The organism is Mesorhizobium sp. CA4 (assembly GCF_020165075.1).
In the GTDB taxonomy this organism is placed as follows: domain Bacteria; phylum Pseudomonadota; class Alphaproteobacteria; order Rhizobiales; family Rhizobiaceae; genus Mesorhizobium.
The window spans coordinates 1-53872 of the sequence record NZ_JAIUHK010000026.1 but is presented as its reverse complement, the minus strand read 5'-3'; the positions used below and the strand labels follow the sequence as shown (position 1 = coordinate 53872).

At 64.2% G+C, this 53872-nt stretch carries 61 protein-coding genes and 1 tRNA gene (1 of these 62 cut by a window edge); 29 read left to right on the top strand and 33 right to left on the bottom strand.

Translation table 11 applies throughout. From position 1 onward, the window contains the following. Nucleotides 1-919 carry the 5' portion of an amino acid permease gene (locus LB528_RS20740; protein ID WP_224716114.1) on the bottom strand. 638 nt of this gene lie to the left of the window's left edge, so only the first 919 of its 1557 coding nucleotides appear in the window; its start codon is at nucleotides 917-919; its stop codon lies off the left edge, out of view. A 20-nt stretch (nucleotides 920-939) separates the two neighbouring features. Beyond that, nucleotides 940-1758 carry an N-formylglutamate amidohydrolase gene (locus tag LB528_RS20735; RefSeq protein ID WP_224513995.1) on the bottom strand — a complete coding sequence of 273 codons (819 nt, stop codon included), beginning with the start codon at nucleotides 1756-1758 and terminating at the stop codon, nucleotides 940-942. A 143-nt stretch (nucleotides 1759-1901) separates the two neighbouring features. On the opposite strand from LB528_RS20735, the gene LB528_RS20730 reads away from it, so the two are divergent. After that, the gene (locus LB528_RS20730; RefSeq protein WP_224513993.1) at nucleotides 1902-2726 is read left to right on the top strand and encodes a MurR/RpiR family transcriptional regulator; all 825 of its coding nucleotides are present in this window, start codon (nucleotides 1902-1904) and stop codon (nucleotides 2724-2726) included. A gap of 22 nt (nucleotides 2727-2748) precedes the next feature. On the opposite strand, the gene LB528_RS20725 is transcribed toward LB528_RS20730, so the two are convergent. From LB528_RS20725 to LB528_RS20700, 6 genes are all read right to left on the bottom strand, one after another. Continuing rightward, nucleotides 2749-3159: a GtrA family protein gene (locus tag LB528_RS20725; protein ID WP_224513990.1), complete on the bottom strand. Its 411-nt coding sequence runs from the start codon at nucleotides 3157-3159 to the stop codon at nucleotides 2749-2751. Then, nucleotides 3156-3974, bottom strand: coding sequence for a ChbG/HpnK family deacetylase (locus LB528_RS20720; RefSeq protein ID WP_224513988.1), 819 nt, complete (start codon nucleotides 3972-3974; stop codon nucleotides 3156-3158). The genes LB528_RS20725 and LB528_RS20720 overlap by 4 nt, the downstream gene beginning before the upstream one ends. After that, nucleotides 3971-4939 (bottom strand): glycosyltransferase family 2 protein, encoded by a 969-nt coding sequence (locus LB528_RS20715; protein ID WP_224513986.1) that lies wholly within the window; start codon nucleotides 4937-4939, stop codon nucleotides 3971-3973. The genes LB528_RS20720 and LB528_RS20715 overlap by 4 nt, the downstream gene beginning before the upstream one ends. Next, entirely contained in the window at nucleotides 4932-6098 is a 1167-nt protein-coding gene (locus tag LB528_RS20710; protein WP_224716113.1) for a glycosyltransferase 87 family protein, read from the bottom strand. The genes LB528_RS20715 and LB528_RS20710 overlap by 8 nt, the downstream gene beginning before the upstream one ends. A gap of 225 nt (nucleotides 6099-6323) precedes the next feature. Then, entirely contained in the window at nucleotides 6324-7361 is a 1038-nt protein-coding gene (locus LB528_RS20705; RefSeq protein ID WP_224716112.1) for a zinc-binding dehydrogenase, read from the bottom strand. Between the two features lie 5 nt (nucleotides 7362-7366). After that, nucleotides 7367-8608: an acyl-CoA dehydrogenase family protein gene (locus LB528_RS20700; protein ID WP_224716111.1), complete on the bottom strand. Its 1242-nt coding sequence runs from the start codon at nucleotides 8606-8608 to the stop codon at nucleotides 7367-7369. A gap of 121 nt (nucleotides 8609-8729) precedes the next feature. Between LB528_RS20700 and LB528_RS20695 the strand changes: the two genes are divergently transcribed. From LB528_RS20695 to LB528_RS20675, 5 genes are all read left to right on the top strand, one after another. Further along, nucleotides 8730-9545, top strand: coding sequence for an SDR family oxidoreductase (locus LB528_RS20695; RefSeq protein WP_224716110.1), 816 nt, complete (start codon nucleotides 8730-8732; stop codon nucleotides 9543-9545). A 52-nt stretch (nucleotides 9546-9597) separates the two neighbouring features. After that, nucleotides 9598-10077, top strand: coding sequence for a MaoC family dehydratase (locus LB528_RS20690; protein ID WP_095766281.1), 480 nt, complete (start codon nucleotides 9598-9600; stop codon nucleotides 10075-10077). Next, the gene (locus LB528_RS20685) at nucleotides 10074-11108 is read left to right on the top strand and encodes a phosphotransferase family protein (RefSeq protein WP_224716109.1); all 1035 of its coding nucleotides are present in this window, start codon (nucleotides 10074-10076) and stop codon (nucleotides 11106-11108) included. Before LB528_RS20690 ends, LB528_RS20685 begins: the two co-directional genes overlap by 4 nt. A 148-nt stretch (nucleotides 11109-11256) precedes the next feature. Beyond that, nucleotides 11257-11901, top strand: a complete 645-nt coding sequence (locus LB528_RS20680; RefSeq protein WP_224513970.1) for a TetR/AcrR family transcriptional regulator — start codon at nucleotides 11257-11259, stop codon at nucleotides 11899-11901. 164 nt (nucleotides 11902-12065) lie between these two features. Further along, a complete protein-coding gene (locus tag LB528_RS20675) occupies nucleotides 12066-12308 on the top strand; it encodes a DUF680 domain-containing protein (RefSeq protein ID WP_224716108.1) in 243 nt (80 codons plus the stop codon). A 120-nt stretch (nucleotides 12309-12428) separates the two neighbouring features. On the opposite strand, the gene LB528_RS20670 is transcribed toward LB528_RS20675, so the two are convergent. The 5 genes from LB528_RS20670 to LB528_RS20650 form a co-directional block, all read right to left on the bottom strand. Beyond that, the gene (locus LB528_RS20670) at nucleotides 12429-12653 is read right to left on the bottom strand and encodes a hypothetical protein (protein ID WP_224716107.1); all 225 of its coding nucleotides are present in this window, start codon (nucleotides 12651-12653) and stop codon (nucleotides 12429-12431) included. 184 nt (nucleotides 12654-12837) lie between these two features. Then, on the bottom strand, nucleotides 12838-13422 hold the full coding sequence (locus LB528_RS20665; protein ID WP_224716106.1) for a sarcosine oxidase subunit gamma: 585 nt from the start codon (nucleotides 13420-13422) through the stop codon (nucleotides 12838-12840). Further along, nucleotides 13415-16408: a sarcosine oxidase subunit alpha gene (locus LB528_RS20660; RefSeq protein ID WP_224716105.1), complete on the bottom strand. Its 2994-nt coding sequence runs from the start codon at nucleotides 16406-16408 to the stop codon at nucleotides 13415-13417. Before LB528_RS20660 ends, LB528_RS20665 begins: the two co-directional genes overlap by 8 nt. Then, nucleotides 16405-16701, bottom strand: coding sequence for a sarcosine oxidase subunit delta (locus LB528_RS20655; RefSeq protein ID WP_040997306.1), 297 nt, complete (start codon nucleotides 16699-16701; stop codon nucleotides 16405-16407). The genes LB528_RS20660 and LB528_RS20655 overlap by 4 nt, the downstream gene beginning before the upstream one ends. Nucleotides 16702-16773: 72 nt before the next feature. Then, nucleotides 16774-18027 (bottom strand): sarcosine oxidase subunit beta, encoded by a 1254-nt coding sequence (locus tag LB528_RS20650; protein WP_224716104.1) that lies wholly within the window; start codon nucleotides 18025-18027, stop codon nucleotides 16774-16776. A gap of 203 nt (nucleotides 18028-18230) precedes the next feature. Between LB528_RS20650 and LB528_RS20645 the strand changes: the two genes are divergently transcribed. From LB528_RS20645 to LB528_RS20615, 7 genes are all read left to right on the top strand, one after another. After that, nucleotides 18231-18599, top strand: coding sequence for a YrdB family protein (locus LB528_RS20645; protein ID WP_224716103.1), 369 nt, complete (start codon nucleotides 18231-18233; stop codon nucleotides 18597-18599). 102 nt (nucleotides 18600-18701) lie between these two features. Then, nucleotides 18702-19460 (top strand): SDR family oxidoreductase, encoded by a 759-nt coding sequence (locus tag LB528_RS20640; RefSeq protein ID WP_224716102.1) that lies wholly within the window; start codon nucleotides 18702-18704, stop codon nucleotides 19458-19460. Between the two features lie 108 nt (nucleotides 19461-19568). After that, a complete protein-coding gene (locus LB528_RS20635; RefSeq protein WP_224513958.1) occupies nucleotides 19569-19955 on the top strand; it encodes an SET domain-containing protein in 387 nt (128 codons plus the stop codon). A 177-nt stretch (nucleotides 19956-20132) separates the two neighbouring features. After that, complete coding sequence (gene rpsU / locus LB528_RS20630) at nucleotides 20133-20399, top strand: 30S ribosomal protein S21 (protein WP_027165252.1); 267 nt, start codon at nucleotides 20133-20135, stop codon at nucleotides 20397-20399. 132 nt (nucleotides 20400-20531) lie between these two features. Further along, a complete protein-coding gene (locus LB528_RS20625) occupies nucleotides 20532-21383 on the top strand; it encodes a tetratricopeptide repeat protein (protein WP_224513956.1) in 852 nt (283 codons plus the stop codon). Between the two features lie 209 nt (nucleotides 21384-21592). Continuing rightward, nucleotides 21593-22069: a DUF992 domain-containing protein gene (locus LB528_RS20620; protein WP_224716101.1), complete on the top strand. Its 477-nt coding sequence runs from the start codon at nucleotides 21593-21595 to the stop codon at nucleotides 22067-22069. Between the two features lie 227 nt (nucleotides 22070-22296). Beyond that, nucleotides 22297-23613 (top strand): MFS transporter, encoded by a 1317-nt coding sequence (locus tag LB528_RS20615; RefSeq protein ID WP_224716100.1) that lies wholly within the window; start codon nucleotides 22297-22299, stop codon nucleotides 23611-23613. Nucleotides 23614-23661: 48 nt separating this feature from the next. On the opposite strand, the gene coaBC is transcribed toward LB528_RS20615, so the two are convergent. The 3 genes from coaBC to ubiE all read right to left on the bottom strand — a co-directional run bounded on the left by coaBC (nucleotide 23662) and on the right by ubiE (nucleotide 27619). Further along, nucleotides 23662-25137: a bifunctional phosphopantothenoylcysteine decarboxylase/phosphopantothenate--cysteine ligase CoaBC gene (gene coaBC / locus LB528_RS20610; RefSeq protein ID WP_224716099.1), complete on the bottom strand. Its 1476-nt coding sequence runs from the start codon at nucleotides 25135-25137 to the stop codon at nucleotides 23662-23664. A gap of 72 nt (nucleotides 25138-25209) precedes the next feature. Continuing rightward, nucleotides 25210-26784, bottom strand: a complete 1575-nt coding sequence (gene ubiB, locus LB528_RS20605; protein WP_224716098.1) for a 2-polyprenylphenol 6-hydroxylase — start codon at nucleotides 26782-26784, stop codon at nucleotides 25210-25212. Nucleotides 26785-26842: 58 nt separating this feature from the next. Next, a complete protein-coding gene (gene ubiE, locus LB528_RS20600) occupies nucleotides 26843-27619 on the bottom strand; it encodes a bifunctional demethylmenaquinone methyltransferase/2-methoxy-6-polyprenyl-1,4-benzoquinol methylase UbiE (RefSeq protein ID WP_224716097.1) in 777 nt (258 codons plus the stop codon). Nucleotides 27620-27787: 168 nt separating this feature from the next. On the opposite strand from ubiE, the gene LB528_RS20595 reads away from it, so the two are divergent. The 3 genes from LB528_RS20595 (at nucleotide 27788) to LB528_RS20585 (ending at nucleotide 30322) form a co-directional block, all read left to right on the top strand. Further along, nucleotides 27788-28762, top strand: coding sequence for an adenosine deaminase (locus LB528_RS20595; RefSeq protein WP_224513945.1), 975 nt, complete (start codon nucleotides 27788-27790; stop codon nucleotides 28760-28762). Between the two features lie 158 nt (nucleotides 28763-28920). Continuing rightward, nucleotides 28921-29550 (top strand): uracil phosphoribosyltransferase, encoded by a 630-nt coding sequence (gene upp, locus LB528_RS20590; protein WP_224513943.1) that lies wholly within the window; start codon nucleotides 28921-28923, stop codon nucleotides 29548-29550. 205 nt (nucleotides 29551-29755) lie between these two features. Beyond that, nucleotides 29756-30322 carry a TIGR02281 family clan AA aspartic protease gene (locus LB528_RS20585; RefSeq protein ID WP_224716096.1) on the top strand — a complete coding sequence of 189 codons (567 nt, stop codon included), beginning with the start codon at nucleotides 29756-29758 and terminating at the stop codon, nucleotides 30320-30322. 6 nt (nucleotides 30323-30328) lie between these two features. On the opposite strand, the gene deoA is transcribed toward LB528_RS20585, so the two are convergent. The 6 genes from deoA to LB528_RS20555 are packed head-to-tail and all read right to left on the bottom strand — an operon-like array spanning nucleotide 30329 to nucleotide 36557. Further along, complete coding sequence (deoA, locus tag LB528_RS20580; RefSeq protein WP_224716095.1) at nucleotides 30329-31645, bottom strand: thymidine phosphorylase; 1317 nt, start codon at nucleotides 31643-31645, stop codon at nucleotides 30329-30331. Beyond that, entirely contained in the window at nucleotides 31645-32466 is an 822-nt protein-coding gene (locus tag LB528_RS20575) for a purine-nucleoside phosphorylase (RefSeq protein WP_263487390.1), read from the bottom strand. The genes deoA and LB528_RS20575 overlap by 1 nt, the downstream gene beginning before the upstream one ends. Beyond that, entirely contained in the window at nucleotides 32463-32855 is a 393-nt protein-coding gene (cdd, locus tag LB528_RS20570; protein ID WP_224514043.1) for a cytidine deaminase, read from the bottom strand. Before cdd ends, LB528_RS20575 begins: the two co-directional genes overlap by 4 nt. A gap of 60 nt (nucleotides 32856-32915) precedes the next feature. Then, nucleotides 32916-33887 (bottom strand): ABC transporter permease, encoded by a 972-nt coding sequence (locus LB528_RS20565; protein ID WP_224716093.1) that lies wholly within the window; start codon nucleotides 33885-33887, stop codon nucleotides 32916-32918. Between the two features lies 1 nt (nucleotide 33888). Further along, entirely contained in the window at nucleotides 33889-35028 is a 1140-nt protein-coding gene (locus LB528_RS20560) for an ABC transporter permease (RefSeq protein WP_224716092.1), read from the bottom strand. Further along, a complete protein-coding gene (locus tag LB528_RS20555; RefSeq protein WP_224513930.1) occupies nucleotides 35025-36557 on the bottom strand; it encodes an ABC transporter ATP-binding protein in 1533 nt (510 codons plus the stop codon). The genes LB528_RS20560 and LB528_RS20555 overlap by 4 nt, the downstream gene beginning before the upstream one ends. Before the next feature lie 263 nt (nucleotides 36558-36820). Here LB528_RS20555 and LB528_RS20550 point away from each other — a divergent pair, with 263 nt between their 5' ends. Further along, on the top strand, nucleotides 36821-37030 hold the full coding sequence (locus tag LB528_RS20550; RefSeq protein WP_224716091.1) for a SlyX family protein: 210 nt from the start codon (nucleotides 36821-36823) through the stop codon (nucleotides 37028-37030). Nucleotides 37031-37052: 22 nt separating this feature from the next. Next, on the top strand, nucleotides 37053-37460 hold the full coding sequence (locus tag LB528_RS20545; RefSeq protein ID WP_224716090.1) for a hypothetical protein: 408 nt from the start codon (nucleotides 37053-37055) through the stop codon (nucleotides 37458-37460). Here the strand turns inward: LB528_RS20545 and LB528_RS20540 are convergent. The 5 genes from LB528_RS20540 to LB528_RS20525 form a co-directional block, all read right to left on the bottom strand. After that, complete coding sequence (locus tag LB528_RS20540) at nucleotides 37455-37718, bottom strand: GNAT family N-acetyltransferase (protein WP_263487389.1); 264 nt, start codon at nucleotides 37716-37718, stop codon at nucleotides 37455-37457. The two genes, LB528_RS20545 and LB528_RS20540, sit on opposite strands and share 6 nt — an antisense overlap. Nucleotides 37719-37783: 65 nt before the next feature. After that, a complete protein-coding gene (locus tag LB528_RS30275) occupies nucleotides 37784-37909 on the bottom strand; it encodes a hypothetical protein (RefSeq protein ID WP_263487388.1) in 126 nt (41 codons plus the stop codon). Nucleotides 37910-38005: 96 nt separating this feature from the next. Then, entirely contained in the window at nucleotides 38006-38995 is a 990-nt protein-coding gene (locus LB528_RS20535; RefSeq protein WP_224513925.1) for a BMP family protein, read from the bottom strand. A gap of 238 nt (nucleotides 38996-39233) precedes the next feature. Next, nucleotides 39234-39560: a hypothetical protein gene (locus LB528_RS20530; RefSeq protein WP_224716089.1), complete on the bottom strand. Its 327-nt coding sequence runs from the start codon at nucleotides 39558-39560 to the stop codon at nucleotides 39234-39236. An 84-nt stretch (nucleotides 39561-39644) separates the two neighbouring features. Then, the gene (locus LB528_RS20525; protein WP_224716088.1) at nucleotides 39645-40340 is read right to left on the bottom strand and encodes a hypothetical protein; all 696 of its coding nucleotides are present in this window, start codon (nucleotides 40338-40340) and stop codon (nucleotides 39645-39647) included. 459 nt (nucleotides 40341-40799) lie between these two features. Here LB528_RS20525 and LB528_RS20520 point away from each other — a divergent pair. The 3 genes from LB528_RS20520 (at nucleotide 40800) to LB528_RS20510 (ending at nucleotide 42716) form a co-directional block, all read left to right on the top strand. After that, nucleotides 40800-40889, top strand: a tRNA-Ser gene (locus LB528_RS20520). A 275-nt stretch (nucleotides 40890-41164) separates the two neighbouring features. Continuing rightward, complete coding sequence (locus tag LB528_RS20515) at nucleotides 41165-42133, top strand: RNA polymerase sigma factor (RefSeq protein ID WP_224513922.1); 969 nt, start codon at nucleotides 41165-41167, stop codon at nucleotides 42131-42133. Between the two features lie 106 nt (nucleotides 42134-42239). Beyond that, nucleotides 42240-42716: a carboxymuconolactone decarboxylase family protein gene (locus tag LB528_RS20510; RefSeq protein ID WP_411962224.1), complete on the top strand. Its 477-nt coding sequence runs from the start codon at nucleotides 42240-42242 to the stop codon at nucleotides 42714-42716. A gap of 383 nt (nucleotides 42717-43099) precedes the next feature. On the opposite strand, the gene LB528_RS20505 is transcribed toward LB528_RS20510, so the two are convergent. After that, nucleotides 43100-43315, bottom strand: coding sequence for a KTSC domain-containing protein (locus tag LB528_RS20505; protein WP_224513920.1), 216 nt, complete (start codon nucleotides 43313-43315; stop codon nucleotides 43100-43102). Nucleotides 43316-43434: 119 nt separating this feature from the next. On the opposite strand from LB528_RS20505, the gene LB528_RS20500 reads away from it, so the two are divergent. From LB528_RS20500 to LB528_RS20490, 3 genes are all read left to right on the top strand, one after another. Further along, nucleotides 43435-44052 carry an alpha-ketoglutarate-dependent dioxygenase AlkB gene (locus LB528_RS20500; RefSeq protein ID WP_224716086.1) on the top strand — a complete coding sequence of 206 codons (618 nt, stop codon included), beginning with the start codon at nucleotides 43435-43437 and terminating at the stop codon, nucleotides 44050-44052. Between the two features lie 81 nt (nucleotides 44053-44133). Then, nucleotides 44134-44529, top strand: a complete 396-nt coding sequence (locus LB528_RS20495; protein WP_224513918.1) for a hypothetical protein — start codon at nucleotides 44134-44136, stop codon at nucleotides 44527-44529. A gap of 78 nt (nucleotides 44530-44607) precedes the next feature. Then, entirely contained in the window at nucleotides 44608-45798 is a 1191-nt protein-coding gene (locus tag LB528_RS20490; RefSeq protein WP_224716085.1) for an NADH-quinone oxidoreductase subunit D, read from the top strand. Nucleotides 45799-45875: 77 nt separating this feature from the next. Here the strand turns inward: LB528_RS20490 and LB528_RS20485 are convergent, their stop codons facing one another. Continuing rightward, the gene (locus LB528_RS20485; RefSeq protein ID WP_224513916.1) at nucleotides 45876-46310 is read right to left on the bottom strand and encodes a hypothetical protein; all 435 of its coding nucleotides are present in this window, start codon (nucleotides 46308-46310) and stop codon (nucleotides 45876-45878) included. A gap of 301 nt (nucleotides 46311-46611) precedes the next feature. Here LB528_RS20485 and LB528_RS20480 point away from each other — a divergent pair, with 301 nt between their 5' ends. Continuing rightward, nucleotides 46612-46794, top strand: a complete 183-nt coding sequence (locus LB528_RS20480; RefSeq protein ID WP_224716084.1) for a hypothetical protein — start codon at nucleotides 46612-46614, stop codon at nucleotides 46792-46794. A 45-nt stretch (nucleotides 46795-46839) separates the two neighbouring features. Here the strand turns inward: LB528_RS20480 and LB528_RS20475 are convergent, their stop codons facing one another. The 3 genes from LB528_RS20475 to LB528_RS20465 are packed head-to-tail and all read right to left on the bottom strand — an operon-like array spanning nucleotide 46840 to nucleotide 49290. After that, complete coding sequence (locus LB528_RS20475; RefSeq protein WP_224716083.1) at nucleotides 46840-47631, bottom strand: sugar isomerase domain-containing protein; 792 nt, start codon at nucleotides 47629-47631, stop codon at nucleotides 46840-46842. A 22-nt stretch (nucleotides 47632-47653) separates the two neighbouring features. Continuing rightward, on the bottom strand, nucleotides 47654-48421 hold the full coding sequence (locus LB528_RS20470; RefSeq protein WP_224513913.1) for a GntR family transcriptional regulator: 768 nt from the start codon (nucleotides 48419-48421) through the stop codon (nucleotides 47654-47656). After that, the gene (locus LB528_RS20465) at nucleotides 48418-49290 is read right to left on the bottom strand and encodes an ROK family protein (protein WP_224513912.1); all 873 of its coding nucleotides are present in this window, start codon (nucleotides 49288-49290) and stop codon (nucleotides 48418-48420) included. The genes LB528_RS20470 and LB528_RS20465 overlap by 4 nt, the downstream gene beginning before the upstream one ends. 278 nt (nucleotides 49291-49568) lie before the next feature. On the opposite strand from LB528_RS20465, the gene LB528_RS20460 reads away from it, so the two are divergent. Genes LB528_RS20460 through LB528_RS20450 form a run of 3 tightly spaced genes read left to right on the top strand, consistent with a single transcriptional unit; the run spans nucleotide 49569 to nucleotide 52637 of the window. Next, nucleotides 49569-50861, top strand: a complete 1293-nt coding sequence (locus tag LB528_RS20460) for an ABC transporter substrate-binding protein (protein ID WP_224513911.1) — start codon at nucleotides 49569-49571, stop codon at nucleotides 50859-50861. Nucleotides 50862-50889: 28 nt separating this feature from the next. After that, nucleotides 50890-51780: a carbohydrate ABC transporter permease gene (locus tag LB528_RS20455; RefSeq protein WP_224716082.1), complete on the top strand. Its 891-nt coding sequence runs from the start codon at nucleotides 50890-50892 to the stop codon at nucleotides 51778-51780. Beyond that, nucleotides 51777-52637 carry a carbohydrate ABC transporter permease gene (locus LB528_RS20450; protein ID WP_224716081.1) on the top strand — a complete coding sequence of 287 codons (861 nt, stop codon included), beginning with the start codon at nucleotides 51777-51779 and terminating at the stop codon, nucleotides 52635-52637. Before LB528_RS20455 ends, LB528_RS20450 begins: the two co-directional genes overlap by 4 nt. Nucleotides 52638-52658: 21 nt before the next feature. On the opposite strand, the gene LB528_RS20445 is transcribed toward LB528_RS20450, so the two are convergent. Then, nucleotides 52659-53315 (bottom strand): class I SAM-dependent methyltransferase, encoded by a 657-nt coding sequence (locus LB528_RS20445; protein ID WP_224716132.1) that lies wholly within the window; start codon nucleotides 53313-53315, stop codon nucleotides 52659-52661. 283 nt (nucleotides 53316-53598) lie between these two features. On the opposite strand from LB528_RS20445, the gene LB528_RS20440 reads away from it, so the two are divergent. Then, nucleotides 53599-53872: TetR/AcrR family transcriptional regulator (locus tag LB528_RS20440; protein WP_411962225.1), on the top strand; the 274-nt coding region annotated here is incomplete at its 3' end.

Genomic DNA, 53872 nt, shown 5'->3' with positions numbered 1-53872 from the left:
CCCAGAAGAACACGTTCCAGCCCTGCTTGGCGGCATCGTCCATGTTCGGGATCATCAGCACGAAGGCGGCCAGGAACAGATAGCCGAACAGCGCCGACCAGACGACCGACATGACCATCGCGCGCGGCACGGAAGAAGCCGCCTTGATGGTCTCTTCCGACGTATGCGCCGAGGCGTCGTAGCCGGTGATCGTGTAGATCGGCAGCAGGAGGCCGAGCGCGAACACCCAGGCATTCGACACCGACGGCCACACACCATTGCCGGCGTCGCCGGAGTAGTTGTGGAAGGTGAAGAGGCGGCTGAAATCCCAGGTCTCGGCCGAAAGCAGGCAGACCACCGCGATCAGGATCGAGCCGAAGAAGATCAGATAGCCGGAGAAGTCGGTCAGTTTCGCCGTCAGCTTGATGCCGAGATGGTTGATCAGCGCCTGGGCACCGGTGATAATGACCAGGAAAATCATCTGGTTGGTCAGCGTGCCCTCGATGCCGAGCGCCGGACCGAAGGCGCCGACGAAGAAGGTCCATGTGCCCACATTGATGGCGCCGAGCACGGTAATCAGGCCGAGCAGGTTGAGCCAGGCCGTCACCCAGCCGGTGCCGCGATTGCCGAGGATCGAGCCCCAGTGATAGAGCCCGCCGGCCGTCGGATAGGCCGAACTGATCTGCGACATAGCCACGGCAAAGGTGAGCGAGACAAAGCAGCCGACGAGCCAGCCGATACCGATGCCGATGCCGCCTGCGCCCGAGGTCGCCTGAGCCAGCGAATTGATGCCGCCGGACAGAATGCAGATGATGGAGAAGGAAACCGCGAAATTCGAAAAGCGGCTGAGGCGCCGCTCCAGTTCCTGGGCATAGCCCATGCTGTGAAGGACCTGAATGTCGTCCGCCTTATCGACTTCGGTATAGTCGTCTGCTGCCATTGGAAGTCCCCTATTGGTTCTTAGCTGGCCGATTGTACTGACTTTCCCATTGCGCTTTGTCGGGAGCCCCTGGCCTCCTCGGGCTCCAGATTCGAAAATATGCCTGTGAGCAGATCCGCCCATTTCCGCTGCCCGGTCTCGCCGGAGATTTCGTCGTTGCGGATTTCGATCATCGCGCAGGCAAGGCCGCGCGAACGCGCGTGCCGCTCCAGCGTGAAATAGACGCGGTCGGCCGGCGAATAGGGTTCGTTGACGCCAACGGTGACGCCGGCAAGCCGCTGCAGCGCCGCGACCAGGGGCGTCGCCAGGCGGCGGTCGTCATCATGGATGATGCCGATATGCCAAGGCCGGCTCTTGCCCTTGTAGACCGGCGTGAAGGAGTGCACCGACACCAGACGCGTCTCCTGACCCCGCGCCAGCCGCTGCTCGACGATCTCGGCGATCGTGTCGTGGAACGGGTGCCAGGCAAGGTCGATACGGGCGGCGCGCTGCTTGTCGGACAGGCTCGAATTGCCGGGAATGACTGTCGTCTCGCTGACCGGCGGAACAAGGTCGGGCGCGTCGAGCGGCCGGTTGCAATCGATGACGAGCCGCGACACGCGGGTCTCGATCAAGGTCGCGTCGAGCGCCTGCGCCATGCGGCTGGCAACGGGAAGCGCGCCCGGATCCCAGGCGATATGGCGCGAAAGATCCGCGGCCGGGAGGCCAAGCGTTCCGAACTCGGCGGGCAGAAAATTCGAAGCGTGATCGCAGGTGAAGACGAAGGGGCTGGATCCGCCGGGGTTGGTCACCCTTACGGTCTCAGACGGTGCAAGGCTAGCGGGCCGAGCTTTCTCCATTATCGTCCCCTGCGGGGCGCTGTATCTTATGTTACGTATTTTGTCTCATTGCGTCCCTATGAATGATTTCATACAGTTTGGTCGGCTTTGTCAAACGCGAATTCGGGAAAATGGCGGCGGCGGGTCAACGGGCGGGGGAAAACATGATTTCCAGCATTGCCGAACTGATCTCGGACCGCATCGGCACGATGCCGGCCGGCGAGCGACGCGCCGCCCAGACGCTGATTGCCAACTATCCTTTGACCGGACTGAAGACGGTCGCGGAATTCTCGGCCGCGGCCGGCGTATCCTCGCCGACGATCCTGCGCTTCGTCGCCAGGCTCGGCTTCCAGAACTACCCCGAATTCCAATCGGCGCTGCAGGATGAGCTGGCAGCGCAATTGCAGTCGCCGGCTTCGCGCACGCTCAATCCAAGCTCGGCCGGCGGCGCCGTTTCGCCGATGCTCGAGGCGACGCTCGACAATATGCGCGAGACCTTCCGCCACCTCACCGACAAGCAACTCGCCGATATCGCCGCGCGGCTTGCCGAACGGCGCGGCAAGACCTTCCTCATCGGCGGCCGTTTCACCGATCCGCTGGCGCGCTACATGGCAGCGCATCTCGCCATCATCCAGCCGGATGTCTATCATCTCGCCGGCCAGGAGAGCATCTGGCGCGACCGGCTGATCGACATGGGCAAGCGCGACGTTCTGGTGATCTTCGACATCCGCCGCTACCAGGACAGTCTTGTCCGCTTCGCCGAGAAAGCTCATCAGCGTGGCGTGCAGATCATTCTCTTCACCGACCAGTGGCTTTCGCCGATCGCCCGCTTCGCCCGCCACGTGATCGCCGGACGCACCGCCGTGCCTTCGGCGTGGGATTCATCCGCCGCTCTGTTCGTGGTCGCCGAAACGCTGATCGGCGCCGTGACCAGGCAGCTGGAAGCGGCCGGCGCCAAACGCATCCGCGACCTCGAGAGCCTGCGCTAGCGGCCGGATACCGGCCGAGTAACTACTTTACGAGCCGGCCCTCGATCGACCAGCGCGCCGCCAGGAAGTTCAGCACGGCCGCGACCACGACGCCGATGATCTTGGCCGGCCAGACGCCTGCGATCCCGGCCAGTGCCGTGATCGAGAGGCTCGAAACGCCAAGCGAAATCAGCGCCCCCAGCGAGACGAAGCGCAGGAAGGAATGGTGCAGCCGGATGCCCCGGTCCCGCTCGAACGACCAGAAGCGGTTCGCTACGAACGAGAAGAGCACCGCGACGAACCAGGCGCCGACATTGGCGGCCAAAGCCGGCACCGCAAGCTTGAGCAGCAGGAAGAATGCGGTGAGGTCGATCCCGGTGTTGACCAGCCCGACCAAGGCGAAACGGACGACCTTGTTGCCGGTCGAACGCTGCTGCGGCTGGCCGGCGCTCATGCTTTGCCGTCCATGACGCGCGTTCCGGCCCGTTCGAGGTTGGCGCCGAAATCCTCGGAACTCAGAACCGTGAACTCGACCTCACGCACGTCCTGCATCGGGTCCCGCGCCCGTAAAATGTCATCGACATGGCCCGGATGGCACATGAACAGCCCGTGTTCGGGCAAGGTGTCGACCGCGGCGCGCAGCGTCGAAGCGAATTTTTGCGGCTGCCGCCAGTCATAGATGCCGCAAAGCGGCGTCATGACGCAGAAGCCCGCCCGTTGCATCGCTCTGTTGAAACCCGCGGCCAGAGCGGCGATCGCCGCGATCTTGGCCGCCGCGTCCAGGCCGGCAAGCCCGGGCGCGCCGCGCAGCGCCGGCTTGTGTGCGCTCTCCCCAAACCGGCCGAGCAACCAATTCCGTACCACGGGAAGAAAATGCCCATGCTGGTGTCCGTCGATGTGGTCGGGCGGGCCGGACAGCGCTTCGGTGAACCGGTCGTACTGGGCGTCGAGCTCGGCATGAATGTCCCGCTCGTCGATGCGCCCGCGCCGCACCGGCAGCGCAAGAGAGGCGAGCCCGGGCAGCTTGCCTTCCGGCGCCAGGCTGGACGAACCGGTCGCGGCGATCTGATCGGTGAGGGTCAGGTGCAATCCGATGGCCGCCCGTCGACGGAACGGCCTTATCCGCGCCGCCGCCTCTTCCCATTCGGGAAAGCCGGTCATGCAACTGGTCCCGGTCAGACGGCCGCGTTCAATAAGGTCGAGGATCGCACCCGACACCCCCGGCGCGATGCCGTAATCGTCGGCGATCAGGCGGATCGGCCGGGTCATTTGCCGGGAGCGACCTGCTCGGCGCCATTGCCATGCAGCACGTCGCGCACGATGTAGACGGGCCGGTCCTTGCTTTCGCTGAGCGTCACCCAGACATACTCACCGATCAGGCCGAGCAGCGCCAGGTTGAGGCCTCCAAAAAGCACGACGGCGACCATGATACTGGGGTAGCCAGGCACGGCGATGCCGTAGAACAGCACCTCGAACAGCACCTTCACGCCATAGGCGAGACCTGCGAATGCCGCCAGCAATCCGATAAGGCTGATGACGCGCAGCGGGATCACGGAAAACGAGGTGAACCCTTCAAGCGAGAACGCGATCAGGTTGAACCTTGTCCATTTGGACGTGCCGCTGGCGCGGTTTTCCGGCGAGTAGAGCACCGCCTTCTGGCGGAAGCCGGCCCAGGCGAACAGCCCCTTGTTGAAACGACGCTTGTCGCGCACGCTGGTCAAGGCACGCGCCACGGCGCCGCGCATGACGCGGAAGTCTCCGGCATTTTCGGGGATATCGAAGCGCTGACTGCTGTTGATCAGCCTATAGAAGAGCCGCGCCAACTGGCTGCGCCGCCAGCTCCCCTCGCGCCGGTCGTTCTGCGCGTAAACGACATCGATCTGCGGATTCTCGACCAGTTCTGCGATCATCCTCAGGCTGATATCCATGGAATGCTGGAGGTCGGAATCCATGATCAGGACCATGTCGCCGCGGGAATGATCGAGGCCGGCGAGCACCGCCGCTTCCTTGCCGAAATTGCGGCTCAGCCGCACGATCTCCCAGGAGCCGGAGAGCGCAGCTGCAAACGTCTCGGCACTGCCGTCGCGGCTGCCGTCGTCGACGAGTATCTTGCGGACCGCCATACCGAAGCGCTCCGCTACGGCCGCCTCCAGCCTGTCGAGCAGCCCGACAAACGCAATGGCGGATTCGGCCTCGTTGAAGAACGGCGCGATGATGTCGAGCATCTCAGCCATGCGCGACGGCCCCGGCGGCAGGCGCCTTCTGTCTGCCTTGCGTCCAGAACCAACCGACGAGCACGCAGGCGATTATGCTGATGCTGATCGGCCGGAACCACGGGTGGAAAAGATCGTGCATTCGCAGGTCGGCACTGGTCAGTCCGGTGACGAAGAGGAACGCCGCCAAGAACCAGCACATGGCCCCGGCTCCCTTCTCCCGCCAAAGCAAGGCGATGGAGAGACCGGCAGGCACCGCCACCATGGCGTAAGTGTTCTGCTCGACCCGCGGATTGAAGACGCACATGTAGAATGCCGCGGCGAGAAAGATGGCGAGTCCGCTGATGTTGGTGTCCAGCCTACGGTCGAACTGGAGCACCAGCCAAAGCGTCAGCAGACCGGCGAACACGCGCACGATCGTCGCGTCAAACTCCGAAAGCGGCATCCCAAACCGCGCGAAGGGCGCCGTGAAGTCGGCCGGGACGAAGGGGCCGGTTGGGTCGACCGTCATCGAAGTCAGCAGCCGGAAGAAATCGTGATATTGCGCGTTGACGTAGTCGGTCGACGCAAAACCATAGGGGATGGCGAGCGCGACGAGCACCGCCAGCACCAGCACCGGTATCAGCCTGGGGCGCAGCGCTCCCGCCAGAAGCAGCATGATGATCGCGGTCGGCTTGGCGATGATCGCAAGCATGGCCCAGAAGAAGCTTTCGGCCCGGCGTCCCTCGAGTGTCGACAGCGTGAGAAACCAGCACGCCCCCGTGAGCAGGATCGTCGCCTGGCCGTTGCGAAGCGCCGCAAGCGCCACTGGCAAGGCAAGGAAAAGACCGAAGGACAGCAGCCATGTCTGCTCCTGGCCGCCAAGCTTGCGCACCTGACGCATCGCGGCAAAGGTGAGTACCGAAAAGCCCAGTATGTGCCACAAATCATCGCCCAGATACGGCCCGAGCTTCAGCAGGGGAACATAGAGGACGGCGAAGGCTGGAGCGTATAGATAGCCCATGGCGACTTCGACCTGATACAGTGGCTGACCGCTCAGAAACGCTTCACTGCCATGTCTGTAGATATGGACCACCGAACGCGCATCGGGCGACCACAGCGCCAGGCCAAGCACGATCAGAAACGACCCGACCCAAAGCCAAAATCCCAAACGGTCGAAAACCGGCTTGGTTACCATCATAGCGGACCCCGCACTCCGACCAGGACGGCTTTCCCATCGCCGCCTGGCTTCACCGCCGGCGAGATATCACATCGAATGCAATAAAACATCCGAGCGTGACTGTTACCGGCGCGGCGCAAGGGAAGGCGCAACAGCGGCATTTTTCCGCCGCTATTTTGTCGATCACAGCTTTGTGTTCGAGGCATTGGCCCGAGGTCTGAACGGCTGCGATCGACCCTCGGGTGCTTACGGCTTGATGAACACCTTTCCGTTGGGCTTGGCGAGCTCGGCCGGCAGCCGCGCCATCGCCTCGTCCAGCGGCACGACCGCCGTGACCTCGGTCGACCAGCGTCCGTCGGAAAAGCGCTTCTGCGCTTCCAGCACCGCCGGGCCCAGCCTGTCGCGGAACTGCGGCATCCATTCGGCCAGCCAGAAGCCCTCGACGCGCTTGTGCTGGAAGATCAGTTGGCCGGGCTCGCGGATCACAGTCGGCTCGGCGTCGAGCCTGCCATAGACGATCCAGCGCGCGCGTTTCGGCATGGCGTTGAAGATGGTGGAAGCCAGCGGGCCGGTGACGGCGTCGAGGAAAATGCGCGGCTGCTCGGCCTTGATCGCCTCGCGCAACGCCACCTCGAAATCCGCCGCCTTCTCGTTGAGCACATGGGCGGCGCCGAGTTCCTTCAAAAGCGGGATCTGCTCGTCGCGGCGCACCGTGACGATCGGCCGGAAACCTTCCTCCTTCGCCAGCCCGATGATCAGTTTGCAGAGCTGGCTGGCGCCGGCCGTCATGATGAAGGATTTTTCGCCTTCCTCCCTGACGATGTCGAACATGGCCAAGGCGGTCAGCGGATTGACAATCATCGCCGCGCCGTCCTCGTCGCGCACCGTGTCGATGAGCGGGATGCAGGACGCGGCCTCGGCGACGGCATAATCTGCCCAGGCGCCCCAGTTCGACACGCCGGTGGCAAAGGCGACGCGTTTGCCTGCAAGGCTCCTTGCATAGGGATCATCACCCGTGGCGACGACAATGCCGACGCCCTCGAAACCCGCGGGACGGCCCTTGACCCGCGGCTGGCCGTACTGGCCCTTGATGAAGGCGATGTCGGACGGGTTGATCGAGGCAAGGCTGACCTTGATCAGCGCCTGTGCCGGCCCGGGCGCCGGCACGGCTATGCGGCCGGGCTGGAGGTAAGGCTCCATCGCTTCGAGCGCAGCCGCCGAAGGCGTCCGGGTGTAACCATCGCCGACAAGCAGCAGACCCTGCATTTGCGATGGAAGCGTCATGGCCGTCAGACCTTTTCCTGCGTGTATCTCTTCAGTTCCGTGCGCGCCACCTGGCGCCGGTGTACGGCATCCGGCCCATCGGCCAGCCGCAATGTCCTCAAATGCGTCCAGGAGCGGGCGAGCGGCGTGTCCTGGCTGATGCCTTGCGCACCGAACATCTGCACCGCCTCGTCGGTGACCTTCAGCGCGACCCGAGGCGCCACCACCTTGATCTGGCTGATCCAGGGGGCGGCCGCGCGAGCGTCTCCCTGGTCGATCATCCATGCAGCCTTGAGGCACAAGAGCCGCGCCATCTCGATCTCCATGCGGCATTCGGCGATGATGTCGACGTTGGCGCCGAGCTTTGCCAGCGACTGGCCGAAGGCCGCGCGCCGCACCGAGCGCTGGCACAGCATCTCCAGCGCCATCTCTGCCTGGCCGATGGCGCGCATGCAGTGATGGATGCGGCCGGGCCCGAGCCGCCCCTGCGCGATCTCGAAACCCCTGCCCTCGCCGAGGATCAAATTCGCCGCCGGCACTCGTACATTCTCGAATTTCAGATGCATATGCCCATGCGGCGCGTCGTCATCGCCATAGACCTGCATGGGTCGCAGCTTGGTGACGCCCTTGCTGTCCGAGGGCACCAGGATCATCGAATGCCGGCGATGCTGCGGCTCCTCGTCCGATCCGGTCCTGACCATGACGATATATATGGCGCAGCGCGGATCTCCCGCTCCGGAAGCCCACCATTTTTCACCGTTGAGCACATAGTCCTCGCCGCGGCGCTGGCAGCGCATCGAAATGTTGGTGGCATCCGAGGACGCCACGTCCGGCTCGGTCATCAGATAGGCCGAACGGATTTTCCCTTCGAGCAGCGGCTCCAGCCAGTCCCGCTTGTGCGCTTCCGAGCCGTATCGCTCCAGCACCTCCATGTTGCCGGTGTCGGGCGCCGAGCAGTTGAAGGTCTCGGCGCCAAGATGCGCCTTGCCCATCTCTTCCGCCAGATAAGCGTATTCGACGGTGGAAAGGCCGTAGCCGCGCTTGGAATCGGTGAGCCAGAAATTCCACAAGCCGCGCTCGCGCGCCGTCTTCTTCAAGCCTTCCAGGATTTCCGTCTGCCTGGCCGTGTAGGCCCAGCGGTCGCCCCCCTTGCCGACTTCGGCGAGAAACTCTTCGCCGAGCGGCGCGATCTCGTCACGCACCATCGCCGCCACGCGCTGGTGGATCGGCTTCAGCCGCTCGGTCATGCCGAGATTCATGTCCGCCATCGCTTCCGCCTCTCTCGAAGATAAATCTTTACCCGTGGCAAGGATGACCGTACTTCGGCTAGCCTTGTCAACGCGAGTCCTTGGGCGAGTTCCCCTGCCGGGCAGGGTGCGGAGAAACACGATGAGCTATCTGGACAAGCTGTTCTCGGTCGCCGGCAAGACCGCGCTGGTGACGGGCGCGGCGACCGGCATCGGCCGTATGGTGGCGACCGGGCTGGTGCGCGCCGGCGCTCATGTGATGATCGCTTCGCGCAAGGGCGTGGATTGCGCGAAAGTCGCACACGAATTGAACGCGCTCGGCGGCTCCGGCCGTGCCGAGGGCTTTGCCGGCGACGTGTCGAGCGAAGCGGGCATCGCGGCACTCGTCGCCGAGGTCAAGGCACGCACGGAACGCCTGCACATCCTGGTCAACAATGCCGGCATTTCCTGGGGCGCGCCGCTGCAGGATTTCCCCTACCACGCCTGGGCCAAGGTGTTCGGCGTCAACGTCACCGCCGTCTTCCACCTGACACGAGAGCTCTTGCCGCTGCTCGATGCCGCGGCGAGCGACGAGGACCCGGCCCGCGTGATCAATCTCGGCTCGGTGATGGGCACCCAGCCGCTGGCAGACGACGCCTATTCCTACGCGGCTTCGAAAGCCGCGGTGCATCATTTGACGCGCACGCTGGCGATCGAGTTCGCCGCCCGCCGCATCACCGTCAACGCCTTTGCGCCCGGCCCTTTCCAGAGCCGCATGACGGCGTTTGCCACCGCGACTGAAGAGCAAGCGAAACATGTCGGTAACCATGTTCCGCTCGGCCGCATCGGCGTGGCGGATGACATTGCCGGCGCAACGCTTTATTTGTGCAGCCGTGCCGGAAGCTATGTCACCGGCGCCATCCTGCCTATCGACGGCGGCCAGTCGGTGCAGCATGGAATGACTTTGTTCAAGGAATAAGCTGCCCGGGTAGAGGAATCGCTATCCGGGCGGGGGTGCGGAGGACATCAGCGTGGAACCGATCAGTCTCGATACGCTTCTGGCAAGCGTCGGCAAGGAGGTCGGCGTCTCGCCTTGGCGAACGGTCACGCAGCGCATGATCGACCAGTTCGCCGATGCGACCGACGACCACCAGTTCATCCATTGCGATCCGGAGCGCGCCGCGCGCGAGACGCCGTTTGGCGGCACCATCGCGCATGGCTTCCTGTCGCTGTCGCTTTTGTCGGCAATGACCTTCGAGACCATGCCGCCGCTGGAAAACAGCAAGATGGGCGTCAACCACGGCTTCGACACGCTGCGTTTCCTGGCGCCGGTGAAGACGGGTTCGCGCATTCGCACCCGCTTCGTGCTGGCGGACGTCAAGGTGCGGCCGTCCGGCTGGGTGCAGACGGCGCATGACGTGACCATCGAGATCGAGGGTTCGAAGAAACCGGCGCTGACGGCGCGCTGGCTGACCTTGACACTGATCGAGCGTCAGCCCGAGAACGCATGAGCGGCGAGGCCGGTGCCATAGACCAGGCGGCGCTTGCGCCCTATCTGGAGGCGCATATTCCGGGCTTTGCCGGCCTTTCCGCGATTGAAAAATTCAAGTCCGGCCAGTCCAATCCGACCTATCTTTTGACCGCCGCCAGCGGCCGCTATGTGCTGCGCGCCAAGCCGCCGGGGCAATTGCTGAAATCCGCGCATCAGGTCGACCGCGAGTTCCGCGTCATGCGGGCGCTTGCCGGCACGGCGGTGCCGGTGCCGCGCATGCTGCATCTATCAGGCGAAGAATCCCCGATCGGCCGCATGTTCTATGTCATGGAATATCTCGACGGCCGCATCTTCTGGGATCCGTCACTGCCGGACGTTTCCGGCAATGAGCGCGCCGCGATCTACGACGCGATGAACGCGACGCTTGCCGCCATGCACGACGTCGATGTAGATGCCGTCGGCCTTGGCGATTTCGGCAAGCCCGGCAGCTATTTCGAACGCCAGCTTGCGCGCTGGACCGGCCAGTACCGGGCCTCCGAAACCGAAACCATAACCGATATCGACAGGCTGATTGCGTGGCTCGAAACGCACATGCCGGCCGATGACGGCCGCGTTTCGCTTGTCCATGGCGACTACCGGCTGGACAACATGATGTTCGCGCCTGGCGCGCCGAAAGTCATCGCGGTGCTCGACTGGGAGCTGTCGACGCTCGGCCATCCCTTCGCCGACCTCGCCTATCAATGCATGCAGTGGCGTCTGCCGCATGCCTCGGGTTTTCGCGGTCTTGACGGCGTCGATCGCGCGGCTGCCGGCCTGCCTTCCGAGGAAGCCTATGTCGCCGCTTATTGCCGCAGGCGCGGCATCGAGGGGATCGACAGCTGGACCTTCTTCCTCGCCTTTGCCTTCTTTAGGCTGGCGGCGATCTGCCAGGGCGTCTACCGCCGCGCGCTGGACGGCAACGCCTCCAATCCGGAAAAGGCAAGGACCTACGGCCAGGCGGTAAAACTGCTCGCCGCGCTCGCGGTGGAACTGATCGACGAGAACAGCTGAACGCGGAGGAGCCGAGCGATGGGCCGTTTCGATGCGATGACGGTACTGATCACCGGCGCGACCGGCAAGGGAACCGGAGGCGCTCTTGTCCGTTTCCGTACAGCGTATATAATTTTGTCAGGCAACCAATCACAAAGGCAGGCGTATATTGGCGCTGAGCGTTCAGAAACGCCGCGAGAAACAGAAGGCAGAGCTTCGCTCGGAACTGGTCGCGGCGGCTCACAAGCTGGTCCAGGAAGAGGGCTACGAGGGCTTGACCATCCGCAAGCTGGCCAAGCGGGTCGGCTACGCGCCGATGTCGGTCTATTCCTATTTTGCCGACAAGCAGGACATTCTGTTCGCGCTGGCCGAAGACGCCTTCGAAACGCTCGCCCGTCGCATCGAGGAGCACCCCGCGGACGATCCGGTCGAGGCGCTGCGGGCGGTGATGACCGAATATGCCGCCTTCGGGCTCGGCAACCCCAATGAATACCGTACCGTCTTCATGACCGAGAAAACCAGGCTGCCCGAGGGACGCAGCTACGAGGACATGGAAGAGGGCAATCCGGCGATGAAGGTGCTGATAAGCCGGGTCGAGGCATGCGTGGCCGCCGGCAAGCTCAAGGGCGACCCGCGCGCCATCGCCACCATGCTGTGGACCGTTGGCCACGGTACGATTTCGCTCTTGATCACCTTCCCCTTTTATCCGTTCGGTGACCCCCAGGCCTATGTGAAGCGGATGTGCGACTTCATGCTGGCCTCATTGTCAGCCCGGGATATCCCCCCGCTCACCGAAACACCCGTCAATTGCTGACCGGCATTTGCGCCGGTTTTCCGTGATGCCGATCGCTTGGTTTCGCGCGACGAATTCCTATGTTCAAGAAAAGTTCTCGTACGCGTACAAATTCCCTCTTGAATTCAGCTTCCGTTAACCGTATTTGTACGCCATATCGTACATGTACGAACTGGAGATGGAAGATGAAGAAGATGATCCTCGCCCTTGCCACGGTGCTGGCCTTCCCGGGCGCCGCCTTCGCCGGCGCGGGCCATCCGGCCAAGCAGGCCCCCGCGGCGGCGGCCTGCCCTCAGGCCAATACCAATGTGGTTCTCGATTGCACCGCGACCGGTTCGGTCGAAAAGGGGGACGCCGCCAAGACCCAGACCACCAAGGGGCCGCGGCTCGGTATCGACGTGAACCCCTGGTTCGTGCCCGGTCTCTAAAGCAATTCCAGCTTAAAGCTCAGCGGCTTCGAAGCACTGCAAAAGCGAAAAACGAAAAAGGGCGGCACTTGGCCGCCCGTTTTCGTTTCGCCTGAAGTCCGATTGCCTGCTGCGACGGCGCTACTTCTTGCGCGACTTCAGTCCAGGCACGGTCTTGGCCTTGCCGGGCTTTGCCGGCCCCCCGGGGATGGAAGTGCTGGTGACCGATACCGGATCGCTGGCCGGAAACGTGTCCTCGAGGCCTTCCTCGAATTCCTCTTCCTCAAGCTCGCGACGACTTTCGTGCTCCAGCGAACGGACTGCAGCTGTCTTCTTGGATGACTTCGGCGCGGATTTGGACGGCATCGGCAATCTCCCTCGCTAAGCAGTTCCAGGAAAGTGCGCAGCGGTTTTCCGTCCGGAACTGCGTCAGAACAAACATTTAGAGCGGCTGCGCGTTTCATGAAACGCCCAACCGCTCTGATCGCAGAAACGATGCGGGATCGGTGAAGGTTCCCTCAAGCTGGTCGTTCGGCCGGGTTACCGCAGATCAGTTCGCCGCGTCGCCTGCCGCTTCCGACAACAGGGTAAAGACATAGTCCGAGAAGGAACGCCAGCATTCCACGCGGAAGCCGTCGACCGCGCTGCGCAACAGCACGACCTCGGATTTGCCGAGAATGGTGCGCGAGGCAGCACCCACCGGGAAAGCCTCGAGCGACAGGTCCTGGGGGCAGCCCGAATTGACCGTCGCCGCGGCCGCCGGTCCGACAACCGAAATCGCGACATTGCGGTGCGAGATGCCGACCGCCGAATGCAGCGCCGTCACCTTGGCGCAGTCGGCGAGCGGATCGTTGCCCGCTTCGTCGATGACCATCCATTCGTCCGGCCCGAGCCACAGCGCCGTGCGCCCATCCTTCGTCGCCGAGCTCTTCGGCTTGACTGGCAGTGTCACGCCGAGCGCCTTGGAAAGTGCAGCGACTGAAGCCTGCGGCGCGCGCAGCGAGATGCGTTCGGCCGGCGGCAGCATCTCGACCTTGACACCCGATGCCGACAGCGTGCGGCCGGCAAGCGCGGGCCGACGCTCAACGGAAGCGGAACCAGCAGCGGCTTTTGTCTTGGCGGCGGCCTTAGCCATTGAGGCGTTCTCCCTTCTCGTCGACGAACACCATGCCGGTGACTTCCACCTCGATCGTGCCGTTCGGCATCGGCACATAAAGCGTCTCACCCATGCGGTCGCGGCCGCCGGCGACCAGCGCCAGTGCGATCGAACGGCCGCAATTCTCCGACCAGTAGCTGGAGGTGACGTGGCCGATCATCTTCATCGGAATAGGTTGCTTCGGATCGGCGACGATCTGCGCGCCCTCTTCCAGCACCACCTTCGGGTCCTTGGTCTTCAGGCCGACAAGCTGCTTGCGGCCTTTGGCCACAAGGTCCGGCCGGGTCAGGCCGCGAATGCCGACAAAATCGGTCTTCTTCTTGCCGACCGCCCAGTCGAGCCCGGCGTCGTTCGGTGTGACTGTGCCGTCGGTATCCTGGCCGACGATGATGTAGCCCTTCTCGGCGCGCAGCACGTGCATCGTCTCGGTGCCGTAGGCGGTCGCGCCATGCTTCTGGCCTTCGGCCCACAGCGCTTCCCACACAGCCTCGCCGTAATCGGCCGGCACGTTGACCTCGAAGCCGCGCTCGCCAGTGAAGGACATGCGGAACAGCCTCGTCGGTACGCCGCAGATCCTGCCCTCGCGCACCGACATATGCGGCATCGCCTCGTCCGACATGTCGATGCCTTCGACCAGCGGCGCGATGATGTCCCGCGACTTCGGCCCCTGCACCGCTATCACCGCCCATTGTTCGGTGATCGAGGTCAGCCAGACATTGAGATGCGGGAATTCGGTCTGGAGGTAGTCCTCCATGTGATTCATGACGCGCGGCGCGCCGCCGGTCGTGGTCGTCACGTGGAAGCGGTCCGGCGCCAGCCTGCCGACGACGCCGTCATCATAGATGAAGCCGTCCTCGCGCAGCATGATGCCATAGCGGCAGCGGCCGGTTTCGAGCTTCTCCCACGGATTGGTGTAGAGCAGCTCCATGAACTTTGCCGCATCCGGCCCGACCACCTCGATCTTGCCGAGCGTGGAGGCGTCGAACAGCCCGCCGACCTTGCGCACCGTCACGCATTCGCGGTTGACGGCGGCATGCATGTCTTCGCCCGCCTTGGGGAAATACCAGGCGCGCTTCCAGTGGCCGACATCCTCGAACACAGCACCATGCGACGCCGCCCAGCCATGCGTTGCCGTGCGCCGGGTCGGGTCGAACAAGGCGCCGCGCGCGTGGCCGACGATCGACCCGAAGGTGACCGGCGTGTAGGGCGCGCGGAACGTGGTGAGACCGACCTGCGGGATCGGCTTGCCGAGTTCCTCCGCGGCGATCGCCAGGCCATGCATGTTCGACGTCTTACCCTGGTCGGTCGCCATGCCGTTGGTGGTGAAGCGCTTGACATGCTCGATCGAGTGCATGCCTTCATGCACCGCCTGGCGGATATCCTTGGCGGTGACATCGTTCTGGAAATCGACGAAGGCCTTGACCGTGGTGCCCGGCCCGGCTCCGGGCGCTGCGCCTAGCATGCCACGCGACCAGCTCTCGCCGGCGTCGACCTTGGGCTTGGCGCCCTTACCAACCTTGCCGCCGGCCTCCTTCGCTGCCTTGGCGCCCGCCGCGAAAGCCTCGTCAACTGAAGCGGCCAGCCCGTCGGTGCCGTTGCAGGCGCCGACCGAGACGCAGTCCTGCGCATAGGTGCCGGGCACGAAGCGCTTTGTCTCGTCGTTGAAGGCGACCTTGCCGCGCGACTGCGAGAACAGATGCACCGACGGTGTCCAGCCGGCCGACATCAGGATCGCATCGACCGGGATGGTGCGCTCGCCGCCGCCATTCTTCGGCTGCACGGTCATTGAGGATACGCGCAATTTGCCGCCGGCGCTGACCACCGCGCGGCCGAAATTGATCTCGATGCCGAGCGCCCTCGCCTCGTCGATCACCGGTCCGGCCGGGTTGTCGCGCAGGTCGACAATCGCCGCGATGTTGATGCCGGCCTTCTTAAGGTCAATCGCGGCGGCGTAAGCGGAGTCATTCGCCGTATAAACGCCGACATTCCTGCCGACCGCCACGCCATAGTGATTGAGATAGGTGCGCGCCGCCGAGGCCAGCATTACACCCGGACGGTCGTTGTTGGCGAAAACCATGTGACGCTCGATGGCGCCGGTGGCGATGACGACGCGATTGGCGCGAACCTGCCACAGGCGCTCGCGCGCCAGCTCGCGGCCCGGGTTCTTGAGATGGTCGCTGACCCGTTCGACCAGGCCGACGAAGTTCTGCGCGTAGTAGCCGAAGGCCGTGGTGCGGGAGAGCACGCGCACATTGTCCATGGCCTTGAGCTTGGCGATCGCCGCTTGCGCCCAGGCATAGCCGTCCTGGCCGTCGATCCTGGCGCCGCTCTCGAAGCGCAGGCTGCCGCCGAATTCGGCCTGCTCGTCGGCAAGGATCACCCGCACCCCGGTTTCGGCCGCGGCGAGCGCGGCCGCGATGCCGGCGGCGCCGCCGCCCAGCACCAGCACCTCGCAATGCGCGTAGCGCGCGGCATAATGGTCCGGATCCGGCTTCTCGGGCGAAACGCCGAGGCCTGCGGCAGCGCGGATCTTCGGCTCGTAGAGATCCTTCCAGGCCCATTTCGGCCACATGAAGGTCTTGTAGTAGAAGCCGGCCGAGAACATCGGTGATGCAAGGTCGTTGACCGCGCCGACGTCGAAGGCAAGCGACGGCCAGCGGTTCTGCGAATTGGCCGTCAGCCCGTCATAGAGCTCCTGCACGGTGGCCCGCACATTAGGCGTCTTGCGCGCATCATCGCGCACGATCTGCACCAGCGCGTTGGGCTCTTCCGCGCCGGCCGACAGGAAGCCGCGCGGACGGTGATATTTGAACGAGCGCCCGACGAGATGCACGCCATTGGCGAGCAGCGCCGAGGCCAGCGTGTCGCCCTCGATGCCGATGTAGGGCTTGTCGTCGAAGCTGAAGGAGGCGGTCTTCGCCTGGCTGAGGCGACCGGCGCCCGAAATGCGGAAGACAGCGTTCATTTCGAGGCTCCGGGCAGCTTCGCGGGCTTCGGCTCGCCGGCCTTGTAGGTCATGACGAACTTGTCGGTGACGGTGTCGCGCACGGCGTTGAAGAAGCGCGCGCAGCCATGGATGTGCCGCCAGCGCTCATAGATGACGCCTTTGGGATTCGCGCGGATGAAGAAGAATTTCTCGAAATCGTCGTCGCTCTCGGCGGCAATGTTGGTTGGGCGCGCGATATGCGCCTCGCCGGCATTGCGGAACTCGAGTTCCGGGCGCTCTTCCTCGCAATAGGGGCAGCGGATGAGAAGCATCTGGGTGATCCTAAAACTTGCCGTGACCGGCGCACGCGCCGGCTAAGTGAAAGCAAATCGGCTGAGCCGTCATCAGTGCGCCACCGCCGCCGCGGCGGCCTCGTCGATGAGACGTCCAGTGCGGAAGCGCTCCAGCGTGAAGGGCGCATTGATCGGGTGCGGCTCGTCCCTGGCGATCGTATGTGCGAAGACATTGCCCGAGCCGGGCGTCGCCTTGAACCCGCCCGTGCCCCAGCCGCAATTGACGTAGAGGCCCTTGACCGGCGTCTTCGCCAGGATCGGCGAGCGGTCGGGGGTCACGTCGACGATACCGCCCCAGGAGCGCAGCATCTTCATGCGGGTGAAGATCGGGAACATCTCGCAGATGGCGTCGAGCGTGTGCTGCAATATATGCAGGCCGCCGGTCTGCGAATAGGAGACATACTGGTCGGTGCCGGCGCCGATGACCAGCTCGCCCTTGTCCGACTGCGAGATATAGGCGTGCACCGTGTTCGACATCACCACACAGGGCACCACCGGCTTGACAGGCTCCGACACCAGCGCCTGCAGCGGATAGCTTTCGAGCGGCATGCGCACGCCGGCCATGTTCATGATGACCGACGAGTGGCCGGCCGCGACCACGCCGACTTTTTTGGCGCCGATGAAGCCGCGCGTCGTCTCCACCCCGCTGACCGCGCCATTGGCCGCGCGCTTGATGCCGGTGACCTCGCAATTCTGGATGATGTGCACGCCGCGCGCCGAAGCGCCGCGCGCATAGCCCCACGCGACCGCGTCGTGGCGCGCCGTGCCGCCTCGGCGCTGCAGCGCGGCGCCCATCACTGGATAGCGCGCATCCTTGGAGATGTTGAGCGGCGGGCAGAATTCCTTCGCCTGTTCCGGCGTCAGCCATTCATTGTCGATGCCGTTGAGCCGGTTGGCATGGATGTGGCGCTTGAACACCTGGACGTCATGCACATTGTGCGCCAGCATCATGACGCCGCGCGGCGAATACATGACGTTGTAGTTGAGCTCCTGGCTGAGCCCGTCCCACAGCTTCAGCGCGTGGTCGTAGATGCCGGCGCTCTCGTCATAGAGGTAGTTGGAACGGATGATGGTGGTGTTGCGGCCGGTGTTGCCGCCGCCGAGCCAGCCCTTCTCCAGCACCGCGATGTTGGTGATGCCGTGCTCGCTCGCCAGATAATAGGCCGTCGCCAGGCCGTGTCCGCCGGCGCCGACGATGATGACGTCGTATTCCTTCTTCGGCTCGGGCGACGTCCACTGCTCTTCCCAGCCTCTGTGGCCGCGCATCGCCTCGCGGGCAATGGCGAATACCGAGTATTTCTTCACGTTAAGCCTCGCGCCAAAAATCGCGGATGTCGTTCGGGCCTCTCCCGTCACGCGAGGTGTATCACTAGCGAAACCGCGATGTCATCCTTGCGCTGTTTGCGACGGCGCTTGCCGTTTTGCGCCACACTCAAAACGAAGCGTCTGCTCTGGCTTCCGTGGTTCTGTTCGGCGACACTCCTGCCGCGTGATGCTGGAGGTCGACAATGGGTAATGCCTGGTGGAATCTGACCCTGCGCTTCCTGCTGGAACTTGCAGCGCTGCTTGGGCTTGGCATGGCCGGCTGGAGCTTTGCCGTCGGGTTCAGCCGCTGGATTCTTGCTGTCGCCTTGCCGCTCGTCGCGGCGGTGCTGTGGGGTACTTTCGCCGTGCTCAACGATCCGAGCCGGTCGGGTCGAGCTCCAGTGCCGGTGCCCGGCGCCGTCAGGCTGGCGCTGGAACTTGTCATCCTGTGTGGCGGCGCCGCGGGATTCTATCTGACCGGTCACGCGGCCATCGGCATCATCATGGCTCTACTGATTGCCCTCAGCTACGCCTTCTCGATCGACCGGCTGGCTTGGCTGTTGCGCCAGTAGGGCAATGGCGGCTTTGCCGGTTTCGGGTGGCCGAGGCAATCCTCATCTGCGACCAAGCATCCAACCGCCGGCATGCCCGGCGCAAAGGAAGGATGCAAAGACATGTTGACCCTTGCAAACGAAGTCGCGATCGTCACCGGCGCGAGCTCCGGCATCGGCCGCGCCACCGCCAAACTGTTTGCCGAGCAAGGCGCAAGCCTGGTCGTCGCGGCCCGGCGTCAGGCTGAACTCGACGTGCTTGTCGGCGAGATCGAGGATGCCGGCGGCATGGCGGCCGCACTTGCAGGCGACGTAAGGGACGAAGCCTACGCACAGGCCCTGGTGGAGCTCGCTGTGGCTCGCTTCGGCGGACTCGACATCGCCTTCAACAATGCCGGCGCCGTTGGCGTGATGGGGCCGGTGCCCGACATGACCCCGGCCGCGTGGCATGAGACGATGGACACCAATCTGACCAGCGCCTATCTCGCCGCGAGACATCAGATTCCGGCCATGCTGGAGCGCGGCGGCGGCTCCCTGATCTTCACCTCGAGCTTCGTCGGCTACACCGCCGGCATGCCGGGCATGGCGGCCTATGCCGCGGCCAAGGCCGGACTGATCGGCCTGACGCAGGTGCTCGCTGCCGAATACGGTCCGCAAGGACTGCGCGTCAACGCGCTGCTGCCCGGCGGCACCGACACGCCCGGCGCAACCACGACCACGCCCGAGGCGCGCGCTTTCGTCGAAGGCATTCACGCTTTGAAGCGCATGGCGCAGCCGGAAGAGATCGCACGCTCGGCCCTTTACCTTGCCTCGGATGCCTCGAGCTTCACCACCGGCACAGCCTTGTTTGCCGATGGCGGCGTCTCGATCAACCGGACCTGATCCGGCCGGCAGGCTGGAAACAGCTCATCCGCTGAAATGTAGCGGTGCGGCCTTGCATTTCGGCGCAAATTGACGATCTCGTTTCCCGTCGAAAACGGACGGGAAACGATGCTGCTGATCAGAACCTATGTTGCCCAGAGCGCCATCGAGGGCGTCGGCGTCTTCGCCGCCGAGCCGATCCGCAAGGGCGCTTCGATCTGGCGCCTCGACCCGGATTTCGACCGGCTGATCCCGATGGATAAATATGAGACCGCGCCGCCGCATCTGCGCGAGTTGCTCGACCGCTACGCCTATCCGAGCCCGGACAGGCCCGGCTTCATGGTCTATGAGGTCGACAATGGCCGCTTCATGAATCATTCGGAATGGCCGAACACGGATTTCTCGCAATATGGCGGCGCCACCGCCATTCGCGATATCGCCGCCGGCGAGGAAATCACCTGCGATTATGGCGAGTTTTTCGAGGACTTTGCGCGCCTCCATCTGACGACCGCGTAGGGCGAACAAATGTCCGGGCGCAGCGCTCGGGTTTTGATCGCTGTTCTGGCAATCAGAGGTGGACATCCCAGCCTGATTCTGCTATCAGCCGCCACAATTCGCGGTGCAGCTCGCCGCGGAGGCATGTCAGCTATGGCTGTTTGCCTAACGATTTCAAACCCGAAGACAGGATTGCCCGTGCAGGTACTCGTCCGCGACAACAACGTTGATCAGGCGCTTCGCGCGCTGAAGAAGAAGATGCAGCGCGAAGGTATTTTCCGCGAAATGAAGATGCGCGGTCATTACGAGAAGCCGTCCGAGAAGCGTGCCCGCGAGAAGGCGGAAGCCGTGCGCCGCGCCCGCAAGCTGGCCCGCAAGCGCGCCCAGCGCGAAGGCCTGCTGCCGATGACCCCGCGCCCGGCTCCGGCTGGTGCTGCCGGCGCATCGCGCTCGCCGCGTTCATAACGCCAATTTTTCGTCCTTTTCGAAGGATACCGAGGGTGGCGCGATGCGGAATCGCCGCCACCTTTTTGTTTATAGATTCGAGCCGGTTCGGAGAGGGAACGGACTGACGGCGCCGCGGCAGTGAGGACAAAGATGAACGCTATTACCGTAGAGCGCAAAACCGCTTTTCGCGGCTTCGCCCTGACGGCGGCCCTGCTTTCGGGTCTGGTGCTTGCAGCATGCCAGACGACCCCGACAGGTGAGTTCAATTCGATCGACAAGGCGCAAGCGTCGAGCGAGAACATCTCGTCGCTGTCGGCAGTCATCCAGCGCAATCCGCAGGATCCCGAGGGCTATAACGTGCGGGGCTCGGCCTATGGCCGCGGCGGCCAGTACCAAGCGGCGCTCAAGGACTTCAACCAGGCCATCCAGCTCAATCCGAACTTCTACCAGGCCTATTCGAACCGCGCGCTGATCCAGCGCTTCCTCGGCAATCAGCAAGCAGCTTTGGCCGACTACAACCGTGCGATCCAGATCAACGCCAACTACGACGCCGCCTATATCGGCCGTGGCAATCTCTACCGCAAGGCGGGCCGCACCCAGGATGCCTTCAACGACTTCCAGAAGGCGATCCAGCTCGACACCACCGATGCCCGCGCCTATCACAATCGCGGCCTGATCTATCAAAGCCAGGGTCAGCACAAATTCGCCATCGAGGATTTCTCGACCGCGATCTCGCTGGCGCCGGACGCCGCCGAGCCCTACAACGGCCGCGGCCTCTCCTACCTGGCGACAGGCGACGAGGACAACGCCTTCGCCGACTTCAACATGGCTATCAAGCTCGACGGCAAGAACGCCGAGGCATGGGCCAACCAGGCGCTGATCTACGAGCGGCGCGGCGACAAGGGAAGGGCGGCCAAGTCCTATCGCGAAGCTGTCCACCTCGACCCCAACTACCAGCCGGCCAAGGACGGTCTTTCGCGCACCGGCGGCAACGCCAGCTGATCGGAAGCCGACGCCAACAGGCTGTTTTGCACGACGCACGGTCGTCACCGGCGACCTAGTGTTGCGCCGCGGGGACGCCGCTAGCGATCCGTTAACCGCCCAAGGCGAAGCGTTAACCTTCGTCATGTTCGCGCCAAGTTTTCGGCGGAACGCTCGACGCACCTCGATCGTTTAGGCCGGGGCCAAATTTTCGCGAAAGGACCTTTCCAATGATCAAAACACTTGCCTGTGCCGCTGCCGCGCTTGTCGCCACGGTCCTCGCTTCTCCGGTAAACGCCGGCACGCTCCGGCTCGGCACGCTCGATTGCACCATCGACGGCGGCGTCGGCTACGTCATCACCTCGAACAAGGGCGTGTCCTGCGTCTTTCGCCCCTCCCATCACGGCCCGGCCGAGATTTATACCGGGATGATCTCCAAGCTCGGCGTCGACGTCGGTAAGACGCATCAGGGCCAGCTCGTCTGGGCGGTGCTTGCCGCCACCCGCAGCCATGATGCGGGCGATCTCGCCGGCAGCTATTACGGCGTCAACGCCGAGGCGAGCGTCGTCACTGGCGGCGGCGCCAACGTCCTGGTCGGCGGCTTGGACAGCGCCTTCATGCTGGAGCCGCTCAGCGTGCAGGCGCAGACCGGCCTCAACCTGGCCGTCACCGTGGCGTCGTTGGATCTCGTCCACTCCTATAAGTGAGCCTTCGGCTTTTCAAATTCATTGCGCGGCACTCGGCCCGGAACATCTGTTCCGGGCCGAGTGCTTTGGAAAGCCGGATTCCTTCGGCGCCAATGGTGGCTTGCCCCGAATTCGCGAAAAAGCCTGTTGAGCTCAACTGCGCTTGAGGTTCTACAAGCCCTGCCGAACTGGATCTTGCCCCTCGTTCGCAACGCGGATGAGGTGCGCAAAACAAGCAGGAGATCGGCGTGACGGCAGCGAGCGGCAACAAAGTGGCCAGCAACAGAGTGGATTGGCGGGCGCTGTGGGCAAGCGGCGACCTGGCGCGCTTCTGCTTCGTCAGCCTCGGCATTCTGCTGCATGCCACCAACGAAACAATGGTGGCAACGGTGATGCCGGCCATGGTCGGCGAACTGGCGGGCGTGCAGCTGGTCGGCTGGTCGCTGGCGATCTACGAGCTCGGCGCGATCGTCGCCGGCGCCGCTGCGGGCCGGCTGGTCGCTGGTATCGCTGGCTTCGTCTCGGTCGAGCGCCTGTTTCCACGCAACATCTGGCCGCAGCTCTTCGGCATCATGTCCGCGATCTGGGGCGTCGCCGCCTTCAGCGGCCCGATGCTCGGAGCTCTCATGACCGAATTCCTGTCGTGGCGCTGGGCTTTCGGCGTATTCACCTTCGGCGGCGCGGCGATGGCGCTGGCAAGCTTCGTCGTGCTCGACACGCCTGAAGCGAGGAAGCCGCAGGCGAGCGGCGGCAAGGCACCGCCCTTCCCTTATCCGGCGCTCGCCGTTCTCGCGCTCAGCGTCGTGCTGATCGCCGCCGCCGGCGTCGATATCGCCCTGTTGCGCTCGTCGCTGCTCCTCTTCCTCGGCGTGACCGGCCTGGCGCTTTTCTTCCGCGTGGATGCGCTTAGACCGCAATCCCGGCTCTTCCCGTCGCCTCTGTTTTCATGGCGCTCGCCGCTTGGCAGCAGCATGACGATGGTTGCGGCATTCTCCATGGCGACCTGCACCTTCACCATTTACGGGCCGCTGCTTCTGACCACGTTGCACGGCATTCCGATCCTGACCACCGGCTACATCATCGCCGCAGAATCGATCGCCTGGTCGATCCTGTCGATCCTCATCGCCAATGCACCGCTGGAGCGCGAGAGGCTGATCATCGTCGTCGGCGCCCTGATGATCGCCTCCGGCCTCGCCGGCTTCGCCTACACAATCCCGGCAGGCTCGATCCCGCTGATCCTGCTCTGCGCCCTTTTGCAGGGCGGCGGCTTCGGCGTTTGCTGGCCCTTTCTCACGCGCGTCATCGTCGCCTCGGCCCGCGACGGTGAGCAGACCATCGCCTCGGCCGCCGTGCCGACCATGCAGCGCATCGGCTATGCCGTAGGCGCCGCGCTTGCCGGCATCGTCGCCAATGCCAGCGGCTTCTCGGAAGGCCTGAACCGTGAAGCGGCCGCAGGCGTCGCCGGCTGGCTGTTTATGGCCTTCGTGCCCCTCGGCGTGTTCGGCTGCCTGGCGGCGCTGAGGATATTCTCAGCGGCAAACCGGCCGAGATTGGCAGCGGGTTGACGGGATGTCATGGCGGCCGCGGCCGAGGCGCCGGCTTGCCGCTCGGTCTCAGACGACGACAGTCTGCTGCAGCCGCTCCGCAATCAGCGCGGCGAGCCGCGCCGCCACTTCGTCCTTGCCCATTTCCGGCCATTCCTCGACGCCGGTCCTGGAGACGATGCGCACCTTGTTGCGGTCGCCGCCCATCACGCCGGACGGACCGATGCCGCTTTCATGCGAGACGTCATTGGCGACGATGAAGTCGGCGCCCTTCTTCTTCAGCTTGGCCTCGGCATTGGCGATCAGATCCTGCGTCTCGGCGGCGAAGCCGACGACGAGGCCCGGCCGCTGCGCGTGGTGGCCGATGCCGGCCAGGATGTCCGGGTTCTCGACCATCTGCAGCGAAGGCGGCCCTTTGCCCGCCACCTTCTTGATCTTCTCGCCGGCGGCGTTTTCCGTGCGCCAGTCGGCGACAGCGGCAACGAACACGGCGGCATCCGCCGGCAGCAGGCTCTCGACCGCTTGCTTCATCTGCGCGGCCGTTTCGACGTGGGTGGTCGCGACGCCGGCCGGATCGGCGACGGTGACCGGGCCGGAGACAAGCCTGACATCGGCGCCGAGCTTAGCCAAGGCGGCCGCGATGGCATGGCCCTGCTTGCCGGACGAGCGGTTGGCGATGTAGCGCACCGGATCGATCGGCTCATGCGTCGGGCCGGAGGTGACGATGATCCTGCGGCCGGCAAGCGGTTTCGGCTTCTCGTCGAGCATCGCCTCGATCGCGGCGACGATCTCCAGCGGCTCGGCCATGCGGCCCTCGCCCGCTTCGTTGCTTTCGGCCATCTCGCCCTTGGCGGGGCCGACAAAGGCGACGCCGTCCTTCTGCAAGGTGGCCCGATTGCGCCGCGTTGCCGGATGCCCCCACATCTTCGGGTTCATCGCCGGCGCCATCAGCACCTTCTTGTCGGTGGCCAGAAGCACCGTCGAGGCAAGGTCGTTGGCATGACCATTGGCGAGCTTCGCCATCAGGTCCGCGGTTGCCGGCGCAACGACCAGCAGGTCGGCCGCGCGCGACAGCCTGATATGGCCGACATCGTGCTCGTCATTGCGGTCGAACAGCTCGGTGAAGACATGGTCGGCCGAAAGCGCGCCGACCGACAGCGTGGTGACGAATTCCTGCGCGGCCGACGTCATCACCACCCGCACCGACGCGCCCCGCTCGCGCAACCGTCGGATCAGATCGAGCGCCTTGTAGGCCGCGATGCCGCCGCCGATGATGAGCAGGATGCGCTTGCCGGAGAGAGAACCTCGCGAAACTGATTTGGCGGATGCGGCTACAACTGGCGCCGCCTGCTCCTTTGAGCCTGTCAGCGCACGCAGCTTTTCTTCGATCTGACCGATGCGGTCGGCCTGCCCTGCCCGGCCTTCGACCGCGGCGCGTATCATCGCTCGTGCCTGCTCCTCCATCGAGCAGCCATTTTCGGCCGCGAGTTGCCGGAGCAGGTCCTTGACCCCGTCATCCAGATTGCGGATCGTGATGCTGGCCATGTGATTGCACTCGCTTCAGCTAACGCTTGCAATGATAGCAATGCAATCAATCGGCGACAAGCCGTGTGGCGGTCAGAGCAATTTCCATGCTACGTAGATCAGCGTCAGCGCGATCACCCACAGCGCCACGCGGCCGGAGCGGGTGTGGCGCGCTTCTGCTCTCCCTATCGCGTGCGCGGTCGCCTCGTCGAAGCGCAGGCCGTTTTCCGCCATCAAATCGATCTCGCGCGACAGCCGCTCGGTGCGGGCCACAAGATCCGGCGCCTGCCTTGCCAGCGACACAAGGGCTCTGCCCGCGTCGCGCGCGTCGGTGAGCATGCCGCGCGGGCCGAGATTGCCCGCGATCCAGTCGCTGACCACAGGCTCGGACGTCTTCCACATGTTGAAGGCCGGATCGAGCGTGCGGGCGACGCCTTCGACAACCACCATGGTCTTCTGCAAAAGCACCAGCTCGGTCCGCGTCGCCATATCGAACAGCTCGGTGACTTCGAACAGCAGCGTCAGCAGCTTCGCCATCGAGATGGTCTCCGCCGACTGGCCGTGGATCGGCTCGCCGATGGCGCGGATCGCCTGCGCGAAGGCCGAGACATTGTGTTGGCGCGGCACGTAGCCCGCCTCGAAATGCACCTCGGCGACGCGCTGATAGTCGCGCACGATGAAGCCGTAGAGGATCTCGGCGAGGAAGCGCCGCTCCTTCTTGCCGAGCCGGCCTGCAATGCCGAGATCGACGGCGACGATGGTGCCGTTGGCCTCGACGAACAGGTTGCCCGGATGCATGTCAGCATGGAAGAAGCCGTCGCGCAACGTGTGCCTGAGGAACGACTGGACCACATTGGCCGCAATCGCCCTGAGGTCGTGGCCGGCAGCGGCGAGGCCGGCCAGATCGTTCATCTTGATGCCGTCGATCCACTCCATGGTGAGGACATCGCGGCCGGTCCGCTCCCAGTCGACCGCTGGCACGCGAAAACCCGGATCGTCCTTGGTGTTCTCGCCGAGTTCGGAAAGCGCGGCCGCCTCGAGCCTCAGATCCATCTCGATTCTGGTGGTCTGCGCCAGCGTCTCGGTCACCTCGACCGGGCGCAAGCGACGCGACGCGGGGATGTATTTCTCCTGCAGGCGGGCGGCAAGGAAGTAGCTTTCGAGGTCCTGAAAGAAGCGGCGCCGCACGCCGGGCCGGATGACCTTCACCGCCACGCGCGAAGGGCTACCCTCGCGCACGACTTCGGCGCAGTGCACCTGCGCGATCGAAGCCGCCGCCACCGGCTCGCCGAAGCCGGCATAGAGGTCGTCTATCCTGCGTCCGAGCGAGGCTTCGATTGCATGAACCGCTTCCACCCTCGGAAAAGTGTGCATCTTGTCCTGCAGCAATGCGAGATCCAGCGCCATGTCGTTGCCGACGACATCGGGCCGCGTCGCCAGGAACTGGCCGAGCTTGACGTAGGAGGGCCCGAGCCGCACCACCGCCCGCGCCAGCCTGTCGCCGCGCTGATAGCTCAACGCCCGGCGGCGGGTGAAAAGCCGCGCCACACGCCAGCCGAATTTCGGCATGCCTGAGAGCTCTTCGCCCGGCAACGCCGCGACGACGCCCTCGCGGACCAGCACCCAGCCGGCCCGGGCGAGCCTGAAGGCGGCGGCGACGCTGCTCATAGCGCTGCCTGCCTCAAAGGGGCCTGTTTCAAAGCGGCCTGCTGCAAAGGGCTGCGCCTCAAAGCTTCCAGCCAGAATGAAGGGCGGCGATGCCGCCCGAATAGTTGCGGAAGGTGACGCGGTCGAAGCCGGCGCGGGTGATCATCGCTGCGAAATTCTGCTGGTTGGGGAACTTACGAATGGATTCGACCAGATAAGAGTAGGGCTCATCGTCGCCTGTCACCGCCTTGCCGATTCTGGGGATCGCGTTGAACGACCAGGCCTCATAGGTCTTGTCGAGCAGCGGCATGTCGACCTCGGAGAACTCCAGGCACAGAAACCGTCCGCCGCGCTTCAGCACGCGATAGGCTTCGGCAAGCGCGACCTCGATGCGCGGCACGTTGCGGATGCCGAACGCGATCGTATAGGCGTCGAAGCTATCATCCTCGAACGGCAGCGCCTCGGCATTGGCCTCGACGAAATCGGTGTTTGCGGCAAGCCCCAGCTTCTCGGCGCGGTCGCGGCCGACGGTCAGCATCGAGCCATTGATGTCGAGCACCGTGGCATGGGCCTGGCGCTGGCTGGCCTCGACGATGCGGAAGGCGATATCGCCGGTGCCGCCGGCGACATCGAGCACTTTCCAGCCCGGCCGCTTCGGCGGATTGAGCCAGGCGACCATCGCGTCCTTCCACAGCCGATGCAACCCGGCCGACATCAGATCGTTCATCAGGTCGTATCGATTGGCCACCTTATGGAAGACGTCGTTGACCAGGGGCTGCTTCTCGCCTGCCCCGACCTTTCTGAAACCATAGGAGGTTTCCATGCCGCCCGCGGCCGTGGTTCTCTCAACTGACATTATTTTGATCCGCCATAAAATCGGCGGGACCATAGCCGATCGATGGTGCCGACGCTATTGTCCAAGGCGCGGTTTTCGGCCGCGCTTTCAAAACCCTGCCGGGAAAGGTCTTGCATGATTTTCCGGCCAGCACCTGTGCGAGAGCAGCATACCGGACGGGATGACCGCATGATTTTGAAGGCCGAGCTGCACTGCCACATCGAAGGGGCGGCAGCGCCCGAGCTTGTCCTCAGCCAGGCCCGCAAATACGGCAAGGATCCTTCGCCCTATATCCAGGACGGCTCCTTCGTCTGGCACGATTTCACCTCGTTTCTCGCGGCTTACGATTTCGCTTCCGACCTGTTCCGCAGTGAAGAGGATTATGCGCGCCTTGCCGACTATTATCTGACCAGCCTCGCCCGCGATGGCGCCATCTATTCCGAGGTTTTCACCTCGCCGGATCATGCCAAAAAGGCCGGGCTGTCGCCAAAAGCCTATACGGATGCGCTGGGCGAAGGCATGGCCCGCGCGAGAGCCAAGACCGGCATCGAGGGACGCATGATCGTCACCGGCGTGCGCCATGTCGGCGTCGAGGCGATCGAGCAGGCGGCGCGCTTCGCGGCGCGCTGCGGTCATCCGCTGGTGACCGGTTTCGGCGTCGCCGGCGACGAGCGCATCGGCGATTTCGAAGATTATGTGCGCGCCTTCGAGATCGCGCGCGAAGCGGGCCTCGGCATCACCATCCATGCCGGCGAGCTGATGGGCTGGGAAAGTGTGGCGGCGGCTCTCGACCACATCCGCCCGTCCCGCATCGGCCATGGCGTTCGCGCCATCGAGAACCCCGACCTTGTCCGCCGCATAGCCGACCAGGGCGTGGTGCTGGAATGCTGCCCAGGCTCCAACATCGCGCTGAAAGTCTTCGACAGCTTCGCCGACCACCCCTTTCCGGCGCTGCGCGCCGCCGGCTGCAAGGTGACGCTCAACTCCGACGACCCGCCCTATTTCTGGACTTCGCTGAAGCGCGAATACGATATCGCCGCCGAGCATTTCCGCATGGACGACAAGGCGCTCACCGGCATCACTCGGACGGCCATCGAGGCGGCCTTCGTGGATAAGAAGACCAAGGCGATGCTGCTAGGCCGGTTAGACGTGAAGGTGCGGTGAGTGAGTAGGGGAGTAGTCGGTAGTCAGTAGTTATGCATTTGGCCGAGCGCGCATAGATCGGTTGAAGGCCGGAGCTTTCCCCGAGGCAAGGACTCGCAAATCGGCTCACTATTCACTACTCACTACTGACTACTACCCCGAACCAGTCGGAGCACATCATGCAGGGCGTCACCGTCGTCGACCACCCCCTTGTCCAGCACAAGTTGAGCATCATGCGCAAGAAGGAGACCTCGACGGCCGGTTTCCGGCGGCTGCTGCGTGAGATTTCGCTTCTGCTCGGCTACGAGGTGACCCGCAATCTCGAGCTGACCACGACCATGATCGAGACCCCGATCGAGGAGATGGAGGCGCCGACGCTGGAAGGCAAGAAGCTGGTCTTCGCCTCGGTGCTGCGCGCCGGCAACGGCCTGCTCGAGGGCCTGCTCGACCTGGTGCCGGCCGCCCGCGTCGCCCATATCGGCCTCTACCGCGACCACGAGACGCTGGAAGCGGTCGAATATTTCTTCAAGGCGCCGAGCGACCTTGCCGACCGTCTGGTGATCGTCGTCGATCCGATGCTGGCAACCGCCAATTCGGCGATCGCCGCGATCGACAAGCTGAAGGGACGCGGCGCCACCAACATCCGCTTCCTCTGCCTTCTGGCCGCGCCGGAAGGCATCGAGCGCTTCACCAAGGCGCATCCGGACGTGCCGATCTTCACCGCCTCGATCGACCGGCAGCTGAACGACAAGGGCTACATCATGCCCGGCCTCGGCGATGCCGGCGACCGCATGTACGGGACAAAGTGAGCGCCCTTCTTAACTGGCCGTTTACGCAAGCTTGCGGTTCCCGCACGCGTTAAAGTCGTACACACCATGCCGGGCTTAAGGATGCTGCCTTCGGGAGCAATTCCAGGAAAGTGTGAAGCGGTTTTCCGTTCGGAATTGCCCCGAAACAAAGGGATAGAGCGGTTCAACGTTTCCTTGAAACGATGAAACGCTCCAGGGGGCATCCATGCTGCGCAAGCTTCTTATCCTCGGCATCTTTGCCGGAACCTCGGCTTCGATTCCGATCGTCTATCAGGCTAACCCGCATCTGGTGGACGGCCTGCTGAAGTCGACCGTCGCCTCGCAGCCGGCAGCACCGGAAGCTCAGCCGCAGGTCAATCTCGCTTCGGTCCCGGACAAACCGCCGACGCCGATGCCGCTCGGCCGCCAGGTGCTGGTCAACGCCGATGCGCGCGGCCACTTCACGTCGCAGTTCAAGCTCAACGGCCGCCAGATCGACGGCTTGATCGACACCGGCGCGACGCTGGTCGCCATCAACGCCTCGACCGCGCGCAGGATCGGCATCTCGCTCAACCCGTCCGACTTCAATCGCCAGGTGAACACCGCCAACGGGGTGATTAAAGCCGCCGTGGTGACGGTCGAGCGCCTGCAGATCGGCAAGATCTCCGTCGACGGCGTCCAGGCGATGGTGCTCGACGACAAAGCGTTGCAGACCAACCTGATCGGCATGAGCTTCCTGCAGCGGTTGCAGAAATACCAGGTCCAGAACGGCGCGCTGCTGCTCGTCCAGTAAGTCCGATCAGCGCGGCAGTATCCGCCTGAGCACGGTCTTTTCGGCGGGCGGTTTGGAACCGCCGATCGTATAAGCCGCTCGCACGGCCGCCGCCGCCGCCTCGGCCTCCGCATTGGTGCGGGCATGCACCAGCGCCAGCGCCTCGCCCGGGCGCAGCTCGGCGCCGACCGGCAACAGCCGGGTCAGACCGACGGCATGATCGATTTTGTCGTCCGGATGGGAGCGCCCGCCGCCGAGCGTGACGACGGCAAGCCCGATGTCCCGCGTGGCGATGCCGGTCACGAACCCTTCCTGTTCCGCTTTGACGGCCAGTTCGACCGGCGCCGTCGGCAGATAATTCTCCGGCTTCTCGATGAAATCGCCGGGACCGCCAAGCGCGGAAACCATCCGCGCGAACACGGCTGCGGCACGGCCGCCGGCGAGCGCTTCGGTGGCGCGCCTGGTACCGTCCTGGTAGGACGAGACGAGGCCCGCCGCCTGCAGCATCTCGGCGGCGAGAGCCAGCGTCACCTCCTCCAGCCGGCGGTCGCGATAGCGGCCGGTGAGAAAATCGACGCCATTCTTCACCTCGACCGCATTGCCGGCGGCCGAGGCCAGCGGCTCGTTCATACCCGTCACCAGCGCCGAGGCGCTCAGGCCGGCGCCATTGGCCACCTCGACCAGGCTGTTCGCCAGGGCGGCCGCGTCGCGCGACTTTTCCATGAAGGCGCCGTTGCCGACCTTGACGTCGAGCACCAGCGAGCCCAAGCCCGCGGCCAGCTTCTTCGACAGGATCGAGGCGGTGATCAGCGGGACCGATTCGACCGTGCCGGTGACGTCGCGGATCGCGTAGAGCCGGCGGTCGGCCGGCGCGAGATTGGCAGTCTGGCCGATGATGGCGCAACCGGTCTCGAGCACCGTCTTGCGAAAAAGCGCCACGTCCGGCTGGCTGGCATAGCCGGGGATGGCATCCATCTTGTCCAGCGTGCCGCCGGTGTGGCCGAGGCCGCGGCCCGAGATCATCGGCACATAAGCGCCGCAGGCGGCGACGATCGGCGCCAGCATCAGCGAGACATTGTCGCCGACGCCGCCGGTCGAATGCTTGTCGGTGACCGGGCCCGGCAGGTCGGACCAGTCGAGCACGTCGCCGGAATCGCGCATGGCGATCGTCAGCGCGACGGCTTCCTCACGGCTCATGCCGTTGAGGAAAGCCGCCATCGCAAAAGCGCCGACCTGGCCCTCGGAGATGGTGCCGGCCGTCAGCCCGGCAACGAAGGCTGCGATCTCGTCGGCCGAGAGTTTGTGGCCGTCGCGTTTGCGACGGATGATCTCCTGCGGAAGCATCAGTCGGGCAAGCCGTCCTGGAAGACGCGCCGCAGGATCGTCGCCAGCCGCGCGCCGCCGACCGGCGCCATGTCCTTGGTTTCCTGGTGTGAGAGTTCCGCTCCCGTCATGCCGGCCGCCAGGTTGGTGACGACCGAGCAGGCGGCGACCTTGAGCCCGAGGAAGCGGGCGAGGATGACCTCCGGCACGGTAGACATGCCGACGGCGTTGGCCCCCATGACGCGCGCCATGCGGATCTCGGCCGGCGTTTCGAAGCATGGTCCCGAGAACCACATATAGACGCCTTGATGCAGCGCGGTTCCCGTTGCCTTCGCCGCTTTCTCGATCGCCTTGCGCAGGCCCGCATCATAGGCCTCCGTGAGGCCGACGAAGCGGCGGTCGCTCGGCTCGCCGATCAGCGGGTTGGAGCCGGAGAAATTGATGTGGTCAGTGATCAGCATCACCGAGCCCGGTCCCATTTCTGGGTCCACCGAGCCGGCGGCATTGGTGAGGATGAGGTGCGAGATGCCGATGCCGGCAAGCACCTCAAGCGCCGGACGCATCGCGGCCGCGTTGCCATGCTCGTAATAATGCGCCCGGCCGGACAACATCAGCACCGGCGTGCCGGCGAAATGCCCGGCCACCACCTCGCCGGCATGGCCGGAGACACCGCTGCGCGGGAATCCCGGCAATTCGGCATAGGAAATGCGCCTGGCATCCTTGACCTGATCGACCAGCCCCCCGAGGCCCGAGCCCAGCACGAGCGCCACTGTGGGCGCTAGCCCGTCCAGCTTCTCGACCAGATGATCCAGCGCTTCCTTCATTTCAGCCCCGCTCTTCATTTCAATATGTCGCCCCTGAAGCCGTAGGGCAGCATGTCGCCCATGGTCACCGTCTCGGCCACGCCGCTATTGTCGCACAGATAGAGCTTCGTCTCCGGCCGGCAGAATTCCGCCAGCCGCTGCCGGCAGCCGCCGCAGGGCGAGCATTTGGCCATGCGTTCGGCGATCACCGCGATCTCGATGATCTTGCCGCCGCCGCCCATGATGTAGTGGCCAAGCGCCGTCGTCTCCGCGCACCAGCCTTCCGGATAGGACGCCACCTCGATGTTGGCGCCGGTGAAGACGCGCCCGTCCTCCGTGCGCAGCGCTGCGCCCACCGGGAACTTCGAATAGGGCGCATAGGCCTTGGCCATCGCCGTCTTCGCCGCCTCGAACAGATCATGCGACATCCGGTTCTTCTCTCCCACGATCTTGTTCAAATGCCGGTCGCCGCTGGACGAAATTGCGCCTTAGCGTTCCTTCACGTAAGGCACGCCGCCGGCGCGCGGCGGAATGGCCTTGCCGATGAAGCCGGCGAGCAGGATGACGGTGAGCACATAGGGCAGCGCCTGCATGAACTGCACCGGCACCTTGCCGATGATCGGCAGCGGCGAGCCCTGCAGGCGGATCGCTGCGGCATCGAGGAAGCCGAACAAAAGGCAGGCGAACATGGCGTTGACCGGCTTCCATTTGGCGAAGATGAGCGCCGCCAGCGCGATATAGCCCTTGCCCGCAGTCATGTCCTTCACGAAGCCGCCATTCTGCACCATCGAGAGATAGGCGCCGGCGACCCCGGTGAGAATGCCGGTGCAGATCAGCGCGCGATAGCGCAGCCAGGCGACCGAGATACCGGCGGTATCGACGGCGGCCGGGTTTTCACCGACGGCACGCATCCTCAGCCCAAAGCGGGTGCGAAACAGCACCCACCAGGTGAACGGCACCATGGCAAAGGCGAAATAGACCAGGATCGAATGGCCGGAGATTAGCTCGCCATAGATCGGACCGATGACCGGCACATCCCTGACCGCGTCGGCGCCGGGCCAGGTGATCGCCTCGAAGCGCTCGCTCGGCTGCAGCGCCGGCGTGCGCCCGCCCTGCTGGAACCAGGCCTGGCCGAGGATGATGGTCGATCCGGCGGCGATGAAATTGATCGCCACGCCGGAGACGATCTGGTTGCCGCGATGCGTGATCGAGGCGAAGCCGTGCACCAGCGCGAAGGCGACGGAGATCAGCACCGCCGTGCCGAGACCGATCAGCGCCGAGTGGAAGACGGCGGCGGCCGACGCTCCGGCAAAGGCGCCGACCAGCATCTTGCCTTCGAGCCCGATGTCGAAGATGCCGGCCCGTTCCGAATAGAGGCCCGCCAGGCAGGCGAGCAGCAGCGGCACCGAAAGGCGGATCGTCGAATCGAGCACCTGGACGATTGCGTTGAACATGTCCATCTCAGGCCCCCGTGCCTTTGACCGCCCGCATGCCGACCGACTTCGGACTGACCGAGGCAAACAGCGCCTGGATGTAAGGCCTGAACATGTGTTCCAGCGCGCCGGCAAAGAGGATGACCAAGCCCTGGATGATGACGATCATGTCGCGGCTGATCGCCGGCATCTCGAAGGCAAGCTCGGCGCCGCCCTGGTAGAGCATGCCGAACAGGATCGCCGCCAAGACGATGCCGACCGGATGCAGCCGGCCCATCAGCGCCACCGCGATGCCGACATAGCCGGCGCCGGACACGAAATCGATCGCGACATTATGCTGATCGCCCATCACCGGGTTGAGTGCCATCATGCCGGCCAAGGCGCCCGAGATCATCATCGCGGTGATGATGATGCGCGTTTCCGATATGCCTGCGTAGCGCGCCGCCTTCGGGCTGTGGCCATAGGTGCGCATCTCATAGCCCAGCCTGGTGCGCCAGATCAAAAGCCAGACCAGGAAGGCCATGACCAGCGCCAGCAGGAAGCAGATGTTGAGCGGCGCGGAACGTATCTTGGCGCCGAACAATTCGATGATCCAGTTGAGCTTCGGCAGTTCGGCGCCGGCGAGGAAATTGCGCGTCTGCGGCGCCTGCGAGCCGGCCGGCTTCAGCGGGCCGACCAGCAGATAGACCATCACCGAGGCCGCGATGAAGTTGAACATGATGGTGGTGATGACGATGTGCGAGCCGCGCTTGGCCTGCAGATAGGCCGGGATCAGGCCCCACAGCGCGCCGAACGCCGCCGCGGCAATGATCGCGATGGGAAAGATCACCCACCAGGGCAGCACGCTGTCGAAGCTCAGGCACACCAGCGCGATGCCCAGGCCGCCTATATAGGCCTGGCCCTCGGTGCCGATGTTGAAAAGGCTGCAATGCGCCGCCACCGCCACCGACAGCCCGGTGAAGATGAAGGTCGTGGCGTAGAAGAGCGTGAAGGCTATGCCTGTGCCCTTGCCGAAGGCGCCTTCGACCAGGATGACGGCGGCACGGAACGGATTTTCCCCGACCAGCATGACGACGAAGCCGGCGACGATGAAGGCGACCGCCAGGTTGATCACCGGAATCAACCCATAATCGGCCCAGGCCGGCAGCTTGGCGTAAGGCGTGCTCATTCGGCGGCCTCCTGGTGCTCGACGCCGGCCATGAGCAGGCCGAGCTCCCCTTCGGTCGCGTCAGGGCCGCGCTCGCCGACGACACGGCCGGCGAACATCACCAGGATGCGGTCGGACAGCGAGCGGATCTCGTCGAGCTCGACCGAGACCACCAGCACCGCCTTGCCCTGGTCGCGCATGGCGATCAGCCGCTTGTGGATGAATTCGATGGCGCCGACATCGACGCCGCGCGTCGGCTGACCGACGATCAGCACGCCCGGATCCTGCTCCATCTCCCTGGCCAGCACGATCTTCTGCTGATTGCCGCCGGAGAAATTAGCTGTCTTCAGCCGCGGATTGCCCGGGCGGATGTCGTATTTCTCAATCTTGTCCTTAGCGTCGGCCATGATGGCATCGACGTCGAGGAACGGCCCCTTCAGATAGCGCTCGTCGTCATGATAGCCGAGGATCGAATTCTCGTTCTCCTCGAAGGCGAGCACCAGTCCGACATGGTGGCGGTCCTCCGGTACATGGGCGAGCCCCCGGTCGCGCAATTCGCCGGGATCGGCCTTGCCGGTGAGATCGATCGGCTTGCCTTCCAGCATCACCTCGCCGGAAACCGCATGCCGGATGCCGGAGATTGCCTCCAACAGCTCGGACTGGCCGTTGCCGGCAACGCCGGCGATGCCGACGATCTCGCCGCCGCGCACGTCGAAGGAGACGTTGTCGACCATGGTGACGCCGCGCGAATCCTTCACCGTCAGGTTCTTGACCGAGAGTTTTACGGCGCCAGCTTCCGACTGGCCCTTCTCGACCCGCAGAAGCACGCGCCGGCCGACCATCAGCTCGGCCAGTTCGCCGACCGTGGTCTCCTTCGTCACGCGGGTCGCGACCATCGTGCCCTGGCGCATCACCGAAACCGTGTCGGTGATCGCCATGATCTCGCGCAGCTTGTGCGTGATGAGCACGATGGTTTTTCCTTGATCCTTCAATTGCTTGAGGATGCGGAAGAGGTGGTCGGCCTCGGCCGGCGTCAACACGCCCGTCGGCTCGTCGAGGATCAGGATCTCGGCGCCGCGATAGAGCGCCTTGAGGATTTCGACACGCTGCTGCAGGCCGACCGGCAGCTCTTCGATGATGGCGTCGGGATCGACCTCGAGCCCGTATTCGCGCTCCAGCCGGTCGAGTTCCGAGCGCGCTTTGGCGATGCTGCTTTTCAGCAGCACATCGTTCTCGGCGCCGAGGATGACGTTCTCCAGCACCGTGAAATTGTCGACCAGCATGAAATGCTGGTGCACCATGCCGATGCCGAGCGCGATGGCGTCGTTCGAGGTGTTGATCGACACCGGCTTGCCGCCGACGCGGATTTCGCCGCTGTCGGCCTGGTAGAAACCGTAGAGGATCGACATCAGCGTCGACTTTCCGGCGCCGTTCTCCCCGACAATGCCGTGGATCGTGCCGCGCGCGACCTCCAGGTTGATGTCGCGATTGGCGCGTACGGCGCCAAAACTCTTGTTGATGCCTATGAGCTCGATTGCGGCTTGCGCCATGCAGCCTGTCCCACTCGTTATTTTTTTATCGCTTGGTCAAAATGCCTAGCATGATGCCCCGCCCGTGCCAATTGGCCGGAACGCCATTCACTCTCGACAAATCCCCGCGCCCTTGTCAATTTCGAACCTGAGCAGGTTCCGCAAAAGTCTCCACCGTTTGCAATCAGAATCTGCGGGAACCAACAGAGCATAAGCAGATACTTGTGGGCATCCCACGAATATCTGCTTGGGTGGAGGCTCCACATTCGAAGGGTCGGTTTTGCATGGCAATACCTGACGATCGGTTGACGACGCTGGAAATCCGCGCCGCCGAGCAGGAAAAGACCATCGAGGAACTGTCCGGCCAGATTGCCGAACAGTGGAAGGTGATCGAGCGCATGGAGCGCAAGCTCGCAGCCCTCGCCGACCGTTTCCTGGAATTGGAGGAGCAGACCGCCTCCGACGTGCCGGTGACCAAGCCGCCGCATTGGTGAGAAGCCATGGGGAAAGACGGCCATGTCCACTGAAAGCGACAATGTCGCCAGGGCCGGCGATTATGTCTTTGGCCTGATGAACGACAGGGAACGCGCCCGCGCCGAGCGCGACCTCGAGATCGATCCCGCCTTTCGCGAGACGGTGCTGCGGCTGGCCGAGCGCTTGCGCGCCTTCGATCCCGCGGGGCCCGACGAGCGCGAAAACCGCTGGGAGCTGGTCACGCAACGCCTTGCCGAACTGCCGCAGATGCAGCCGCGGCTGGCCGGCGTCGCCGCCCGCGAGACGGAACCGCCGCCGCCAATGATCCATCGGCTCGAGCGCAAGCCCTATGGGGCCGGCCTGCATTCGCTCGGCGGCAGGCTGGGCTTCGTCATCGCGCTTGCCCTCATGGCGGCCTTTGCGCTCGGCTATCTCGCCGGCACGCTATAGGTCGCGTGACATCAGAAGCATCGGCGCGCCGTCCTGCTCGAAAGTTTCGACTGCCGACCACCCGAGCGCTTCGTAAAAGCCGCGCGCCTGCCAGGTGTAGAGATAGAGCGTTCCGACGCGGGCCGTCGCTGCATGGGCCTCTACGGTTCTGACCAGCGCCGTGCCGACACCGCCGCTTCGATAGGCTTCCTCGACGACCAGTCCGGCCAGCCATGGCGTCAGATTATGCGGCGAACTGATCTCGTCGCGGACGAGCATGCAGCTCCCGACCGGCCGGCCACGATCGTGGGCCACAAAGGCGGCCTCGAAGCCATCGCCGGCGATCAGCCCGCGCAGGCCGGCCTGTCCTCGTCGAGTGTCCGATCCGTGCCCTCGAAGAAAGCTTTGAGCCGAAGCCGCGCCATTGGTTCGAGGTCGTCCTCGGCCATCGCTTCAATTGCAGGCTGCATCACCGTCTCCAAATGAAACCGCCGGGCGTTGGCCCGGCGGTGAAGACAAAAAGTCGGAGCGGTTCAATCGCTGAACCGCTCTGGTTCAACTGCCGGTCAATACGGGCAATTGTTGTCGGCGGTATAGTCGTGGACCTGGACCTTGCCCGCGATGATATCGGCCTTGGCCTTTTCGACGGCCGCCTTCATCTCATCGGTCACCAGCGCCTTGTTGTTGTCGTCCATAGCGTAGTCGACGCCGCCCTCCTTCAGGCCGAGATTTTCGACGCCGCCTTTGAAGGTGCCGTTCTTGCCGTCCATGAAGGCGTTGTAGACGGCAACGTCGACGCGCTTCAGCATCGAGGTCAGCACCTTGCCGGGCTGCAGGCCGTTCTGGTTGGAATCGACGCCGATGCCGAGCTTGCCCGCATCGGCTGCCGCCTGCAGCACGCCGACGCCGGTGCCGCCAGCAGCCGCGTAGACCACATCGGCGCCCTGGTCGATCTGCGTCTTGGCGATCTCGCCGCCCTTGGCCGGGTCGTTCCAGGCGGCCGGCGTGTCGCCGGTCATGTTCTGGATCACCTCGGTGGCGCCGGCCGACTTGGCGCCGCCGACATAGCCGCATTCGAACTTGCGGATCAGGGGGATGTCCATGCCGCCGACAAAGCCGACCTTCTTCGACTTCGACGCCATCGCCGCCAGGATGCCGACGAGGTATGAGCCTTCATTCTCCTTGAACACCAGCGAGCGGACATTGGGCAGGTCGACGGCATCGTCGATGATGGCGAAGTTGAGATCGGTATATTCGGCCGCGACCTTCTTCAGCGCGTCCTCCCAGGCAAAGCCCGCCATGACGATCGGGTTGCGGCCGTCCTCGGCGAAGCGGCGCAGCGCCTGCTCGCGCTGCGAGGCGTTGGAGACCTCGAATTCGACATAGGGGATGCCGGTCTCGGCCTTGAACTTCTCCGCGCCATGATAGGCGGCCTCGTTGAAGGATTTGTCGAACTTGCCGCCCAGATCATAAAGGATAGCCGGCTGGACATCCGCGGCGAAAGCCGGAAGAACCATTGCGGTTGCGGCCAGAAGGCCGAGAACGATACGTTTCATGTGATCCACACCCTGTCGGTTATTTTTCCGTTTTTGCACCGCCTGCCCGCCCGGTTCTCCGGCGGGCTTGCGGCGCCAGGCAGGAAGTGTTTTTCCCCTCCCGCTCGCGGTCAATCTGGCACGGCGCGAAACAAAATTCACGTGGAATTTTGACCTGTTGGAAAAAGCGGTTACCGGCGGTTGGACTCTGCGTTTCGCCGTGGCCGACCCGTCCGCAGCAGCGTCAAAACTAGGGCCTTCAGGGACTTGGGGCGAATTCCGCGCCGCGGCGCTTGCGCCGATAGCCGATGGCGTAGAGCAGGAAGGCAAGCACCGCGAACACGGCAAAACCAGGCTGCGCGAGCACCCAGGCGACGGCGCCGTCCCAGACCAGCGAGGTTGTCTTGGCGCGCACGAAAGTCTCGAAGGCCGCGTGGGTATCCGGCGAGACAGCCAGCCAGCTTGTGTTGAGCGGCGTCATCACCAGCGCCGATGCTGCGACAGAGCGTGTCGTGTCGATCACCGCCATGATGACCGAGATCGACAGCGCAATCATGGCTGCCAGCCGAAAGATGAAACGCAACATCGACGCTCTCCCCGGGAACGCTCCCGTCTAGCCCGCAATCGACATAGAGCGTGCGTGGTTCCCGCGCAATCGCGGCCCGTGAAATTAGCGAGCCCGCGCCGGCTTGCGCCGGTTCACCCGCCAGATGGCGAAAATGCCGCCGGCGATCGCGCCGACGATCAGGCCGCCCAGGCCGACAAAAGCCGCGAAAAATCCGCAGGCGCCCTCGAAACAGCTCATATGCGTCAGGTCCGCGATCAGGGAGCCGGCGAAGAACCCGCCGCAGGCGCCGATCGCGCCGCCAAGCAGGATGCCGAGCAGCGCGGCAAGGATCGAGACCAGGACCGGCGGCCGCTCGGTCTCCGGATTGGCATAGACGGTCTCGGAGCCCGAACCGTTGCGCAGGAGATAGATGCAGAGCAGGCCGATCGCGATCTCGGCCACGGTGAAGCCCAGTGCCTCAACCGAGAACACGAAGGCGTAGGACACATAGGCCTGGCGCAGGACGAGCCAGATGATGATAGCGATCTGCCAGATCGTGTAATGGCGCGGGAAGCGGGCCGAGCGGTTGAAGGCAAGGCCAAGCAGGTACAATCCCCACAGGATGGTGATCACGCCGCCGGTCAAGCCGCCATAGACGAGCAGGAATGCATTTTCGGGCAGGCTGAAGTCGCCGATCAGCCGCCAGTTCGCAATCAGGCCATAGGCCGACAAGCCCATGACGATGACGAGCCACGCCACCGGGATGAAGGAAAGTCCGCTGTCCGGTCGCCCCGCGGGTTGCTGGTCGATCGACGCCATGCCAGGACGATGCCCCTCGCCCAAGCAATTCCGGCAAGGCCGCCTGGCGGCTTTTCGTCGGAAATTGCAAAAACCGAACTGGCAATTCCAGGGAACGCTCGCAACCGTTCACCGGGGTTGCATGAAAACAAAGATTTAGCGCAGTCGACAGCCGGGCGGAGGTGAAGTCAAGCATCACCGGCGCGGCACGATGGGCCTGTGCACATCATTCGAACGGATCGCCCCTCTTGACCCGCGCCCTCGGCTCGCTCCGCGGCAAAAGCCGCGGCAACGCCATTATGGCTTGGCATTCGCTTTCGGATCGACTAGATGAGCCCCGCGCCTGTTTGCCTAGACGGCTACCGGCGCAGGGAAGGGTTGCCTGCCGGTTGAAGGCACACCACATATCCGTTGAGGACTTCCCATGGGAGCATCTCCCCAACCCGCGCGGCGAAACCGGCAGCGCGAGATGTCAACGACGGAGAGGTGGCCGAGTGGTTGAAGGCGCACGCCTGGAAAGTGTGTTTACGGGAAACCGTAACGCGGGTTCGAATCCCGCTCTCTCCGCCAACCTTGCATCGGGCTCCTAAGCGTTGAATTAGTTTTTTGTCATCGTGCCCCACAGCGGTGCCTGCACGCCGGTACCGCCTGTGTCGCTCCGATGCTGCTCGATTGTTAAGCTCCGCCCCATTCAGACCGCCGGGCAAAAATCGCCGAAACCGCTGGTATCAGTGCGGGGCGAACGCGAACTGCTGCCCATCCGAGCAGAAATCTCGACCATCAAGCGAACTTTCCTTTCCGCCAGGCATCTTGGATGATGATATTGTCGAAATCCGGAGGCGCGTATGGAGCATGTGAGCCTTGCGCAGCGGAAAGGAACCAGCGATGCGGCGCTGGTCATGGAGGCCAGGAATGGCCAGGTGCACAGCCTCGGTCTGCTGTTCGAACGCCACCGGCCGCAGCTCTATGCGGCAGCCGTATCGCTGCTCGGCTACACGAGCAATGCCGAGGATGCCGTTCACGACACTTTCCTGACCGCTCTCGCGCGGCTCGACCAATTGCGCGAGCCCGCGGCCGTAGGCGGATGGCTTCACGCGATTCTCAGAAACTGCTGCCTGATCGAGCGGCGGCAGCGCCGGCCGCAGATCGGCGGCGCGCAGGCGGAGCAGCATTTCCGCGACATGCCGGACGACGAGCGGATCGAGACCGGCATCGAAACTCGCGAACTGCGCGACTGGGTGTGGGCGGCATTGCGGAAGCTGCCGGAAGAACATCGCGCCACGGTCATGCTGCGCTATTTCAGCTTCTACAATTCCTATGAGGAGGTTTCGACCATCCTCGGTGTTCCGGTCGGTACCGTGCGGAGCCGGCTGTTCGATGCCAAGATCAGACTGTCCGAGCTGCTCCTGTCCGCCGCAGGCGACCGCGACGAGACGCACGAGCAACTCCAGGCGGAACGCCGGTCATTTTATGAAGACGCCTTCCGCACGCTCTATTGCGGGCAGCGCGACAAGTTCCTCTCGCATTTCTCCGACGACTTGCAACTGATCTGGTCAACCACCGGCAACCGCTTCCGCGGCCGGGAACATTTCGATGCGGAGATGGATTCCGATCTGCAAACGGGCGTGCGGGTCCAGCCGAAGCGGATCATGGCGAGCGACAACATCACCGTGCTCGAGGCTGCGATCGCCAATCCGCCGGAAACGCCCTATCTCTGCCCGCCCGGCGTCGTGATGGTCATGAAGGAGGGCGCAGCGCAGGTGGAGCGTCTCTACCTTCATATGGCTGCGCGTCCTCCGTTTCCGATGGACTGACGCCGACGAACTATCGCTCGTTCTCGCCGAGCGAACTTTTGCGGCTGCGAATGCATCTCTTTCCCATAGGGACCGCAGTGGTCCCCAGACCGGGAGGAGTTCCATGATGACCGCTTTGCTTTCCACCTTCGCGCGGGTGCTGGCCGCCGGCGGCACCGCTGCATTTCTAATCTATGTTCCATCGTCCGCTTATGCCGACGATGCGTCCAATGCCCTCGCCACAACCCATAAGGATATCGAACAGACCTTCGGCAAGGTGCCGGATTTCCTCAAGGCGCTTCCCGACAGCGGGTTGCCCGGAGCCTGGGCGGAAACCAAGGCTCTCGAGTTCAGCGACGGCGCCCTGACCGTGAAGACCAAAGCCCTGATCTCCCTCGCCGTATCGGCGCAGATCCCTTGCAACTACTGCATCTGGTCCGACACGGTCTCGGCCCGGCAGGCGGGCGCCACCGACGCCGAAATCAAGGAGGCGGTGGCGATGGCGGCCATCACACGGCATTGGAGCACGATCTTCAACGGCATGCAGGTGGACTTCGAGCAGTTCAAGAAGGATCTGGGCGGCGACACCACTGCCAACAAGTAGCGGCGCGGCGCCAATTCTCGGCGAGCGGTGGGCAATGGCATCCGTTCGCCGGGTTGGCGCTGCCCCGCCACCTGTCCGCAAGGCAGCGCGAACCGCTCCAACATTTCCGGAGGGCTACATGGCTGCGTGCAACTCGTTCGCACCGAGCCCGACAAGGCCTGGGATTCATCGCAGCGCCCATATGGCGCCAGAACTTCGATGCTTTGACCGGCACCGCAATTGCGTCGGTGTCGTCTATCAAAGCAACGAGCGTATCCGAGTCCCCATGCCCATTCTGGCCGTTGAGTTGAACCTAGCCTCGCCCGACAGGCCGCCCATCCAATAGCGTCGCCCGGCTGGCCGCTGCAACTCCGAGCCAACCCTCCGTGCACCGGCCATAGCGCTCAATGACGACCTTCGTGCTCGACCAGGTGATATCTGAAACGATCGCGCACGAATTCGTTGAAGAATTGCCCTTTCGAGAACGCCGCCTTGAAAGCCGTATAGACCTCGGGCCCCACGTCCTCATAGTTGTATTGCCTGCCGGTTGGGACGAACCATACCGAAAGGATCCGCCTCGACGGATCGTAATGGATATTCCGGATCGCGGTGGAAGGCATGTGCCGCCTCCTGCTTCCAACTCTTAATCCTTCTTCCAACTCTTAATCCTTCGTGCGCCCCTCGGTTCCACATGCCTGACCGGCCTTGCAGAAGCGCTCTCATTGCCTATCTCAGCGCCATGTCATCAGTCAGGAACCGAACCGGCGGGGGCGCTTTCCAGGGCGATCTCTTCGGTGCGCCCACCGGCCTGCCGCCCGCAAGCGTGCCTGAAGGCTTCTCTTACCAGCCGGACCTGATTACCCGCGATGAGGAAGATGAACTCGTCGGTCACATCCAGCACCTGCCTTTCAAGCCGTTCGATTTCCACGGCCATCTTGCCAACAGACAGGTCGTCGGCTTCGGCCTGCGCTATGATTATGAGCGCCGCCAAGTGCTCGAAGCGCCACCGATTCCGGACTTCCTGCTGCCGCTTCGGGCGAAGGTCGCCGCCTTCGCGGGCGTCCCGGCAGCCGAATTCGCACAGGTGCTGGTCAACGAGTATCGTCTCGGCGCCGGCATAGGCTGGCACCGGGACAAACCGCATTTCGAGCTCGTTGCGGGCGTCTCGCTCCTGGCGCCCTGCAACTTCCGGCTGCGCCGCAAGAACGGCGCGGCATGGGACCGTGAAACGATCGAGGTCGAGCCCAGATCCATCTATCTCATGGCCGGCCCGGCGCGGAACGAGTGGGAACACTCCATCCCGCCGGTCGAACGCCATCGCTATTCGGTTACGTTGCGGACAATGCGGGCTCTTTAAGCCGCACCGGCGACTATCCGGGAACCATCGCCGGACCCGCGGGGTTGTGTCGTCAGAATTTCGAGATCGAAAGGAAAGACGATGCGTATGTTGACGATGGTCCTGACGCTGTCGGCAATGGCATTGGCGCAGCCCGCTTCCGCTCAACGCGCCGATCCGCAGCCGCCGCAAGCGTTGCCTCCTGCCCAGGAGCCCATCCCCGGCCAGCCGCAGCCCGGCCAGGACGCCGCTGCCCAGAATGTCACTAACATCGTCGTGGTGGCGATGGAGGACTTGCCTTCGGAAGTGAAGGCGCAGGCCGAAGCCATAGTCACCAGGACGACGGCCAAGGAACTGGCCAAGCTGCAGAGTTCGGTCGACGCCTCGCCCGAGGCGACGTCGGTCCTGCACGCGAACGGGCTGAACTCCTCGCAGGTCGTCGCCGCCAACATCGACGGTGACGGCACGCTGACGCTGATCATCCAGACGACGGCCTGACCAGGGAGGCATGCCCTGGCCGGACGGCGGTCGACGGGCCGCGGTCCGCATTCGATCCTCACTTTTGCGGAGGCCGTCATGACCGAATCCGCGGTCCGCAACTTCACGCTGAACTTCGGGCCGCAGCACCCTTCGGCGCATGGCGTGCTCAGGCTGGTGCTCGAACTGGACGGCGAGATCGTCGACCGTGCCGACCCGCATATCGGGCTCCTGCATCGCGGCACCGAGAAGCTCATCGAATACAAGACCTATCTCCAGGCCCTGCCTTATTTCGACCGGCTCGATTATGTCGCGCCGATGAATCAGGAGCATGCCTTCTGCCTCGCCGCCGAGAAGCTGCTCGAACTGTCCGTGCCCCGGCGCGGCCAGTTGATCCGCGTGCTGTTTTGCGAGATCGGCCGGCTCCTGTCGCATCTTCTCAATGTCACCACGCAGGCCATGGACATCGGCGCGCTGACGCCGCCGCTCTGGGGCTTCGCCCAACGCGAGAAGCTGATGGTTTTCTATGAACGCGCATCCGGCGCCCGCATGCACGCGAATTATTTCCGTGTCGGCGGCGTGCATCAGGACCTGCCGGAAAAGCTGCTCGACGACATCTGGGATTTCTGCGATCCGTTCCTGAAGGCTTGCGACGATCTCGAAGGCCTGCTCACCGACAACCGCATCTTCAAGCAGCGCAATGTCGATGTCGGCGTGATCTCGCTCGACGACGCCTGGGGCATGGGCTTCTCCGGCCCCATGGTGCGCGGCTCGGGCGCCGCCTGGGACCTGCGCAAGGCGCAGCCCTATGAATGCTACTCGGAGATGGATTTCGACATCCCCATCGGCAAGCATGGCGACTGCTACGATCGCTATCTGGTGCGTATGGAGGAGATGCGCCAGTCCGTGCGGATCATGCGGCAGTGCTTGGAAAAGCTCCGCTCGGCCGATGGCCGGGGTCCGGTCGCGGTGCCCAACCATAAGATCACGCCGCCGCGGCGCGCCATCATGAAGCGCTCGATGGAGGCGACCATCCATCACTTCAAGCTCTATACCGAAGGCCACCGCGTGCCGCCTGGCGAAGTCTATGCGGCCGTCGAGGCGCCGAAGGGCGAGTTCGGCGTCTATCTGGTCTCGAACGGCAGCAACATTCCCTATCGCTGCAAGATACGCGCGCCCTCCTTCGCCCATCTCCAGGCGATGGATTTCCTGTCGCGCGGGCACATGGTGGCGGATGTCGCGGCGATCATCGGTTCGCTCGACATCGTCTTCGGCGAGATCGACCGCTAACGCGGAGGAGAGCCCGGCGCCTCTCCTTCGTTTCCGTCAACCGTCGAGTCCGACGCGATCCCGCCGACGCAACCGCTCTAATGCATGAACACCGCTCTCAGCCAGGCAAAAATGCCCGCTCCCGGAGAGATCGCCGCGCGCACGCGCGATGCCGCCCAGCGGGCCGGCATGTTGGCGCCGACGTGGCAATGGCAGACGACCTCATGCAGCTGCCAGTCGCTCATTTCGAAGAAGCGCCTGGCTTCACCGTAGGTGTCGTCCCGCAAGCCTTGCGCGCGAAAGATCGGATCCTCGAAAGCGACGGTGATCGCCGATCCGTCCGTGCGCATTCTTTGACGCACATCAGGCGAAGCGTATTCGGTGCCCGTCAGCGCCGTTAGGCGGCGGCCGGGGTCTTGTTCGAGAAGTTGCGCCCAGCGCTCAAGGCGCTGGCCACGATTGGCGATGAGAGCCGGTGCTTCGGCATGAACGTCGGCAACGGCGTTGATTTGGTCAAGGGTTTGGTGCTTCACGGCCGTCTCCTGTATCGGCAAATTGGCCACCCGCTGGCAATGGAACTAAGGCACGGCCAGTCGCCGGCAAGAGCCGGAACAGGCGCGCAGAATCATTTGATCGCCACTTGCCGTCATGGCGCGGCGCGATCGTGTCGGAACCATCCGCGGGCGTGGCCGTTCTGCCAGCCTGCGCTGCCGATCCCTCCCGACGAAGCGTCTGAATGCGGCGGAGATCACACCGTCGGCTAAGGTCGGGCAGGAGATCCCGGTTTTTGGATCGCAGCAAAGCTTGTCGGGCACAGAGCGGAAGGAAAACGCGATGGCCATTCTCCCCAATCCGGACCCATCCCCCACGCCGGTGCCCACCCCGCCGCCAATCCCGGAGCCGAAGCCGGTGCGCGAGCCGGATCCGGACCGGCTGCCCGACGAGGAGCCGATCCCCAATCCCGACGAGAATGACGCGCCGCCCAAGCATTCCGTAACCAAGCCTCGCCGGCGTTGATAGCCTTGCGGGAGGCGCGCCGAATGCTCCTCCCATGAGCCATCATCATTCCCCGCGCATCGTCGCCTGGAAGGTGGGCAGGTGCCTCTTCTGCGCCTCGATCATGCGCTCGCGGTAGACGCCGTAGATGACGTCGGTGTCGTGCAGCGTGACGCCCGCGATGGTCGGCGAGGCGAAGACCGGCAGCTCGATGCCGCGCTTCGACAATTGCTCGGCGGTGCGGGCGAGCAATTCATGCGCCATGATCATCGCCAGCACCGTCGAGGAACCGGCCACCGGGCGGCTCCAGCCTTCGATCGGCACCACCGCGTCCTCGATCGGGGAGCAGGTGTCGATGACGAGGTCGGCCGCGTCCGCCAACCGCTTGCCGGAGGAGTGCGTGGCCGGCTTGTCGAGATTGTTCTTGCTGGTGACGGCAACGACGAAGATGCCGCGCTTCTTGGCGTAGAGCGCGGTGTCGATGCCCGACGAATTGCGGCCGCTATGGCCGAAGATGATGATGGAGTCTCCCTCGTTCAGCGGCTGATGGTCCAAGAATTTCTCGGCATATTTCTCGGTCCGCTCCAGCCATAAAAGCTCGCGCACGCCGCCGGCGCCGAGCACGTTGTGCCACATCACGCGCGGGTCGGTGAGCGGGTTGAAGCCGACGAAGCTGCCGTAGCGCGGGAACATCTCCTGCGCCGGCAGCACCGAATGGCCAGAGCCGTAGAGATGGACCAGCCCGCCATTTTGCAGCGTGTCGGCGAAGCGGCTCGCCGCCTGGCCGAAGGCTTCTTCATTGGCCTTCGATGCCTGTTCGATGAGGGCGACGAGACGGGGGATGTAGAGATCGGACACTTCGGTACTCCTGTTGATCGTGTCAGCTTCTGGTGTTCGGGAGGCGGCTGGCGCGCAGCGTCGAGCGTATTTCGTAGCGGTCGCCGCGCATGACGGAGACGGTGAATTCGAACGGACCGCGCTCGTCGATGGTGATGCGCTCGACGACGAAGGCGGGACTGCCCGCGGGCAGGTCGAGGAGCTCGGCGTCCGTCGCGCTGACCGCGCCAACGCGGTAGTTCTCGCGCGCCTCGACCGGCACGATGCCGTACTGACGCTCCAGCGCCTCGTAGAGCGAGCCCTTGAGCAGCCCGGCGTCGAGGAAGCCCGGTACGCGCGCGGCTGCCAATTGCGCCGTCTGGATACCGATGGGCTCGTTGTTGCCTAGCCGCAGTCGCCTGATCCGCACGATAGGATCGCCCTCCTCGATCTCCAGCGCGCCGGCCGCCGCCGCATTCGCCGTCGTCAGGCTGCAATCGAGCAGGCGCGAGCCGGCGACCACGCCGATATTGCCCATCTCCTGGGTGAAGGAGGTGAGCTCGCGTGTGCCGGCGACCAGCGTGGCCGAGCGCACGAAAGTGCCCCGTCCGTGTTCGCGCCTGAGCAGCCCGCTTTCCTCCAGATTGCGCAGCGCGTGGCGCAGCGTGATGCGGCTGACGCCGAACAAGGCGCAGAGCCGGTCCTCGGCCGGGATCTGGTCGCCGGTCGCCCACTCGCCGCTCTTGACGATGGCGCGGATCGCCTCCTCGACCTGGTACCAGAGCGGCTCCGGTCGCCTGCGGTCCGGCTGCTGAAAGCTCGCTTCGTTCATCGGATCTGCCTCCACCCGCTTCCCGCCTGTCCGGCAAGCGCGGCCCCAACCAGGCCGGCGCGAGAGCCGAATTTTCCAGGCCTAAGTTCGATGCCGCGCAGATGCGGCGGCAATTGACGCCGTAGCGCCGCAAGCAAAGGCGGCGCGATCACATCCAGCGCGTCCGCCAGACCGCCCGAGACCAGGATGATACCCGGATCGAGCAGCCCCACGGCGCCGGCGAGCGCCGTGCCGAGCTGGCGCGCCGGCACCTCGAGCAGGGTCTGCGCGGCAAGCTGGCCTGCCTTGGCGGCGGCGATCAGCTGGCGGCTGTCGGCCAGTCCGATCTGTGCGGCAAGGGCGTCCAGCGCGCGGCCGGAGGCGACACGTTCCAGCCAGCCGCTGCGATCCTCGCCGTGGTCCTTGACGTCGGCGCTGGCCCAGCCGAAGGAGCAGGCGCCGCCATGCGCGCCGGCGACGATGCGGCCATTGGCCAGCACCGCCGAGCCAATGCCTGTGCCGATTGCCAGCAGGATCGCGTCGGACACGTCCTTGGCCGCGCCTTGCGCCGCTTCCGCGAGCAGCGCGATCTGCGCGTCATTGCCGACCGCCACGCGAAGGTCGGGAAACAGCGCCGCAATATCGACGCCGTCGAGCCAGGGCAGGTTCGGGATCCAGCGGCAGACCGCCCCTTCGACAAGGCCCGGGACAGCAAGCCCGAGCGCTTCGGCCTCGCCCGCGGCCGCAAGCGCGCGGATACGCGTCTCGAACGCATCGAGACTGCCCGGCGCCGGCTCGCGGACTTGCGGCGCAAGGGCGCTGATATCGCCCGTATGGACGGCGGCGCGCAGATTGGTGCCGCCGAGATCGATGGCGAGAACCCGTGTCATCTCTCGTGGCTCCGATCAGCATCTTTTCAAATGTCATTATAACGACATGATGCCACCCGCAAGAGCCGCAAAGACGTTGATGGCTATCGATCGATCGGACATCGGCCAGGAAGCTGCATCTTATCTCGATGATTTGTTTATGTTATCTAACTGCATCGAGATCATCGAGGCTTTCATCTGCAAACAGGATCCGCACGTCCATTTGCGAGAGGCCTTGCGCCTTTGCTCAAACTTGTCATAACGTCATCCGCTCTGATACGGTTAAGTGGAGGATGCCGATGTCGCTGGCCCGGATCTCGAAACTGGCTCTCGCCGCGGGGCTCGTTGCCCTGCCCGCGAGCGGCTGGGCGCAATCGGTGAACATCTCCTATCTGACGCATTGGTCGCCGGAGACGGTGGCCCTGCTCGAAGCGGCAGCCAAGGATTTTTCCAAGGAGCACCCGGATGTCGCCATCACCGTGCGCGCGGTTCCGTTCGGCGATCTGCTGACAACGCTGCGCTCGCAGGGCGGCTCCTCCGACGGTCCGACGATCGGCGGCATCTACGATCTGTGGCTGCCGGAACTGGCGCGGGACAAGCTCGTCGCCCCTGCTCCCGACGCGGTGGCAGCCGAGGTGAAGAGCGCCTGGCCGGCGGGCGTCGTCAGCGCCGCCTCGGTCGGCGGCACGCTCTACGGCATTCCGAACGAGATCGACGTCTACGCGCTGAACTACAACAAGGAACTATTCAAGGAAGCGGGCATCGCCGCTCCGCCCAAGACCTGGGCCGAATTCAAGGATGCCGCCGCGAAGCTGACCAATAAGGACAAGGGCCAACAGGGCTTCGGCATGATCAATTCATGGGCGGCGGGGGTGGTCCATCCTTTCGCCTCGCTGCTCGTCTCCAATGGTGGCAATCTGGTCAAGGATGGCAAGCCGGCGCTGGACAGTCCCCAGGCCGCCGAAACCTTCGCGCTCTATGAAGATTTGATAAAATCCGGCGCGAGCAATCCGGCGATGGCGACGGCAGACGCCAACACAACCGGTCCGTTCCTCGACAATTTCGTCTCCGGCAAGACCGGCATGATCATCATGGCCAACTGGTGGGAAAGCGCGCTGAAGACCGGCATGGGCGACAAGTTCGCCAACGTCGCCACAGCACCGATCCCCGTCGGCCCGCACGGCGACAAGCCGCATTCGATCTCCTATTCCTGGATGACCGTCGTCAACGCCAAGGCGGGCGAAGCCGAGCAGAAGGCAGCCTGGGAGTTCCTCGCCTGGCTGAACAACCCGAAATCGGGCAAGAACGGCGCCTCGGCCATGTCCGACATATTGATGTCTATGGGCATCCTGCCGTCACGCACTTCCGACGTCGAAGCGCATAAGGACAAGCTCGGCTCCGAATTCCTGTCCGGCTATGTCTCGGTGCTTGCCGATGCGCGGCCCTTCCCGGTCGTGCCCGGCGGCCAGGAATTCTCGGAATCGCTGCAGCAGACGCTCGAGGCGTTGCAGTATGGACAGGTCTCGGCCAAGGATGCGCAGGCGAACGCGCAGGCCGACGCCACGTCGATCCTGGAGCGCGCTGCCAAGTAAGTTCGGGTTCCTGACCGGAAGCAGGTGAATGGCCAGAGCTTTTCGTGCCTCGGCGGGCATCATGCTTGCGCCCGCCGTGACATTGATCGGCGTGTTCGTTCTCGTGCCGATGCTGCTCACCATCTGGCTGTCGTTCCAGGACTGGTCGACGCACACGCCCTTTTCCGAGGCGAGCTTCACCGGGCTTGACAATTTCCAAGAAATCTTCGGCCCGACCTCGGTCGGCCGCGATTTCAAGACGGCGCTGCTCAATACCGCAATCTACACTGCGCTCTCGGTCATCCTCATCCTGCCTTTGTCGGTCGCCTTCGGCCTGATGGTCTATCAGCGCGAGGTCGCCGGCGGCACGGCGCTGCGCACGGTGCTGTTTTCCACCTACATGGTGCCGATGATCGCGGTGGCGCTCGTCTGGTCGAAGCTCTATTCGCCGAGCGAGGGACCGCTCAACCAGTTGCTCGGCCTCGTCGGCATCGGTCCGCAGCCCTGGCTCTCCTCGCCGCGCTCGGCGTTGCTCTCCATCGTCTTCCTCAATGTCTGGCAGCAGGTCGGCTACTTCACGGTGCTCGCCATCGCCGGGCTGATACAGATCCCCGGCAGCCTCTATGAGGCGGCGACGCTCGACGGCGCCAACGGCCGAGAACAGTTCCGCTTCATCACCCTGCCCTTGCTTCGCCGCACGCTTCTGTTCAGCGCCGTTATCGCCATCATCAACGCCGTGCAGGTGTTCGAGCCGGTGGCGCTGATCACGCAAGGCGGACCGGTGGGCTCGACCAACGTGCTCACCTACCATATCCGCCGCGTCGGCATCGAACGCGCGCAGGGCGGGCTGGGCTCCGCCATGGCGGTGATGCTGATGCTATCGCTGATCGTCTGCGTTTCGGCGCTGTTTGCCTTCGTCGATCGCAAGGACAGCGAATGAGCGCGGCAACCCGGTCGCTGTCGCGCGAGCGCCCGTCGGGCCGCAAGGCGCTGCTTGCGACCGCAATGCTTCTGGTCGCCGTCGCATCCGCCTTCCCACTGGCCTGGATGGTGCTGTCCAGCCTGAAGACGTCGGCCGAGACCATGCAGGTGCCGCCGGTGTGGATCCCGCATACGCCGACGCTGGAGGCCTATGGCAAGGTCGCCGGCGTCATCAATCTTGGACGCTCGATGTGGAATTCCTTGGTCATCGCCACGGTCACCACCGCCGGAATCCTGGTCACCAGCATGATGGCCGGTTACGCTTTCGCCAAATATTCCTTCCCCGGCCGCTCGCTGCTCTTCGCGCTGCTGATCGCCACCATGTTCCTGCCGCCGATCGTGACGCTGATCCCGCTCTATCGCATGGTCGGATCGATGGGACTGAGCGCAAGCCTTGCCGGCATCATCGTGCCCAACCTTGCCAATGCTTTCGGCATCTTCCTGATGCGCCAGTTCATCGCCGGTGTGCCGGATGACCTGATCGACGCCGCCCGCATGGACGGCGCCTCCGAGTTGCTCATCCTGTTCAAGATCGTGGCGCCGAGCGTAGCACCCGCGATTGCGGCGCTCGCGCTCTTCGCCTTCGTCTATCACTGGAACAGCTATCTCTGGCCGCTTACCGTGCTGCAGGGCAATGCCGACGCCTATCCGATCGTCATCAGCCTGAGCCGACTCTTGAGCTACAACAGGGGCGCAATCAACACCGGCCTGGTGATGGCCGGCGCCACGCTCGCTGTGCTGCCGCCGCTGGTACTCTTCGTCTTTCTGCAGCGCTTCTTCGTCGATTCGATCGTGGGGTCCGCGATCAAGGGGTAACCATCAGCACGACAGCAGTGTTCATGATTTGATGCCCCGCAGGTAATGAAGGCCCAACCAGTTGAGTGGGCCGCCTTCTATGCGCTCGAACCCGGCTGCTGCCAGCGGTTCGCGAAGGCGGTGCAGGTCGAATTGGCCATGCAGGCCGTGCTTTGCCGACAGGTGTCTGCGCTCGCCCGCCGGTCCGGCGTAGTCGATCACCAGCAGCCGCCCGCCGGGGGGCAGAACGCGCGCGGCCTCGCGCAGACAAAAACCGCGCCTTGCCTCCGGCACCATGTGCAGCACCGTCGTGAAAGTGACTACATCGAAGCGACCTTCCTCGAACGGCAGCTCGGCCGCATCAGCATGATGAAATGGGATATCGAGGCCGGCCCGGCTCGCCTTGCGGCGCGCGGCGGCAAGCATCTTTTCGGAAACGTCGACGCCAACCACCGATCCGCCGGGCTGCACGCGGCGCCAGGCCGAAATCGCCTGAGTGCCGGTGCCGCATCCGACGTCCAGCAAGTGGAAGCCCGGCGCCAGGCCGGCAAGATCGAGCAGGGCCTCGCGATAGGCCCTGTCGCGCCCGCGGGTCAATATCAGCACCAGCAGATCATAGAGGCGCGGAAAGCCGATGCCCCTGTTGGCCTCAGGGCCGATCGCGGCCCCCGCGTGTGCTTCGCTTCGCATATGATGCATGTTCGTCACGTCCTTTCTTCAGCAGCGCAAGGTCCGGGCCGGATACCGGCATAGGGCTGCGGCTGGCGCAGTTTCGAAACAGCTCGTATAATAATGGACAGCTTGTTCGGGTTTTTCGACGGAAGAAGCGGAGGGAACGTTCGTTAGCGGACAATTCGAGCCCGCTGTCCCGGAAAAGTCGCCCAATCCGTGTGACAGCAAAGGAGCGAACCCAATGCCTCGGGAAATCGACCGGAGAGCCGCCCGCACCCGCAGGGCCCTTCATCAGGCGCTGCTGGTGCTGATGCTGCGCAAGGGCTACGAGGCCCTTTCGGTGCAGGACATTATCGACGAAGCCGATGTCGGCCGCTCGACATTCTATGCGCATTATACCGGCAAGGAGGACTTGCTGCGCAGCGGCTTCCAGATGCTTCGGGAGGAGCTCAAGGAGGCGCAGTCGGCGGCGAGCGCCCGAGCCGAAGCATCGCACGATGATCCGTTAGGCTTTAGCGCAGCCATGTTCGAGCATGCGGCCCGATATGCCGACCATTACCGCACGATGATTGGCGGGCGGGGCG

Excerpts from the sequence above, each read along its gene's own strand:
- LB528_RS20735 (WP_224513995.1), bottom strand. The coding sequence starts at position 1,758 with ATGGAGAAAGCTCGGCCCGCTAGCCTTGCACCGTCTGAGACCGTAAGG.
- LB528_RS20730 (WP_224513993.1), top strand. The coding sequence starts at position 1,902 with ATGATTTCCAGCATTGCCGAACTGATCTCGGACCGCATCGGCACGATG.
- LB528_RS20725 (WP_224513990.1), bottom strand. The coding sequence starts at position 3,159 with ATGAGCGCCGGCCAGCCGCAGCAGCGTTCGACCGGCAACAAGGTCGTC.
- LB528_RS20720 (WP_224513988.1), bottom strand. The coding sequence starts at position 3,974 with ATGACCCGGCCGATCCGCCTGATCGCCGACGATTACGGCATCGCGCCG.
- LB528_RS20715 (WP_224513986.1), bottom strand. The coding sequence starts at position 4,939 with ATGGCTGAGATGCTCGACATCATCGCGCCGTTCTTCAACGAGGCCGAA.
- LB528_RS20710 (WP_224716113.1), bottom strand. The coding sequence starts at position 6,098 with ATGATGGTAACCAAGCCGGTTTTCGACCGTTTGGGATTTTGGCTTTGG.
- LB528_RS20705 (WP_224716112.1), bottom strand. The coding sequence starts at position 7,361 with ATGACGCTTCCATCGCAAATGCAGGGTCTGCTGCTTGTCGGCGATGGT.
- LB528_RS20700 (WP_224716111.1), bottom strand. The coding sequence starts at position 8,608 with ATGGCGGACATGAATCTCGGCATGACCGAGCGGCTGAAGCCGATCCAC.
- LB528_RS20695 (WP_224716110.1), top strand. The coding sequence starts at position 8,730 with ATGAGCTATCTGGACAAGCTGTTCTCGGTCGCCGGCAAGACCGCGCTG.
- LB528_RS20685 (WP_224716109.1), top strand. The coding sequence starts at position 10,074 with ATGAGCGGCGAGGCCGGTGCCATAGACCAGGCGGCGCTTGCGCCCTAT.
- LB528_RS20675 (WP_224716108.1), top strand. The coding sequence starts at position 12,066 with ATGAAGAAGATGATCCTCGCCCTTGCCACGGTGCTGGCCTTCCCGGGC.
- LB528_RS20670 (WP_224716107.1), bottom strand. The coding sequence starts at position 12,653 with ATGCCGTCCAAATCCGCGCCGAAGTCATCCAAGAAGACAGCTGCAGTC.
- LB528_RS20665 (WP_224716106.1), bottom strand. The coding sequence starts at position 13,422 with ATGGCTAAGGCCGCCGCCAAGACAAAAGCCGCTGCTGGTTCCGCTTCC.
- LB528_RS20660 (WP_224716105.1), bottom strand. The coding sequence starts at position 16,408 with ATGAACGCTGTCTTCCGCATTTCGGGCGCCGGTCGCCTCAGCCAGGCG.
- LB528_RS20655 (WP_040997306.1), bottom strand. The coding sequence starts at position 16,701 with ATGCTTCTCATCCGCTGCCCCTATTGCGAGGAAGAGCGCCCGGAACTC.
- LB528_RS20645 (WP_224716103.1), top strand. The coding sequence starts at position 18,231 with ATGGGTAATGCCTGGTGGAATCTGACCCTGCGCTTCCTGCTGGAACTT.
- LB528_RS20640 (WP_224716102.1), top strand. The coding sequence starts at position 18,702 with ATGTTGACCCTTGCAAACGAAGTCGCGATCGTCACCGGCGCGAGCTCC.
- LB528_RS20635 (WP_224513958.1), top strand. The coding sequence starts at position 19,569 with ATGCTGCTGATCAGAACCTATGTTGCCCAGAGCGCCATCGAGGGCGTC.
- LB528_RS20625 (WP_224513956.1), top strand. The coding sequence starts at position 20,532 with ATGAACGCTATTACCGTAGAGCGCAAAACCGCTTTTCGCGGCTTCGCC.
- LB528_RS20620 (WP_224716101.1), top strand. The coding sequence starts at position 21,593 with ATGATCAAAACACTTGCCTGTGCCGCTGCCGCGCTTGTCGCCACGGTC.
- coaBC (WP_224716099.1), bottom strand. The coding sequence starts at position 25,137 with ATGGCCAGCATCACGATCCGCAATCTGGATGACGGGGTCAAGGACCTG.
- ubiB (WP_224716098.1), bottom strand. The coding sequence starts at position 26,784 with ATGAGCAGCGTCGCCGCCGCCTTCAGGCTCGCCCGGGCCGGCTGGGTG.
- ubiE (WP_224716097.1), bottom strand. The coding sequence starts at position 27,619 with ATGTCAGTTGAGAGAACCACGGCCGCGGGCGGCATGGAAACCTCCTAT.
- LB528_RS20595 (WP_224513945.1), top strand. The coding sequence starts at position 27,788 with ATGATTTTGAAGGCCGAGCTGCACTGCCACATCGAAGGGGCGGCAGCG.
- upp (WP_224513943.1), top strand. The coding sequence starts at position 28,921 with ATGCAGGGCGTCACCGTCGTCGACCACCCCCTTGTCCAGCACAAGTTG.
- LB528_RS20585 (WP_224716096.1), top strand. The coding sequence starts at position 29,756 with ATGCTGCGCAAGCTTCTTATCCTCGGCATCTTTGCCGGAACCTCGGCT.
- deoA (WP_224716095.1), bottom strand. The coding sequence starts at position 31,645 with ATGCTTCCGCAGGAGATCATCCGTCGCAAACGCGACGGCCACAAACTC.
- LB528_RS20575 (WP_263487390.1), bottom strand. The coding sequence starts at position 32,466 with ATGAAGAGCGGGGCTGAAATGAAGGAAGCGCTGGATCATCTGGTCGAG.
- cdd (WP_224514043.1), bottom strand. The coding sequence starts at position 32,855 with ATGTCGCATGATCTGTTCGAGGCGGCGAAGACGGCGATGGCCAAGGCC.
- LB528_RS20565 (WP_224716093.1), bottom strand. The coding sequence starts at position 33,887 with ATGGACATGTTCAACGCAATCGTCCAGGTGCTCGATTCGACGATCCGC.
- LB528_RS20560 (WP_224716092.1), bottom strand. The coding sequence starts at position 35,028 with ATGAGCACGCCTTACGCCAAGCTGCCGGCCTGGGCCGATTATGGGTTG.
- LB528_RS20555 (WP_224513930.1), bottom strand. The coding sequence starts at position 36,557 with ATGGCGCAAGCCGCAATCGAGCTCATAGGCATCAACAAGAGTTTTGGC.
- LB528_RS20550 (WP_224716091.1), top strand. The coding sequence starts at position 36,821 with ATGGCAATACCTGACGATCGGTTGACGACGCTGGAAATCCGCGCCGCC.
- LB528_RS20545 (WP_224716090.1), top strand. The coding sequence starts at position 37,053 with ATGTCCACTGAAAGCGACAATGTCGCCAGGGCCGGCGATTATGTCTTT.
- LB528_RS20540 (WP_263487389.1), bottom strand. The coding sequence starts at position 37,718 with ATGCTCGTCCGCGACGAGATCAGTTCGCCGCATAATCTGACGCCATGG.
- LB528_RS30275 (WP_263487388.1), bottom strand. The coding sequence starts at position 37,909 with ATGCAGCCTGCAATTGAAGCGATGGCCGAGGACGACCTCGAACCAATG.
- LB528_RS20535 (WP_224513925.1), bottom strand. The coding sequence starts at position 38,995 with ATGAAACGTATCGTTCTCGGCCTTCTGGCCGCAACCGCAATGGTTCTT.
- LB528_RS20530 (WP_224716089.1), bottom strand. The coding sequence starts at position 39,560 with ATGTTGCGTTTCATCTTTCGGCTGGCAGCCATGATTGCGCTGTCGATC.
- LB528_RS20525 (WP_224716088.1), bottom strand. The coding sequence starts at position 40,340 with ATGGCGTCGATCGACCAGCAACCCGCGGGGCGACCGGACAGCGGACTT.
- LB528_RS20515 (WP_224513922.1), top strand. The coding sequence starts at position 41,165 with ATGGAGCATGTGAGCCTTGCGCAGCGGAAAGGAACCAGCGATGCGGCG.
- LB528_RS20510 (WP_411962224.1), top strand. The coding sequence starts at position 42,240 with ATGACCGCTTTGCTTTCCACCTTCGCGCGGGTGCTGGCCGCCGGCGGC.
- LB528_RS20505 (WP_224513920.1), bottom strand. The coding sequence starts at position 43,315 with ATGCCTTCCACCGCGATCCGGAATATCCATTACGATCCGTCGAGGCGG.
- LB528_RS20500 (WP_224716086.1), top strand. The coding sequence starts at position 43,435 with ATGTCATCAGTCAGGAACCGAACCGGCGGGGGCGCTTTCCAGGGCGAT.
- LB528_RS20495 (WP_224513918.1), top strand. The coding sequence starts at position 44,134 with ATGCGTATGTTGACGATGGTCCTGACGCTGTCGGCAATGGCATTGGCG.
- LB528_RS20490 (WP_224716085.1), top strand. The coding sequence starts at position 44,608 with ATGACCGAATCCGCGGTCCGCAACTTCACGCTGAACTTCGGGCCGCAG.
- LB528_RS20480 (WP_224716084.1), top strand. The coding sequence starts at position 46,612 with ATGGCCATTCTCCCCAATCCGGACCCATCCCCCACGCCGGTGCCCACC.
- LB528_RS20470 (WP_224513913.1), bottom strand. The coding sequence starts at position 48,421 with ATGAACGAAGCGAGCTTTCAGCAGCCGGACCGCAGGCGACCGGAGCCG.
- LB528_RS20465 (WP_224513912.1), bottom strand. The coding sequence starts at position 49,290 with ATGACACGGGTTCTCGCCATCGATCTCGGCGGCACCAATCTGCGCGCC.
- LB528_RS20460 (WP_224513911.1), top strand. The coding sequence starts at position 49,569 with ATGTCGCTGGCCCGGATCTCGAAACTGGCTCTCGCCGCGGGGCTCGTT.
- LB528_RS20455 (WP_224716082.1), top strand. The coding sequence starts at position 50,890 with ATGGCCAGAGCTTTTCGTGCCTCGGCGGGCATCATGCTTGCGCCCGCC.
- LB528_RS20450 (WP_224716081.1), top strand. The coding sequence starts at position 51,777 with ATGAGCGCGGCAACCCGGTCGCTGTCGCGCGAGCGCCCGTCGGGCCGC.
- LB528_RS20445 (WP_224716132.1), bottom strand. The coding sequence starts at position 53,315 with ATGCATCATATGCGAAGCGAAGCACACGCGGGGGCCGCGATCGGCCCT.